The following is a 57671-nucleotide window of genomic DNA, read 5'->3' as shown; positions in this document are numbered from 1 at the left end:
AGCGTGGGACGCGCCGGGGGCGAGCCTCGACCGGACCCTTCCGTGACTTCCGGTCGAGCCGGGCCGCCCGGCTCTGCACGCCAAGTATCGGGGTCGCCCGTCGGCGTACCGCATCCGGGCGCGGTCTCGCGTCTCGGCAGGGCCACACCGACGTCGGCCTGCCGGGTGCGAACATGCCGCAGCGCCCGGCGACGGCTACTTCGTCATCGGGCACCGCGGCATGTACATGCGTGTTGTGCGCCGGTCCGTCCGCCGCGTTCCCGGCAGGGAAGGCGGGCGGGGCGGAAGGGCGTCAGGACGCGAGCACCTCGTCGAGCAGGGCCTCGGCCTTGTCCTCGTTCGTGTTCTCCGCGAGGGCGAGTTCGCTCACGAGGATCTGCCGGGCCTTGGCGAGCATGCGCTTCTCGCCGGCGGACAGTCCCCGCTCCCGCTCACGACGCCACAGGTCACGCACGACTTCCGCGACCTTGATGACGTCGCCGGAGGCGAGCTTCTCCAGATTTGCCTTGTAGCGACGCGACCAGTTCGTGGGCTCCTCGGCGTACGGCGCGCGCAGCACCTCGAAGACCCGGTCCAGCCCGTCCTGACCGACCACATCACGCACGCCGACGAACTCCGCATTGTCCGCTGGCACACGCACCGTCAGGTCGCCCTGGGCGACCTTCAGCACCAAGTAGGTCTTGTCCACGCCTTTGATCTGGCGAGTTTCGATGGCCTCGATCAGCGCGGCCCCGTGATGGGGATAGACCACGGTGTCGCCAACCTTGAACGTCATGTGACAGGTACCCCTTCCGTGGCTATCCAGGGTAACACGGAAACCGCGTCTTCTGAATGGCGTTTTCGCAGGTCAGGGCATATCTCAGGGCTTGACAACCGCGCAAGGAACGTGCTTCGAGGGGGGAGCGGAACAGGGTATTCGCAGGTCGGAGCGGCTCTGCGGGCGGGGTGAAACCCGCACGTTACACGCATCGAGGGGCTCCGGCGATGCCGGGAACGCCCCTGTTTGTCCGTCTCCAAACGCTCGCCCCGCGCTACTCCGTTCGGCGTTCGGAGTCGGGTACGAGACGAATCCCGAATTGATCAAGCCGCTCGGCGATCCCGTTGTTGTCCCCTGATCGGTTTTCGGTACCGCCACGCATTCCTTACCGGAAATCCGCGAGTGCGAGTGGCGGCACTTATGCGAATGCCAGAGCATGCACAGGTCAAAACGGCTGATGGGGGGACCAGGGGAAGGGCGCGCCGAGGCGGGGCGCCCTTCCCCTGCCTCCCGGCCGGGGGTACCCCTGCTCGGGGGAAGCCTGGGGCTTGGGGAGGGTCGGGTGCGGCGGCGGAAGGGCGGCTCGGTACCCTAAGGCCGCTGACAGACACTTAGGGCGGCTTTATCAGGAGGTCGCCCTGCTCCGCCCACGTTCAAGGAGTTGCCGCCGCCGTGAGCAGCAGCCTTCGACGCGGCGCCCTCGCCGCCGCCGCCATCGCGTTCTCCATCTCCTCTCTCGCCGCGTGCGGGGCCGGCAACGACAGCGAGACCCTCCAGATCAAGCCGGACAACGCGGCGACGAGCGTCGGGGACATCAAGATCCAGAACGCCATCGTCGTCACCCAGCCCGACCCGCAGTCCACCGGCCCGGCCGTGATCTCGGCGACCGTCTTCAACAACAGCGGCTCCGCCCAGACGCTGGACTCCGTCGCGCTCGACGGGACCGGCAAGACCGCCGACCTCACCCCCGCCTCGGGCACGGGCAAGCTCACCGTCCCGGCCCACGGTTCCCTGGTGATCGGCGGCAAGGGCAACGCCTCCGCCGTGATCCAGAGCAGCCGCGAGGCCGTCCAGGACGGCAACGCGCAGAAGATCACGTTCAGCTTCAGCAAGGCCGGCGACGTGAGCCTGCGGGCGTTCGTCGTCCCGGCCGAGGGCTACTTCGACCAGTGGGGCCCCAGCAACATCCCGTCGCCCACCGCCACGGAGACCGCGGCCTCCAGCCCGAGCACGGAGACCACCGGCACCCCGACCGGCAAGGCGACCTCGACGTCCACCGCCGCCGGCACGGCCGGCTGACGGCCTCCCCGCCGCACCCGCACGACGAAGGGCGGCGCCCCCCCTCGCAGGGGGCGCCGCCCTTCGTCGTACGGTACGTGCGGTACACGCGGTACACGCGGTGCGTGCGGTACGTGCGCTACGCGCGCGTGCGGCCTACGGCTCGAACTTGTAGCCGAGGCCCCGGACGGTCACCAGGTAGCGCGGGGCACCCGGGTCCGGCTCGATCTTGGCGCGCAGACGCTTGACGTGGACGTCGAGGGTCTTGGTGTCGCCCACGTAGTCGGCACCCCAGACGCGGTCGATGAGCTGCATACGGGTCAGCACACGGCCGGCGTTGCGCAGCAGCATCTCCAGGAGGTCGAACTCCTTCAGCGGCAGGTCGACCTTGGACCCGGACACCGTGACCACGTGGCGGTCGACGTCCATGCGCACCGGCCCGGCCTCCAGGGCGGCCGGCGCCACCTCCTCGGGCTCGCCGCGGCGGCGCAGCACGGCCCGGATCCGGGCGACCAGCTCGCGCGAGGAGAACGGCTTGGTGACGTAGTCGTCCGCTCCTATCTCCAGCCCGACCACCTTGTCGATCTCGCTGTCCTTGGCGGTCACCATGATCACCGGGACGTTGGAGCGGCCGCGCAGCTGCCGGCAGACCTCCGTGCCGGGCAGCCCCGGCAGCATCAGGTCGAGCAGGACGAGGTCGGCGCCGTTGCGCTCGAACTCGTCGAGACCGTCGGGCCCCGTGGTCGCGATGGCGACCTCGAAGCCCTCCTTGCGGAGCATGTAGGACAGAGCGTCGCTGAAGGACTCCTCGTCCTCGACGACGAGCACTCGGGTCACGGAAGGACCTCCGGGGCGGGAAGCGGTTCGTACGGGGATGAGACGGTGGTCGTGCCGTCGGGCCGGCCGTCCTCGTCTTCGTCGAGGTCGAACGGATGGTCGGTCGCGCGGTCACGGGCGGCACCCGCCTCCGGCAGCCGCAGGGTGAAGGTGGAGCCCTGTCCTTCGGAGCTCCACACCGTGACCTCCCCGCCGTGCGAGGCGGCCACGTGCTTGACGATCGCCAGCCCGAGCCCCGTGCCCCCCGTGGCACGGGAGCGGGCCGGGTCGACGCGGTAGAAGCGCTCGAAGATGCGCTCCTTGTCCTTGTCGGAGATGCCGATGCCCTGGTCGGTCACGGCGATCTCGATCATGTCGCCACCGGGCGCGGACACGCGGCGGGCGGCGATGCCGACGCGGGTGCGGGCGGGCGAGTAGTTGACGGCGTTCTCGACGAGGTTGCCGAGGGCGGCGGCCAGCTGGCCCCGGTGGCCCCACACGTACAGGTGGGCGCCGCCTCCCGCCCGCCGCCCGCCGCTCCCGTGATCGAGCGCTTCGGGCGCCCGCACGTTCGAGGCCATGGTGATCTGCTTGGTGGAGGCGGCGTGCCGGCAGCGGTCGACGGCCTCGGCGACGAGCTCGTCGACGCGCACGGACTCGGCGTCCTCCAGGGGGTCGTCGTTCTGCACCCGCGACAGGTCGATGAGCTCCTGCACGAGGTTGGTCAGCCGGGTCGCCTCGACCTGCATCCGGCCCGCGAAGCGCTCCACGGCCTCGGGGTCGTCGGAGGCGTCCATCACGGCTTCGGAGAGCAGCGACAGGGCGCCCACCGGGGTCTTCAGCTCATGGCTGACGTTGGCGACGAAGTCGCGGCGCACCGCCTCGATGCGTCGGGCCTCGGTGAGGTCCTCGACGAGCAGCAGCACCAGCCGGGAGCCGAGAGGGGCCACGCGCGCGGACACGGCGAGCGCCTCGCCGCCGCGCCCGGCGCCCCGGCGCGCCAGGTCCAGCTCGACCTGCCGTATCTCACCGTCCCGCCGGGTGTCGCGTGCCATCTGGAGCATCGGCTCGACGGAGAGCCTGCCTCCGCGCACCAGGCCGAGGGCGTACGCGGCGGAGCTGGCCTTCACGACGGCGTCGGCCTCGTCGAGCACGACCGCCGAGGACCGCAGCACGGACAGCACCGTGTCCACGCCCGGGGGAAGCACCGGGTCGGTGTGCAGGGAGGTGCGGGTAGGGCGTTTCTGGTCACGCTCGCTCCAACGGAACGCCAGCATGGCGATGACGCCGGTGAGCACTCCGGCGATCGCTGCCGCTGCGGCGACCGCCGCGTTCACGTCCATGCGTCCAGGTTAGGCACGCCCTGACCCCTGGCCGAAGCCATCGGAGTGCGACCTCGAACACTCGTCGCCCAGAGTTCACCTTGGAGCCAGTATTGGTTCATTCGGGGTGACGGAAACCGACGCGTACGGACCGGAACGTGGGAGCGTGGGGTGCGTGGAGCGCCGTGTCCGCCGTGTCGGCCATGGCGACGACGGGCCCCGGCCCCGGCCTCCGGGCCCCGAAGAGACGTGAGAGAGGGACACCCTGATGCGGGACGCGTACCACGAGGAACTTGACTCGATCGGCGAGGGCCTGGTCGACATGGCCCGGCTCGTCGGGTCGGCGATCGGGCGCGCCACGACCGCCATCCTCGACTCCGACCTGAAGCTGGCGGAGTCGGTGATCGAGGGCGACAAGAAGGTCGACGATCTCCAGCACGACCTGGAGGCGCGCGCCATAGCGCTGCTCGCCCGCCAGCAGCCGGTGGCGACGGACCTGCGCATCGTCGTCACCTCGCTGCGCATGAGCGCCGACCTCGAGCGCTCGGGCGACCTGGCCCAGCATGTCGCGAAGCTGGCCCGGCTGCGCTTCCCGGAACGCGCCGTTCCGCACGACCTGCACGCCACCATCCTGGAGATGGGCCAGCTCGCACAGCGCCTGATGGCGAAGACGGCCGAGGTCATCGTCACCAAGGACGTCGACCTGGCACTCCAACTGGAGCAGGACGACGACGACATGGACCTCCTGCACCGCACGCTCTTCCAGCACCTGATGGACGACCGCTGGAAGCACGGCATCGAGACCGCCGTGGACGTCACCCTGCTGGGCCGCTACTACGAGCGCTACGCCGACCACGCGGTCGCCGTGGCCAAGCGCGTGGTGTACCTGGTGACGGGCGAGCACGCGGACGACCTCCAGTCGGAGATCCAGCCGGCGACGGGGGCCGAGGGCGCCTGACCGGGGCGCGTGCAAGCGCCTGTGCGCCGTTGATGCGCCTGGCGGGCCGGGCATGAAATGGGCACAGGCACCAGTCTCGACAGCCTCGAGGAGGGCCCCATGGCCGAGACCCCCAGCACGCCCGACCCCACGCAGCAGCGCGAGACCGAACAGCCCATCGAGATCAAGAGCCTGCCGCTGGTCGGCGCGTGCGGCTGCGGCTCCGGCTGCGGGTGCGGGTGCCAGTCCGGCGCGCCGTGCCAGTGCGGCTGACGGCGGACGCGGACGATCCGACGGGGCGGGAGAACACCCGGCACGACCACGAGCACCACGAGCACCACGAGCACCACGAGCACGACGAGCACGACGAGCACGACGACGAGGGGCCCGGCCGCGCGCCGGGCCCCTCGTCGTCCCACGGGCAGGACCGGGGGCCCGGCGCGGCAGGGAGAGCAGACGAGCGCACCGAAGAGAGGCTCGAACGGTTGAGCGACAGATGGCAATGATTCGGTAAAGCCGCTCGGGCGGGAAATGGAGCGCCCGGCTCCGGCGTTCGCACTGGCTGAGGGGGCGCTGCACGCGCTGCACGCCGCGCCGCCCCGACCGGCATGCCCGCAGCAAGGAGGACGCCACGTGAGCCAGTACGTCAGCAGGCTCGGGCGTCGCTCCCCGGCAGTTCCCCCGCGGCTCCGCCTGCCGCACCGCAGGCCCCGCCGCGTGGCGATGCTCTCCGTGCACACCTCCCCGCTCCACCAGCCGGGCACGGGCGACGCGGGCGGCATGAACGTCTACATCGTGGAGCTGGCCCGGCGCCTGGCCGCGATCAACATCGAGGTCGAGATCTTCACCCGGGCGACCACGGCCGCGCTGCCGCCGACCGTCGAACTCGTGCCCGGCGTCCTCGTGCGGCACGTCGACGCCGGCCCCTACGAGGGCCTCGCCAAGGAGGACCTCCCCGCCCAGCTGTGCGCCTTCACGCACGGCGTGATGCAGGCGTGGGCCGGCCACCGGCCCGGCCACTACGACCTGGTGCACTCCCACTACTGGCTCTCCGGGCACGTCGGCTGGCTCGCCGCCCAACGCTGGGGCACCCCTCTGGTGCACGCCATGCACACCATGGCCAAGGTCAAGAACGCCGCCCTCGCCGCGGGCGACACCCCCGAGCCCGCCGCCCGCGTCATCGGCGAGACCCAGATCGTGGCCGCCGCCGACCGGCTGGTCGCCAACACCGCCGAAGAGGCCGCCGAGCTCGTACAGCACTATGCGGCCGATCCGGCCAAGGTCGCCGTCGTGCACCCGGGCGTGAACCTGGAACGCTTCCGCCCCGCCGACGGCCGGGCCGCCGCCCGGGCCCGGCTCGGGCTTCCGCAGGACGCGCTCGTCCCTCTGTTCGCGGGGCGCATACAGCCGCTCAAGGCGCCCGACGTGCTGCTGCGGGCCGTCGCCGTGCTTCTCGACCAGCGCCCCGAACTGCGTTCCCGCCTGGTTGTCCCCGTCGTCGGCGGGCCCAGCGGCAGCGGCCTCGCCAAACCCGAGGGTCTGCAGAAGCTCGCCGCGCGGCTGGGCATCGCGGATGTCGTGCGCTTCCGCCCGCCGGTCCGGCAGGACGAGCTCGCCGACTGGTTCCGCGCCGCGTCCGTGCTGGTCATGCCGTCGTACAGCGAGTCCTTCGGGCTCGTCGCCATCGAGGCGCAGGCGACCGGTACGCCGGTGCTCGCGGCCGCGGTCGGCGGGCTGCCGGTCGCCGTCCGGGACGGGCGCACCGGATTCCTCGTAGCGGGCCACGACCCCGCCGCCTACGCGCGCCTGCTGCGCGCCTTCGCCGACGACCCGGGGCTGTCCGACCGCATGGGCGAGGCCGCGGCCCGGCACGCCCAGTCCTTCGGCTGGGGCACGTCCGCCTCCGCGACGGCGGAGGTGTACACGGCGGCCATGCAGTCCCACCGGCGCCGGGTGCGCACGCACCCCGGCTGACATCCGTACCGCGCACGGCGACCGGCCGCTCGAGCCGACGCCGTCGCGCCCTGCGGGCCCGGCTCCCGCCGTGACCCGTCGCGTACGCTCCCAGCATGTCTGAGGCACAGCAAGCGGCGTCACACGTCATCGAAGAGGCCCTCGAGGACGCCGAACTGGAGTGGGAGAGTCCGCAGGCCGGCTCGTACGTGGTGAAGCTCCCCGGGACGCGCAAGCTGTCGACGACCGTCTCGCTGATCGTCGGCAGGCACTCCCTCTCCCTCAACGCCTTCGTGATCCGGCACCCGGACGAGAACGAGTCCGGCGTCCACCGCTGGCTGCTGGAGCGCAACCTCAAGCTGTACGGGGTCGGTTACGCCGTCGACCCGCTCGGCGACATCTATCTGACCGGCAGGCTGCCGCTGGCCGCCGTCACCGCGGACGAGGTCGACCGGCTGCTGGGCTCCGTCCTGGAGGCGGCCGACGGCAGTTTCAACACCCTTCTGGAACTCGGCTTCGCGTCCGCGATCCGCAAGGAGTACGCCTGGCGGGTGTCGCGCGGTGAGCCGACCCGCAACCTGGAGGCGTTCCGCCATCTCACCGAGAGCACCGAGAGCACCGAGCGCACCGAGCGCACCGGAAGCTGACTCCCGGCGCAGCACCCGCCCCCCGGCGAGGCCCCGCAAGGCCCCTCGCGGCGCCTCGCTCAGGCCGCGCCGACCTCGCTCCCGGCCGCGGCCGCCCGCGCCCCCGCCGCCGGCTCCTGCGCCGGGAGGTGGCGCATCAGCGCCCCGTACCCGACCGCGGCCCCCGTACCCACCACGGCGCACAGCCCCCACAGCCACACGGCACCGAACCGGTCGATGACGAGACCGGACATCAGCGGGGCGACCAGGGAGGCCACCGACCACGACAGGGTGTACATGCCCTGATAGCGGCCGCGCCCGTGCACCGGCGAGAGGCGCACGACGAGGCTGATCTGGGTCGGCGCGTTGACGATCTCCGCCAGTGTCCACACGCACACCGTCAGCGCGAAGACGCCGACCGACCCGGCGAAGGCGGTCAGCCCGAAGCCGTACCCCGCCAGCATGGACGACACCACCAGGAGCCGGCGCTGGTCGCGGTGCTCGATGACGCGGGTGACCGGGATCTGCAGCGCGACGATCAGCACACCGTTGACGGCGATCGCCAGGCCGTAGTCCGCGGGCGTGAACCCGGCCCGGCCCATCGCCACCGGCAGCCCCACGAAGCCCTGCTGGAAGACGAGCGCGACCAGGAAGGACAGCCCGACCACGCTCATGAAGCGGCCGTCGCGCAGCACACTGCCCAGGCGCACGTCCTCGGCCGCCTCCTTGTCGACCCGCACCGGCCGCGACTCGGGCAGCTTCGCGAAGACGACGATCGCGCAGAGCATCGTCATCCCCGCCTCGATCAGGAACCCGGCGAGATAGCTGAACTCGGCGATGAAGCCCGCGGCCATGGAGGAGACGGCGAAACCGAGGTTGATCGCCCAGTAGTTGAGGGAGAAGGCGCGGACCCGGTCCTCGGGCCGGACGATGTCGGACATCATCGCCTGCACCGCGGGGCGGGAGGCGTTGGCGGCCATCCCCACCAGGAAGGCGACGGCCGCGATCGCCACCGGGTCGCGCATGAAGCCGAGCACGGCGACGGAGACCGCGGTGGACGCCTGGGCGACGAGGAGGGTCGGCCGCCGCCCGAGCCGGTCGGTCATCACGCCCGCGCCGAGGGAGGAGATCACCGCGCCGAGCCCGTGCAGCGAGGCGACGAGGCCGGCGTACGAGGCGGAGTACCCGCGGGCCACGGTCAGGTACAGCGCCATGAAGGTGGCCACGAAGGCCCCCAGCCGGTTGACGAGCGTGCTGGTCCACAGCCACCAGAACTCGCGGGGCAGGCCGGAGACGGTCTGCCGGGCGGCATGTCTGAGGGTGGCGAGCGGCATGAGAGGTCCCCCACGGATGTAAGCGGCACAAGCAGTACGCACAACTTACGAGCGCCGGGTCGGGGGCGGCCACCCGATTAACAGATGCCGTCCACCGTCGCCGGGCCGAGCAGGCCGGCGTCCGTCAGTCGGGCACCGGCGCGGGCGATCAAGGGGTTCGATTACGCTCGGGGCCATGGCCGACGCACCGTACAAGCTGATCCTCCTCCGCCACGGCGAGAGCGAGTGGAACGCGAAGAACCTGTTCACCGGCTGGGTGGACGTCAACCTGAACGAGAAGGGCGAGAAGGAGGCCGTCCGCGGCGGTGAGCTGCTGAAGGACGCCGGCCTGCTGCCCGCCGTGGTCCACACCTCCCTCCAGAAGCGCGCGATCCGCACCGCGCAGCTCGCGCTGGAGTCGTGCGACCGGCACTGGATCCCGGTCCACCGTTCCTGGCGCCTGAACGAGCGTCACTACGGCGCCCTCCAGGGCAAGGACAAGGCGCAGACGCTCGCCGAGTTCGGCGAGGAGCAGTTCATGCTGTGGCGCCGGTCCTACGACACCCCGCCGCCGCCGCTCGAGGACGGCAGCGAGTGGTCCCAGTCCGGCGACCCGCGCTACGCGTCGATCCCGCCGGAGCTGCGCCCGAGGACGGAGTGCCTGAAGGACGTCGTCCAGCGCATGCTCCCGTACTGGTACGACGGCATCGTCCCGGACCTGCTGGCCGGCCGCACGGTCCTGGTCGCGGCCCACGGCAACAGCCTGCGCGCCCTCGTCAAGCACCTGGACGGCATCTCGGACGCCGACATCGCGGGCCTGAACATTCCGACGGGCATCCCGCTGGCCTACGAACTGGACGCCGACTTCAAGCCGGTCACCCCCGGCGGCACCTACCTCGACCCGGAGGCGGCCGCGGCGGCGATCGAGGCGGTCAAGAACCAGGGCAAGAAGAAGTAGGCACCCATTGAACAAGCCCCCTGCCTGCGGGTTCTCCGCCGGGAGGGGGCTTTTCGCTGCTTCTGGGCCGTCTCCGGGCCGTCAGGGCGATGGGGCCGTGCGTTCTCAGGGCTCCGGCTCCCGTACGGAACTTCCACACGATCCCGTGGTGCTTCGCCCGCCGCACCGCACCGACCTCTCCGCCTCGGCGGGAGGCGGGGATCGTCTGATGCCCCATTGTGATTCGCGGGTGTACAACCCCGTGTGGATGCCGGCTGTCTGTAAGGCGCTGGAGGGATGAGCCTTCGGTGCCTTTCCGTACGGAGATGGGGGATCAGGTGGGGAAGCAGGTCTGGAGAGTCGTCGTGGCCGGTGGTGCGGCGGCGGTGTTCACGGCCGTGGCCGCGGTGCCGGCCGGGGCGGCCGAGGGTGGGGTCTCGTTCACCCGTGTCCAGGTGAACGGCGGCAAGCCGATCGTGATCGGGGTGTCGAAGGAGGTCGCGGTGCCCGCCTCCTTCCGGATGGCGACCACTCACAAGTGGAAGTGGCCGGCGGTGTTCCTGTACCGCGGTGGTGCGGGTGATCGGCTGTGGCACGCCATCGAGACGAGCGACTGCATCAAGGTGAGCTCGGGCGTCTGCGACTTCAACGAGACGATGTACTTCGACCCGAGCGTGTGGGACATGCGCAACAGCGAGGCCGGGGCCTGGAAGGTCGGGGCCGAGGTGTACTTCGAGGGCGGCGGTGGTGACACCGACGACGAGGGTCTGACGGTCCACGTCAAGCGCAACTCCCACCTGACCGTCAACGCCTCGCCCGAACCGGTGTCCAAGGGCAGGACCATCACCGTGACCGGAAAGGTCACGCGGGCCAACTGGGAGACCAGGAAGTACGCCTCCTACGGAGGCCGCCTGGTGAGCCTGCAGTTCAAGCCTGACGGCACCGCCTCCTACACCACGGTGAAGAAGGTGTACGCGAACGGCTCGGGTGATCTCAGGACGACCGTGAAGGCATCCAAGACGGGTACGTGGCGCTGGGTGTACTACGGCAACACCACCACCGGGCCGTCGACGTCGCCCGGGGACAACGTCGTGGTGAAGTGATGTCCGCGGCGCCGGCGGGCTGGTGGGGCCGAGCCGGCGGTAACGGCTGCGACGGTCACGGCCCCTGCTTGCGGATCTTCCGCGGGCGGGGGCCTTGTCGCCGTACCAGTCGGCGGAGAACATCGAAGACGTGGAGGCGCGATGCGGGTGGCCGTGATCGTATCCAAAGTCGTGCTCACGGTGATGGGCACATGGCTTGCTCTCTTGCTGGTGATCGCTTTTCCGGCATTGCTTCCAGAACGGTGGGAGTACTACCTGATCTCCCCCGCCAGCGTGGGTCTGTGGATGCTTTCGATGCTCTTCGGCCCCGTCGTGGTCTGCTGGAAACTGCGCTCCTGGATTCGGACAGTCCCGGGTGATCCGCCACGTCGGTGAGGCCGTGCCAGGGCCGACGGGGTTTGATCCGTCGATCACGATGACCCCGCCGCCGTGCGGGAGACTCCCCAGCCCGTCTGGGCAAGCGGCGACACGGACGTCCTCCAGCAGTTCCTCAAGGACAACGGGTGCCATGGAGTGGAAGCCGTGTTCGTCGCCATGGGCCTGTTGAAATGCGATCTTGCCGAGGCGCAACGCGCCTCCTTCAGCACTCCCTGCCGCGACGCCGAACGCCGGTTCCACAACGACGCCTTGGACCTGCTCGCCAAGGACGCCACCAGCGACGTCCGACAGCACCGACCGACGGCGGAGCCCTACTTGGTCATGAAGACGCCGCCGACCTCCTCGATCCGCTATACGCCTGCCACGGGTCTACTGCTGTTCAGGCGGATGAGGATCCCATCCCACTGCGAAAGACCACGTGACGTTCTGCCCAGCAGTAAATGCCAGCGAGCTCGTGGAGTAATTCTTACTCATGTGGATCTCGTTCATGGTCGGCAAGACCTTTCCCTTTTCGCAAAGGAGGGGAAAGGAGATTCCGGTTGGTTTCACCTGCACGGTGAGTCGCCCCGGACCTTGGCAGTTGATCGCGATGGCGAGAGTTTTCCCTGCCGTGATACCACCAGGGATCGAGTAGACGGCATTGCCTTTGACTGCGGTATCTGTCGCCAGGGCCGTGATGCCATCCGACGCAACCTTCGGGACCTTTTCAACCGACGGCGCGTAAGGGTCCGAGCTCGAGCCGGATGTTACTTTGGTCGGTGATGCGCTTACCGCATGACCTTTCCGGCTCGGTGGGGAACTGTCGTCGTGATCGAAACTGCAGCCGACTGCAGCCAAGGAAACGGAAAGTATGCAGCCGGTCAGGCCGACTGATCGCCTAGTTATCGCCATCAGGCGTTCGTCTCCCAAATGTACCAGCCGACGTAGTGGGGGGTGTAACTTGTAACAGTGTTCTTTGCGGAGGTCTGGCAGTTGCTGTAGATGACGTAGCTCGTGCCCTGATTCCGCAGACGGTACACGCCGTACTTGGCATGGGTGATTTTGTGTGCCGGGGTGTCGACAGATATGGCGTTGCCCAACTTCGCCGTGAGTGAAGCGGACAAGCTCACGTCGTACTTGGCCTCGATCTTGGCGATCATGCTTTCGACACTCACGGACAGATGTCCGCTGTACGTCACCCCGACGGTACCGGAGACCTCCGCAGTGAAGGTAGACTTGGCGGTGTGGCTGGTGTTGTTGGTGTTCGCCTGGGGCGCACCGACACCCTTGTGCTGGTCTCCCCCCTTGTAGGTCGGTGCATAGACGGCCCGCCGGTCGCAGTAGTCGCCACCGGGGTGGTTACCGGGGCCACTGTCCCCACTGCCCGGGATGTCAGGTTCCACCCCCACCTGATCCGCGGGCACGTCCACGAGATCCGTGTCACCCGGGTCGGTCTCCTGCGGCGGTTCGGTGTGGATTGTGACGCTCGTGTCAGTGGGCGTGTCGTCAGCGACTGCTACGCCACTCCCCATGCCCAGTACGACCAGCAGTGCCGCAGCGGTCGAAGCTGCAACACGCCTTATACCGAGAAGCATGTCCATCCCTTCACCGCCTCTCCCCCGTTGGGAGCTGACATGGACAAAACATTCACGCATGGCATGCCCCAAGGTCAAGCAAATGCGTGCGAATTGAGCGAAGCCTGAGGCTGACGGTCATCGACAGATAAAGCGGAGCCGGGTATCGGCAAGAGCGAAACATGGACCCGCCCGACGCCCGCCGTACGCCTCGAATGTCCCGTTGATCACGTGATGCCGCGTCCCGTGGCAGACACCTCGTCAGACAAGCCAAAACCGTGCCAGGACCACGGGAAGACACGGAGAACACTGAGGAACGCACGCCGCGAACTTCAGGCGCCGACATCCTTCTGCCGCAGTGAACCGTTCCGGGTTGGGTAGAGGTGGTACCCAGGTTCAATGGGTCCGACCATCTATCTCTGGCGGCGCCAGAATCTGACCGGCTCCGGGCAGATGCCCGGTGTCCCAAGCCATGGGCAGTCGGAACTGACAGCAGCACGCAAGCGGATCGCAGAGCTCGAGGCGAACTGGCCGTCCGCCGGTGGGCATCGGAACTACTCGGGGAGACCACCTCCCCAATAGGCGGTCGAGGCCACCGAGTGATGGCCGGCGAAGGGTATTCGGTGCAGCGGGCCTGCCGAGCGCTGCACGTGGCGGAGTCGGGCTACGACGCCTGGCGCGACCGTCAACCGGGTGCGGGGGCCGCGAGCCGCGCGGACTTCCCATGAATGGCTCGAAGCTGTCGTTGGCAGCTTCGAAGGGGCTGTAGCGTCAGTCGACTTGGGGGATCGTGACGCTGGGGCTCGGGCATCGGACAGGCGTGCTTCCCCGTCCGGGCCGGGAACGAGATTGCCGAAGACGTTCACGCCGTACACCTCGCTCGGCACCGGCTGGAACGCCTACGACAGCCTCACCGTCCCGGGTGACCTGACCGGCGACAGTCGCCCCAACCTGCTCGCCCGCAAGAAGTCCACCGGTGACGTCTACCTGTTCGCCGCACGGAGCGACGGGTCGCTTGCGGCGGGCAAGAAGATCCGTACCGCATGGACCGGCTACACGAAGATCGTAGGCGCAGGAGACCTCGACAGCTACGGCTACGGCTACGGCTACGGCGATGTGCTGGCGCGGGACAGGGCCGGAACCCTGTATCGCTACAGCGGCACGGGGACGGGTCTGCTGAGGGACCGTGTGAAGGTCTTCTCGAACTGGGGCGGGTCGTACAACGCCGTCGTCGGCGACGGCGACGGGAAGAACGACCTCGTCGAGCGGGACACGGCGGGCGATCTGTACCGCAACAACGGTGACGGCAAGGAGTCGTTCGGGCCGCGCGTGAGGATCGCCACCGGCTGGCAGGGCTACCGGGGCATCTTCTAGTCGGCATCGGTGCCTGCGACCCCTGCCCCACCCCTCGGCGAGGACCGGCGGTGCCGGCGCCCGCGGTCCGTCAGCGGGTGGCGAGGAGTTCGAGGGTGTCGATCACGCGATTCGAGAAACCCCACTCGTTGTCGTACCAGGCGACCACCTTGACGTGGCGGCCGTCGACGCGGGTGAGGGCCGAGTCGAAGATCGACGAGGCCGGATTGCCCGTGATGTCGGACGACACCAGCGGGTCGTCCGAGTACTCGAGGATGCCGGCGAGCGGGCCCTCCGCCGCGGCGCGGTACGCCGCCAGCACGTCGTCGCGCGTCACGTCGCGGACGACGGTCGTGTTGAGTTCGACGATCGAGCCCACCGGAACCGGCACACGGATCGAGTCGCCCGACAGCTTGCCCTCGAGGTTCGGCAGCACGAGACCGATCGCCTTGGCGGCGCCCGTCGTGGTCGGCACGATGTTGACGGCGGCCGCGCGGGCGCGGCGGGCGTCGCGGTGCGGACCGTCCTGCAGGTTCTGCTCCTGCGTGTAGGCGTGCACCGTCGTCATGAAGCCGTGCTCGATGCCCGCGAGTTCGTCGAGCACCGCGGCCAGCGGCGCAAGCGCGTTGGTCGTGCACGAGGCGTTCGAGACGATCGTGTGCACATCCGGGTCGTACGCGTCGGTGTTGACCCCGAACGCGAGCGTGACATCGGCGCCGTCCGACGGCGCACCGACGAGTACCTTCTTCGCACCGGCGTCGAGGTGGGCGCGGGCGGCCTTGGCCGACGTGAAGCGGCCGGTCGCCTCGAGCACGATGTCCACGCCGAGTTCGGCCCAGGGCAGCTGCGCCGGTTCACGCTCGGCGAGCACCCTGATGCGACGGCCGTCGACGACGAGGGCGTCCCCGTCGACGGTCACCGGGCGACCGAGCCGGCCGGCCGTCGTGTCGTACGCGAGCAGCCGGGCGAGGGTGGCGGGCTCCGTGAGGTCGTTGACGGCGACGATGTCGAGGTCGCTGTCGCGTTCGAGCAGTGCGCGCAGCACATTGCGTCCGATGCGGCCGAATCCGTTGATCGCGATGCGAGTCATGAGTGGTGTCCCTTCGGTTCGCCACCAGCGTCGCGCGCGGCATCCGCCCGGGACAGCGGCGTGATCGCCAGGGTTCAAAAGGATCGCGCCAGGTGGCGGCGGGTCACTCGCCCTGGGCGAACGTGCGCCGGTAGTCGCTCGGCGTGGTGCCGAGGATGCGCTGGAAGTGCAGCCGGAGATTCGCACCGGTGCCCAGACCGACGTCGGCGGCGATCTGCTCCACGCTCCGTTCCGAACGCTCGAGCAGCTCACGGGCCAGGTCGATGCGGGCGCGCATGACCCACTGCATCGGCGTGTACCCCGTGTCCTCGACGAAGCGCCGCGACAACGTACGCGGCGAGACCGCCGCGTGCCGCGCGAGCACCTCGAGGGTGAGGGGCCCGCCGAGCCGGTGCAGCGCCCACTCGCGGGTGGCGGCGAACCGCTCGCCGAGCGGCTCGGGCACGCTGCGCGGCACGTACTGCGCTTGGCCGCCGCTGCGGTAGGGGGCCGCGACCAGGCGCCGGGCCGCGTGGTTCGACGCGGCCACTCCGAGGTCGCCGCGCAGGATGTGCAGGCACAGGTCGATGCCGGAGGCCGCCCCCGCCGACGTCAGCACGCTGCCCTCGTCGACGAACAGGACGTTCTCGTCGACCCGGACGAGCGGATGCTTCGCCGCGAGCGCCCGTGAGTAGTGCCAGTGCGTCGTGGCGCGTCTGCCGTCGAGCAGGCCCGTGGCGGCGAGCGCAAAGGCGCCCGTCGAGATGGCGGCGAGCCGTGTGCCCCGGGCGTGGGCCGCGATCAGCGCGTCGACGACGGCCTGCGGCGGGTCGTCGCGGTCCGGGAACCGGTAGCCGGGGATGAAGACGATGTCGGCCCAGGCCAGCGCGTCAAGACCGTGGGCGACGGAGTACGACAGGCCGTCGCCGCCGGTCACGAGCCCAGGTGCCGCCCCGCACACGCGCACCTCGTACGGCATGCTCGCGCGGGTCGTGAACACCTGCGCGGGAATGCCGACGTCGAGCGGCTTCGCGCCCACGAGCACGAGGACGGCGACGCGATGCAGGCGGGAGGACGGCACGGGGACAGGGTACGAGGGAGTGCCGGGCTGCGCCTTGTCGCGCGACCCGGCGTACGACGCCTCACCGGGGCGTCCGCCGGGGGATCGCCCCGGGCGTCGTCCGGTCGTTCTCGTCGTGCGACGGCTCGGCGGGAATCAGCTGCCCGTTCCGGCCGTCCTTCCCTCTCCTCCCGTTGTGGCCCCTCCTGCCGTGATGACCGTCCCTCCCGTCCCGCCCGGGTGTACCCGTCGGGCCGGGAGGGCCGGGCGGGCCGGAAGGACCGGTGGGGCCCGGCGGTCCCGGGGGGCCGTGGTCGACGCTGTGCGCCTGGAGGGCGATGCGCCGGGCCCGGAGTTCGTCGATCTGCTGCTGGTGGGCGACGAGCACAGCCGACTGCGCGACCACCACGACACCGAGCACGGCGACGAGCACAGGGCGGCGCCGCGGGCCGGGTGATGCCTCGTTCACGCCTTCCACGTCGTTCCTCAGTCTGTTCAGGACCTGACGACAGGGCCTAGCTCGGCGCCGGCGGGATGACGGCGTCCTGGCCGTTCTGGCCGTTCTGGCCGTCCTGCCCGTCCTGTCCGTCCTTCCCGTCCGTCCCGTCCACCCCGTCGTCGCCCGGCGGGCCGACGGGGCCGGCCGGACCGGGAGGACCGGAGGGGCCGGACGGACCCGGGGGGCCGGGCTGGAGGCGCTCGCGGAGGTCGACGGGCTGTGTCTGCAGACTGTCGATCTGCATCTGCTGGGAGACGAGTGCGGCTGACTGCGCCACGAGCGCGACGGTCAGCACCCCGCCGAGCACAAGAGGTCGCCGCGGGCCGCGCAGCGCTTTCATCACGCTTCTCACCTCGTTCCTCACGTCGTGTGACGGCGAAAGTGTAAGGACCGGGCCGGACGTGCACGCACAGGCCCCGGAGGGATCCGCGCCCTCTCGCGTCGTTCTTCACGGCCCTGGGCTAACGGACGGCCACCATGCGGGGTAACCGGCCGCGCCGGGCGCGACCGCGTGCCGGAAAACCGTTCGGCTGCCCGTGCGTACCTGCGCTGCCATTCGAGTGGCCGCCCATGACGGCTCCGGCAAAGCCCTGACGGTGATCAGCTGAACTGAACGGTGTCCACAAAGGTGGCCGCATCACTCGCCCTTGCCCGGTTCCGCGGCCGTGCGCGTGGGTGGCACGCCGCCGGCCACAGGTAAGGAGACACCGTATGCGCGTACCGCGCAGAGTCGTAACGAGCGTCCTCGCGTCGCTCTTGTTCGTCGGCATCTCGTCCGCCACCGCCCAAGCCGCAGAAGCCCAGACCCGAAACGGCGCCTCCTGTCCGACCGAGCATCGGAGCGTTGCGCGGAACACGGCGCCGCATCCGCAACTGGAGGCTTACCACGACGGCGACTGGCGGCTCGGCCCCGAGGAACTTCCCCGCACCGGCCCCATCGGGAGGATGCTGCGGGGGTATCGCCCAGAGGGCCGCACGTCGCCGTACTGGTTCCTCGGGTGCTACTGGCAGACGAATCCGCAGAACGAACCGGCACAGCAGGTCGGCGGCTGGTGGTACCCGGACAACCATGGGTTCCTGCTCCGCGACGGCCGCCCGGTGGAACGGTCCTTGACGCTCCGGACGGGGCAACTGATCGACCTCTTCGGCAGAGGGGACTCGGGCAACTTCCTCGCGCCGCAAGGCACGCCGTACGCCGAACGCGCGATCCCACCGAGCAACCTGGACGAGTACAACGCTGCCGACCCTCCGTTCAACTACCACCTCTACGAGGTCATCGCGCCGTTCACCGTCGAGGCCGGGCCGGCCAGGCCCTGGTTCTCCCAGCCCGGTCTCGGCACCCAGTACTACACGAGCACCACCGTCGGCGAACTGATCAACTCCCAGAAGCTGAGGGAGATCACCGGCACCTGACGTCATGGCGCAGCCGCATTCCAGGCGCCATCGGCCGCCCGTGCTGAGGGCTCCGGTGCCGTCCTCACGGGCCGGCCGTCGCGGCTTGCCCCGGTCGACGGCGCCGGCAGCGTGGCTGAGGCCGGTCGGGGTACAGCGGGGGACACACGCCCGGCGAATCGGCTGCCCCACGGTCGTGGCCGGCTGCCGCCGCCTGCGGCACACCACCCGACCGGCGGACTCGCCGTGCCGTCGCCGTCCAAGTCCGGGAGTCTAGACTCAGCGGAACTTTGCTGAACTTTGCCCCTTTTGTTCCGCCAGGGGCGGGGGCACCTGCGCGACGGAGGAGGCGGGATGCTGCACCGCTCCGGCAGGACCTGCTGGAAACGCTTCGCCGCGGTTCTCCTGTCGGGCCTGGTCGCCGCCGCGGCTCTCGGCATCGGCATGGCGCAAGGGGCGCTGGCCGCGTCGTTCTTCATCTCCGGGCAGAGCTTCCAGATCTCCGCGGACACGCTGCGCGGCCGTGGCCAGAGCATCTACCCCATGGTCGACGTGACCAGGAAGGGCACGCTCGTGCCGGTCATGGTCCAGGGCTTCCGGCATGCCGGCATCAGCGGGCTGTGCAACTCGGTGGAGTTCCCGATCCCGGTGCTGGGCGTGTACACACTGGTGCTCACCGGCGGCGAGCGCCGCCAGGTCGAGGTGACGAACCTGTTCATCGATGCGACCTCCTTGTCGGCCGGTCAGTCGACGTCCGGCAACATCGACCTCGGTGTGGCGGCGGGTGCGGTCACCAAGGGGCCGATCCGCCCCGGGGACAGGCGCTCGCGGTTCTTCCACCCCGACGCCTTCGCGGTGCAGTCGGAGTCGGTCGTCCTGAAGGACGTGCGCGTGACGTCGGTCGCGGTCTCGGCCAGCACGTTCAACGTTCCCGGCCTCAGGCTCCAGCTCAAGCGAGGCCGTCACCACTGCTTCTGACCCCGGGCGGACCCGTGGCGGCACCCGTGACTCCCCGTCCGCCCGCCGCCGCCCCGTCCGCCCCACCGCCCTCACCCCCGGGGAGCACACGTGTTCTTGGATTCCTTCGGCAGCGGCGGGGGCTCAGGACCGCGCGCCAGGGCCACCGGGGTCCTCCGCGGATTCAGGGCCTGGCGGGGCGAACGGCCCTTCTGGGCAGGGCTCTTCACGCTCGCGGCGGGGCTGCCCATCATGTACGTCCCGTACGCGCACCTGACTCTGGACGGTGTCGCACTGGCGCTGGCGACCACGTCCGGGGCAGGCTCCCTGATCATCGGGGTGCTGCTCGTGGTCCTCGGCATCTCCCTCTGGTTCCAGCAGCAGGTCCGTGTGTTCGCCGGGGTCGCGGCCCTGCTGCTCGCCCTCGTCTCGTTTCCCGTCGCCAACTTCGGGGGGCTGTTCGTCGGCCTGCTGTCCGGCCTGGTCGGCGGTTCCCTGGCCTGTGCCTGGACCCCGCCCGCGGGCACCGCCGAATCGCCGCCCCGCACCGACGCCGGTCCATGCGACCGATGAGGACCATGCCTCCGGGTGTTCGAGGCGGCGCCTTGCCCGAGGGCTCCCCGGCGCCGGGCGTCCGACGCCCGGCACGATCAGCGGCACTTGCGGTGGTGGCACACGGGTTTGGCGGTCGGGCTGTGCTGGGTGGTGGTCGGCGTCTTCTTGCCGGTGCCGCCGGAGCCCTTGCCGGGGGCCGCGGACGGGGACGGTGAGGGGGCGCCGGGTGCGTCGGCGCCGTGGCCGAGCGGGGCCGGTGCGGGGAAGGGGACGTCGGGCAGCCCGGTGAGGGCCTGGCGCATGTACGCGGTCCAGATCGCGGTGGGGATGTCGCCGCCGAACACCTTCTGCAGGCCGCCGACACCGATCAGGGACTGCAGTTGCGGATCGTTCGGGTCCTCTCGGAAGAGGACGACGGAGGTGGCGAGCTGGCGGGTGTAGCCGACGAACCAGGCCGAGCGGAAGTCGTCGGTGGTTCCGGTCTTGCCCGCCGCGGTCCGGCCGAGGGCCTGCGCCTTGGTGCCGGTGCCGCGGGCGATGACGCCCCGCAGCACGTCGGTCACGTTGTCGGCGACCGCCGTCGGCAGGGCCCGTACGGGGGCGGGGGCGGTGAAGCCGGGCCGTGCCGCGCCGTCGTGGATCACCTTGGTCACCGAGTACGGGGTGGTCCGCATCCCGCCGGCGGCGAAGGTCGCGTAGACGCCCGCCATCCGGATCGCGCTCGGAGTGGAGGTGCCGATGTAGAAGCCGGCGCTGGAAGCGGCGAGGCTGCCGGGGCGCAGACCGAGGGCTTCCGCCGTCCTCGCCACGTTCCCGTAGCCGACGTACTCCCCCAGCTGCACGTAGGGCGTGTTGACCGACTGCTCCATCGCCGTGCGCAGGTCGATGTAGCCCCAGCGCCGGTCGGTGTCGTTGTGCTGATGGAGGAGGCCGCTCGGGTCGTCGGTGTCGGTGACGTAGTCGCCCTGCTGGTCCTTGATCTTGATGCCGTCGTCGCCGTTGAACTTGCTGGCCGGGGTGATCGGCTGCGGGTCCTGGCCGGGGTGCAGGACGGCTCCGTGCTGGAGCGCGGCGGCGAGGACGACGGGTTTGAAGGTCGATCCCACCGGGACGCCGGAGGTGTCGGCGTTGTCGGAGTAGTGGGCGTGGTCGAAGCCCGCCCCGCCGTAGACGGCCAGGATCCTGCCGGTCGTGGGCTCCACCGAGGCGGCTCCCACCTGGACGTCCCGGTCCACCGGCCGGTGAGCGGGATCGAGGCGTTCCTTGCGCACCCCTACGACGGCCCGGGCCAGCTCCGCCGTCTTCCTCCTGTCGAAGGTGGTGTGGATCTGGTAGCCGCCCCGGCTCAGGCTGCTGTCGGTGACGGCCGGGTCGTGCGCCTTGACGTACGACCTCGCGAGCTGGACCAGGTAGCCGACCTGGCCGCTGAACCCCGAACCGGGGGCCCACTTCCGGGGCACCGGGAAGCCGGCGGCCGCGTACCGGGCCCGCTGCTGCGGCGTCAGCCTGCCCGTGGTCACCATGCGGTCGAGCACCCAGGACCAGCGTGCTTCCGCCCGCGCCCTGGCCGTGGGGTCGGAGTCCGCGTACTGGAAGAGGCTCGGCTCGTTGACCGCCGCGGCGAGGAAGGCGCCCCGGCTCACGTCGAGCTTCTCCACCGGCACGTCGTAGTACATGCGGGCGGCGGCCTGGATGCCGTTGGCCTGGCGGCCGAAGAAACAGGTGTTCAGGTAGCCCTGGAGGATCTGCTGCTTGGTCATCACGGCGCCGATCTTGGAAGAGATCAGCAGCTCCTTGAACTTGCGTGAGACCGTCTGCGACTGATCGAGGTAGGTGTTCTTGACGAACTGCTGGGTGATCGTCGATCCGGACTGGACGGAGCCGCCCCGGGCCATGTGGACGAGCGCGCGGAGGATGCCTTCCGGGTCGATGCCCGGGTCGGTGTAGAAGGACGCGTTCTCCGCGGCGATGAAGTCCCACCGCACGTCGGGGGGCACCTGCGCGAGGGTGACGTTCTGCCGGTTGACGCTGCCGTCGGTCGCCAGGACGGTGCCGTCGGACCAGTAGTAGACGTTGTTCTGCAGCAGCGTCGAGGGGTTGGGGTCGGGGATGGTGACGGTGGCGTAGGCGTACCCGACGGCGGCTGCGGTGCCGCCGAAGCAGAGCAGGAAGAGCGCCAGCAGTTGACGCACCGACGGCAGCCAGCGGCGCGGGCCCGTCCTGCCCCCGCGCGGGTAGTCGATCCATCGTTTCTTCTGCGGCGTCCTTCTCCGCCCGCGGCGGGTCCGGTCCGGTGCGCGGGTCTGCTCCGGTGCGCGGGTCCGCTCCGATGCGCGGGTCCGCTCCGGTTCGGGGGTCCGGTGCCGGGAGGCGCGGCGGCCCGTGGGGTGGTCACCCGCGGCACGGTGGCCGGCGGTGGTGCGCTGCGGCGGTCGGCGCCGGTGTCCGCTCATGGGCTCGGATCACTGTCCTCTCGATGCGGTGCCGGGTGCGCGAGAGCACCGTGCGAGGCCGGGCGCGGGAAGACGTCCTGGCCTGCCGATTCGGTCAACCGGAATAAGAGAGCGAACTCGGCCGGAAGTGTTACACCTCGGCCTCCCCGGCCCCACGACGGCGGTCCCCGTCGCGGCGGCTGTCAGGAGCGCCGCGACGGGGACCGGGAAGGCGATGCGGGTCGTATCCCTACCGGTCGGCCGGAGTGATCTCCCACGTGGTGTTGTCGCCGTGCTGCTGGGTCCAGAACATGCGCCAGCCGTCGCGGAACAGGCTCGGCACCCGGGCGCCCAGGAGGCCGCGGGCGCTGGGGTCGCCGTCGGAGACGTGGATGCCGGTGATCTCGTTGTCACCGTCGTTCTGGAAGCCGCCGCCCGCCGAGGCAAGCATGTTGTCCAGGGTCGCGGAGGGGTCGCGGCCCTCGCCGAGGAAGCGCACCGGCTGCCTGCCGTGCGCGTAGTCCGCGCGGGTGTCGAAGACGAACCCGGAGTCCAGCGCGCCCCGCTGGGCGTGCAGGGTGTCGCCGGCGTCCTCGACGAACGCGACGTGGGTGCGGTCGAGGAAGGTCACGTTGTCGAGGCCGGTGTGCGCCTTGTCACCGGCGTAGAAGACGCTGAGCCTGCCCTCGTCGGAGCTCGGGTCGCGCTGGGTGAGCTTGTAGAGGGTGCCCCAGCCACCGTGCTCGGCGTTGGCCGTGCTCGCGGTGTTGGTGTCGCCGGTGGCGTCGAAGTAGAACTCCCGGAAGTCCGTGCCGGGGCGGAACTGGCCGTTCTCGGGGCGCTTGAACGGGGTCGCGGCGGCCGCCTTCGCCAACGCGTTGGCGTCGAACGCCTTCCCGCTGGTGTCGGACTTGGTGTCGTGGATGGTCACCCAGCGGGTGCGCAGGGAGGGACCGTAGGTGCTCAGGTCCTTCTGGTCGTCGGTGAACGCACCGCCGGTCGGGTGCTCGGCGTCGACGTTCTGGTACGCGATGGGGGAGCCGCTGCGGCGGGAGGTCACCTGAAGGGCCTGGAGCCTGCCGCCCTTGGTGAGGTCGCGCTTGTCGTACGGCACCAGCCGGTAGACGAAGCTGCTGGGGACCTTCGCCTTGGTGGCGACCGTCGTGCCGCCGGTGTCCTCGATCATCCACACGTTGCCGTCGGAGTCGTTCTGGATGCCCTCGTAGCCGGCCCGGCCGGTGACGAAGGAGATGTCCTGGACCTTGGAGCCGATGTCCGGGGTGGCCTGGAGCACGCCCCCGTTGGATCCGCTCTCGGAGGTGAGCAGCAGCCGCTTGGCCCAGGGGTCCCAGGTGGCGCCGTCGATGGCGGGGATCGCCGTGCCGTCGGTCTGCCGGGTGGCCAGCAGGGTCACCCGGTGCGCCGGGTCGGCGTCCAGGTTGATCCGGGTGATGTAGCCCGTGCCGCCGCCCTCGTGCCCCTGGAAGAGGAAGTGCGTGCCGTAGGCGTAGGAGGCGTCCGCGCCGTGCAGGCCGGTCAGCCTCAGGTAGGTGTTCTTGTCGGGCTCCGTCTTGCTGGCCTCGACCTTCACGCCCTGCGTCTGCGTGAGGGCGGGGTCGGGCAGCAGCGTGCCGTCGCCGAGGTAACCGTAGTACGGGACCTGGTCGGTGGCGTTCTCCAGCTTCAACGAGCCCTGGGCCACGGGGTGCTGGGCGAGCTGCGGCGACAGGAGGTTCGGCGCGGTCACCCCCCGTACGTCGGTGACGGCCTGCACCGACGACCAGGCGGCCGCGCCGCTGCTGGCGTCGGCGGAACCGGGGGACAGTGCGAGGCCGGCACCGACCACGCTCGTCGCCACCGCTACCGCGACAGCGGTGCCACGTCTTTTCTTGGCCATGTGCGTTCACCTTCCGAATGGGCGAGTGCACACAGTCAAGACACGGTCGCCGTCACAGAATGACTGCGTCGGTGTCGGCCCGATGGCCACCACGTGAACAGTGCGACGCGCCCGTCGGCGGCGTGCGCGCGGGCGCGGTGCAGAAGCGGCGGGACTCACTTGTGGCGCGGGCCGCCGTCAGGCGGGGCTCACCTGCGGCGCGGGCCGCCGTCGGGCGGAGGGCCGGCGGCGCGGGCCGTCGTCGGGCAGGGCTCACCTGCGGCGCGGGCCGCCGTCGGGCGGAGGGCCGGCGGCGCGGGCCGTCGTCGGGCGGGGAGCCGGCGGTCACGGTAGGCGCGCGGACCCGTCGGGCGGGCGTCGCGTGTCATGCGGGCGAGACGGCCGTCGGGCCGTACGAGGCCATGGTGGGCATCTCCATCACGACCACCGCCCGTCTACCCCGAGCCGGCCCGGACCGTGACGAACCTGGTCATCGCAGCTGGCCGGAAGCCGCTGCTCCTTGCGGCCCGGACCGGCGCCTGCCCCCATCCGTCACCGCGACATGCCAGCGCCGATATCAACCTGACCAGGCCCTACTAGCTGGTCACACAGGGTGGGTCGTACGGCAGCTGGGGAACGTATCGGCTCCATTGCTGCCGGCTCAGGGCGCCGGAGCTCCCGGCGCAGATACGGCTGATGGCGGACTCGACATTCAGGTCCCAGAGCGTGGCCACGCCGTCGTCGGTGGTGGCGGCCAGGGTGTGACCGTCCGGGCTGAACGCCAGGACGGCGACGAATCCGGTCTCCACGGTCAGCGGCCGGCCGATGAGAGTGGGGTGGTCGGGATCGGTGACGTTCCACAGGCTGATGGTGCCGATGTCGGTATGACCGGCCGCTGCGAGGGTGTGCCCGTCCGGGCTGAACGCCACCGACCACAGACTGCCGCCGGGTACGGTCAGGGGACTGCCCCTGCGCGTGAGGTGGTTGGGGTCGGTGGCGTTCCACAGGGTGACGGTGCCGCGGCTGTTGCCGGTGGCGAGCGTGCGGCCGTCCGGGCTGAACGCGACCCAGGTGCCGGTGGCGGTCGGCTGGGGGATCGGCTCCCCGATACGGACCCCGGGGTCCGTCGTACTCCACAGGCCGACCTCGCCGTTGCTGCCGTCGCCGCCGGCCGCCAGCATCGTGCCGTCGCGGCTGAACGCAAGGGACTCGACGGACCTCGTGTGGTCATTGGAGATGCCGGGCTGGGCGACGGGGTGTGCGGGGTCGCTGACGTCCCACAGGGCGATGCTGCCATGCTCGGGGTCGTCGCCGGCCGCGGCCAGAGTGTGGCCGTCGGGGCTGAACGCCAGCGCGAAGATGAGCCCGTTCGCCCCGGTGAGGGGCTCACGGAGGCGCACGGGACGGCTGGGGTCGGCGGTGTTCCACAACGTGACGGTACCGCCGCCGTCGCCTGCGGCCAGGGTGCGCCCGTCCGGGCTGAACGCCACGGCGTCGACCGGGTGCTCGGGGCCGGTGAGCGGATCACCGCGGGGAGCGGGGTGGTCGGGGTCGGCGGTGTTCCACAGCGAGACGGCCTTGTTCTGGTTTCCGGCGGCCAGGGTGCGCCCGTCGGGGCTGAACGCCACGGATGCCACATTGCCGCCGGCGCCGATGATCCGGGTCGGCGGCAGACTCCACAGATCGACGTTGCCGTCGGTGTTCCCGGCGGCGAGGGTGCGGCTGTCCGGGCTGAACACCACGTCGGTCACCGCGTCGCCGGGACCGGTCAGCGGCCGGCCCAGAGGGCCGATGGCCCCGGGGTGGGTGACGTTCCACAGATGGATGGTCTGATCGGCGCTGCCGGCCGCCAGGGTGTGACCGTCCGGGCTGAACGCCACCGACATGACAGGCTGGGCGGGACCCGTCAGCGGCTTGCCCAGGGGGGCGGGGCGGCCGGGGTCCGCGACCTTCCACAGGTGGACCTTGCTGTCCTTGGATCCGGCGGCCAGGGTGCGGCCGTCAGGGCTGAACGTCAGGGAGGAGGTGACGGGATGCCCGGCCTTCAGGGAACGGCCGCGGCCGGGGTGGTCCGGGTCGGTGGTGTTCCACAGGCTGATGGTCCCGGCGTCGTCGTCGCATGCGGCGGCCAGGGTGTTCCCGGTGGGGCTGAACGCGATGCGATGGGAGAAGACGTCGGGGCAGTCGAGGTTCAGGGGCGCTCTCGCGGGGTTCACGTCGTCGGGGTGGGTGACGTTCCACAGGCTGACGAGTCCGGCGCGCCATCCGGCGGCCAGGGTACGGCCGTCGGGACTGAACGCCAGCGATTCGATGGAGGTCGCGGCGTCCCAGCCCTGAATGGCGGGACTCTTCGGTCGGCCGAGCAGGACGGGGTGGCTGGGGCTGGTCAGGCTCCACAGGTCGACGAATCCGCCGGAACCGGCGTCGCCGTTGTGGCTGGTGTGGCCGCCGACGGCCAGCACCCTGCCGTCCGGGCTGAACGCGAGCGACAGGATCGAGTTGACGGAACGGTCCACGGGCACGGGTCGGCCCAGTGCCACCGGACGGCTGGGATCGGAGACGTCCCACAGCCGGACGAGCCTCTGGTGGACGTTCCCGGCCGCCAGCATGTGCCCGTCGGGGCTGTAGGCCACGGTGTACACCGCGCCGCGCGGGCCGGGAAGCCGGGTGTCCAGCGGTGTGTTCTCGGTCGTGACGAGCCGGGACGCCGCGTCCGGGGTCGGGTCCATGCGGTAGGCGGTCAGCGCGAGTTGAGCGGACAGCGAGGGATCGGTCGGCGCCAGTTGCACGGACGCGGAGGTGACGGCGGCGTTGATGGCCTGGTCGCGGGCTCGCAGGGCCCGGGCGGCGGCGGCCCGGGCGTCGGACTCCTGCCGGAAGGCGAACACCGCGGCCAGCGAGGCGACCACGGCCAGGGCGGTGATGGTGGCGACCGCGGCGCGCCGGAGCCGTTGCCCGCGCCGCTGGTGGTGGCGGGCGGCTGCCAGAAATGCCCGGGCGGCGCCGCTCAGTTCCGGCCCGTGCGTTTCCGCCCAGGCGAGGGCGGCCTCCAGGCGGTTGCCGCGGTACAGCGCGCCTGCCTCCCGGCCGGCCCGTTCCCAGAGCGTGGCCGCCTCTTCCAGATCCTGTCGTACGAGGTTCCCGTTGCGGTCGTGCTCGATCCAGTCCCGCAGCCGGGGCCAGGCGCGGATGAGCACCTCATGTGTCATCACCACCGTGTCCTGGTCCCGGGTCAGCAGCCGGCCACGGGTGAAGTCGTCCAGGACTCTGACGGCCGCTTCCCGGTCCGGCGCGTGACGTAGCAACTCGTCGTACCGGACACGCCGGCGGCTGTCGTCGGCGTCGCGTCCCACGATGACGAGCCGCAGGAACACCCACCGTGCGGCCTCGTGGCAGGGCGGCGGCAGGGTGTCGTACAGCCTGTTCGCCGTGGTGGCGATGGCGCCCTGGATGCCGCCGGTGACACGGTATCCGTCCACGGTGAGCGTGTGACCGTGGCGCTGCTGCCAGGTGGCCCGCAGCGCGTGCGCGAGCAGCGGCAGCCGGCTGGTGCTCGTACCGACCGGTCCCCCGACCGCGCCCAGGTCCGCCAGCAGCACCTCGACCAGGCCGTCTTCGACGTCGAGTCCCACGTTGCCGGCCGGGCGGCGGATCGCGTCCTTGAGTTCGTCCTCCGTCATCGGCTCCAGCAGGACCGGTCCGGCCCGGAGCGCCGCCCGGAGCTGCGGATGGGCCGTGCATGCGGCATAGAAGTCCGCGCGCACTCCCAGCACCACGCCCGCACCGCCCGTGGGCCGGGCCAGACGGTCGAGCACGTCGATGAACCACTGTCGTTCGGTCTCGTCGCCGCAGGCCGTGAAGATCTCCTCGAACTGGTCGACCACGACGACCAGGCCCGTGGAGGGGGACTCCCCGGTGGGCGCCGGATCGCCGGCTCCGGTGATCTCGCGCAGCTCGGCAAGGCACCGTGCGGGATCGGCCCGCCACGCCGGTGCCGTGCCTCGGGCGGTCTCGGCGTCGAGCCCGGCGGCGGCCGCCAGTGCCAGGGCCGGGGATGCCGTCGGGGTCAGCAGCAGCCGCGGCCAGGTGCTCGAGCCCGCCACCGGAAGCCGGCCGTCGTCCAGGGCCGGCAGTACCCCGGCCGCGAGCAGGGACGACTTCCCGGCCCCCGAGGGGCCGATCAGCACCAGCGGGCCGCCCTCACGCATCCGGGCGTCCATCCGCTCGCACACGAGGTGAACCATGCGCTCACGGCCGTAGAACCACTGCTTGTGCCGCGCGTCGAACGGGGCCAGGCCCGGGTACGGGCACAGCACTTGGTCGGCGCCGGGGCCGGGCACGGTTCTGCGCCCCTCGTCACCGAGGCGAACATGGAGGTCGCGGCCGGCCTGGAAGACGCTGCCGCCGCCGGTCGCGGTCGCCTCCTGCCGCTTCGGCTGCCAGAGGGGCGGCCCGTCGGGGGGCGAGGCACCGGTGTTGCGTTCCGTCACGCCTGTCCGCCCCTGGTGACGGTCATGTCCCGGCCGGCCAGGAACGCGTCGCCGCCAGTGACGTGTGCCTCCAACGTCATCGAGCCCGTGATCTGCTGTTCCGGCGTCCCGGGAGCGCGCAGTTCCTCGCCGAACAGCGCGCGCAGCTCGTCGACGGCGTCCGGCCGCGTGGCCATCAGCCGGATGATGCGGGCCTGCCACTCGGCGACCAGCAGCCCCTGGAGCTCCTGGCCGTCGCCCGTCTGCCGCGCCTGAAGCAACTCGCCTCGCGCATCGACGAGTTCCTCCTCGACTCGCTCCGGGTGCGCGGACCGCCACAGCGACAGGACCGAGGACTTGACCGCGGCCCAGCCGTCCGTCGCCAGCAGATCGATCAGGCGCGCCGCGGCCGCCGATGCCAGCCCGGCGAGTTCCACACTCGTCTCCATGTCTTCTCCTTGTCCCCTTACCGCCCGTGGGCCGCGATCGCGGTCAGTGTCAGGTGGGAGGCGATGAACACGTGGTCGCCGCCCACCGTCCACAGGAACCCCACGTCCGGCTGCCCGGGGTCGCGGTATCTCCACCGGGCCCTGCCGGTGGCCGCGTCGATGGCCCACAGCGTCTCGGCGGCGTCGGTGGCGAAGACGGTGTCGGCCGAACACTGCGCGCTCTTGCCGGAAATCCTGAGGGAGGCGTTGAACATGTTGGAACCGCCCATGTCGTTGGCCCCGTCGAGCGTCGCGACCCACTGGGGAGTGCCGTCGGCCGAGGCCAGGGCGACCAGGTCGGCGCCGACCGGTACGTAGACGGTCGCGCCGTCCAAGCCGGCGAACGGGGCACCGATCTGGACCTGGTCCCCGTTCTTCGCGTCGAAGCGCTGATGCCACTTCTCGCTGCCCGTGGCCGCGTCGACGGCGAACAGCGTGTCGCCGTTGCCGCCGGCGAACAGGAACAGCCCGGCGGCGTAGCACGTCAGCGGCCAGCCGGTGGTGAAGTAGTACGCGGCGTGCGGGACGGATACGTTCCAGCCGCGGGCGCCTCTCCTGCCGGCGTCGATCATCTGGACGCGGCCGGGTTTCTTGCCCGGAACGGCCGAGGTGGCCAGCAGATGAGAGCCGGAGGACGGCACGAGCACGTTGTTGATGTCCGTGCCCTTGACCCGCCACAGTCCCTTGCCGGTTGCGGCGTCGAACGCACGGATATAGCCGGTGCTCGGAGACTTGGACGAGAACGACCCGGATGTCTGAAGCACCTGCCCGCATACGTACACCGTGTTCCCCGCGGCTGCCACGTAGTTGCTCAGGTACATCGCCGCATGCGTGCCGCCGCCGGGATCGACCTCGGCCATCTTGGTCGCCCACTTCACCTTCCCGCTGGCGGCGTCGAACGCCGCCAGCACGCCTGACTGACTCGGTGTGTCGCAGAGCAGGTAGAACACTCCGTCCGCGTACGCCGTCGGGTACTTGAGGCTGGTCGTGCCGAAGTCGTTGGTCGTGTTCAGCTGGGGGAACACGGATTTCCCGGTCCCGGCGTCCAGGAAGGACGTGGCGGTGTCCGTGACCACCATGACCACCTTGTCGGAGGCTTCCAGGCAGGTGGGGGCGTGCTTTCCGGCGCCTGACCATGCCTTGGCGGCGTCGGGTCCGGCCAGAACGATCGATTCCGGTCCGTCCGTCGAGGACGGCGACGCAGAGGAGGCCGACGTGGATCGCACGCCTGACGGAGAGGCCGGCCGCGCAGTGGACCCGGCCCCGCCGGCTCGGCCGTCGGGTGCCGGCGAGGAGTCACCGGAAAAGGCGAGTGCCGCCGCGGCTCCGCCGAGTACGGCCGCACCCCCGACCAGACCGGTGATCAACTTCCGGCGGCTGACACCTGGGCCGGCAGCGACCACCGGCGGCGAAGAAAACGGGTCCCGGCCGCCCTCCCCGGCGGACGCCGATCCCACCGCCGCGGCCGCGGCAGCCATGTCGGCGGTCACGGCCGGCGGCAGCCAACTGCCCGCGAGGGCCGGCAGGTCCTGACGCCTCAGGTACTCGACGAGTTGCTCCGCGGTGGGACGGTCCGGCGGTTCCGGGTACAGGCAGCCGCCGATCACCTCGCGCAGCGACACGGGGAGGGCGCCCGTGTCCGGCTCGCCTCCGGAAGCCGCGAACAGCACGGTCGACCCGAGGTCGAACATGTCGTCCGTCGGTGAGGGTGCAGGACTGCCGGTGGCTCCCACGATCCCCAGGGCGGTGATGCGGGGCCCGTCCATGGTCAGCAGCACCGAGTCCGGGCTCACCTCGCCGTGGACCGTCCCGGCCGCATGGAGTGCGGCCAGCGCCCGGGCGAGGCCGTCGGCGAGCACCCGCAGAGCCGGTTCGGACAGCGGGCCGTGCCGGTCCACCGCCTGCCGGAGCGGCAGTCCGGCGGTGAACTCGGTCGCCAGCCAAGGAACCGGCGCGTCGGCGTCGACATCCACCACCGGTACGAGGAAGGCACCGGACAACGTCCGTGCCGCCTCGACGGCGGCTCGGAACCGGTCCCGGAAGCCCGGGTCCGCGGCGAGTTCGGGCCCCACGACCGTGACCGTGACGAGTAGCCCCTCGTCCGTGCGGGCCGCGAACACTTCGCCCCCGCCGACCGTGCTCTGCCTTCCGAGCAGCGCATACGGCCCGATCCGATGAGCACCGTCTGCTAAGGGGTGATCCATCGTCCGCCCCTCACGTCAGCCTGATCGTCTGATCACGGGCCGCCTGGTAGGCGCTGCCACCGCCGGACACATGGGCCGTCATGGTCATTGATGGCTCCGGATCGGCGGCCGGCGCCGTGCCGTGCCCGGGTCCGACAGCGGGGTCGGTATCGGTATCGGTATCGGACAGGAGATCGGCCACCGCGTCGCCCAAGCGCTCCAGCCCGTCCGGCAGATGGGTCTCCGGAACGCGGAGGAACTGCAGGCGCGCCAGCTTCGCGATCTCGGCCGGCAGCGCCGAGGCGTCGGGCAGCATCGTCGCGTCACCCAGAAGGACCGGGACGACGCGGTTTCCCGCCCGCAGAGCTGTCGCGATCTCCAGGCGGACCCAGTCGTGAGCCCGGTCCAGGAGCCGCACGCCGTCCTCGCCCCGCGCGTCGAGCCACCCTGGCCCGATCAGTACGCACATGAGCTCGCACTCGGCGGCCTGCCGCCGCAGGATCTCGGCGAAATCGGCCCCGGGCGGTATCGACTGGCCCGACTTGAAGATCTCGTTGGCACCCAAGCGGTCGGACAGCGCGCGGTAGACGCGGTCTCGCATCCACCGGGAGTCCGGTTTGCGAAAGCTGAGGAAGATGCGCGGCACAATTGCCCCCTCTCCGGCAAGCCTTGACGTCAGGGATCCTGCTCACCCTAGGGGTGGAGTAGCCGCTCGGTGGCTATTCGCCGGGGATTGAATAGCGGCCGCAAGGCTCCGTACGCTGGCCGGCATGGACCCGGCGGACAGCGCGGCAGGAACGGTCTCGGCAGGGAGATCGACCAGCACGCGTCTGCCGCCGGGCGACTTCGGCGTCGTCCTGGCCACACTCCGGGCACGTCGGGGGTGGAGCGTGCGCGAGTTCGCGCGGCGTGCGAACGTGTCCGAGGGGCAGATCTGCAATCTGGAGAGCGGGTTGCGCAACCCGACGCCCGCCGTGGCGGCGGCATGCGACGCTGCCTTCGGCACCGGCGGGGAACTCGTCGAGTTGGCCGGGGCCGGCCGCCGCGACGCCCGGGTTGAGGGCGTCGTCGAGGCCGGCCCCGTGGTCGCCGGATACGAGCGGGTCCTGCGGGAGCTGAAGGACATCGGCAGATCCACCGGACCGAGGTTCGTCACTGCTTCGATGAAGTCGGTCATGCGGATCCTGACGGACGCCGGTGCGCACGCCGTTGGCGAGCAGCGGGCCGAGATCTGGCTACTGGCCTCGAGGTTCGCCGAATACACGGGGTGGATGGCACAAGAGGCGGGTAATCCCGCGGAGGCTTTGCGCTGGACGAATCTCGCTGTCCGCTGGGGCGCACACGGCGGGGACGAAACGGTGGCCGCGTATGCCCTGGTCCGCAAGGCGTTCATCGCCCAGCACCGCGGTGACACCTGTGCAGCGATCGGATTCGCTGACCAGGCGGCCGGGCACCCGGCGGCCAACCCGGTGATCCGCGCGCACGCCGCGCGACGCGCGGCCCAGGGGCATGCGCGCCGTGGCGATGCGGGGGCCTGCCGGGACGCACTGGAGCGGTTCAGAAGCCACGCCGCCGAGGTCATCGGCGACCGGACCCCTCACTGGGGCCCGCGCGTCGAGAACGGCAACCCTCGGCTCATCGAGGCGTCCTGCATGCTCATCCTCCGTCGTTTCGAGCCGGCCGCCGACCTTTTCGCCGCCGAGCGTCGGCGCCGGCCGGCCGTCCCGGCGGACAGCAACTCCCAGGCCCGCTTCGCGGTTCGGCAGGCGACAGCTCTGGCCGGTGCCGGCCGCCTCGACGACGCCTGTCAGATCGTCGAGGGCACGCTGCCCGTGATCAAGCGCATCGACTCGGCCACCGTCCGAGCAGAGCTGGGCCGTTTCGTGGAACAGGCCCGGACCCGGAGAGCCAGCCCGGGTCAACTCTTCCTCATCGACGCATCGGCCGCCCTCGCGATCGGCTGACAGTAGAGACAGATCTGGTAGGGCCTGGTCAGGTTGATATCGGAGGACGGACCCGCGGGCGGGACCCGGTGCACGACCGAGGAGAAGGCGCGCCAGGCGCCGGCACAGGCGCATGCACCCGCGCCGGCACAGGCGCATGCGCACCCGCGCCGGGGGTCGCCCCGGGGGACGGGTACGTCCGTCACCCGAGGGCGGTCGGCGGTTCCAGGGTGCGGGGCCGGGCGGTCGGCTCCCGCGGCTCCCGCACCCGGTCGGGGGAGCGGTCGACGATCACCGGGGACTCAGACCCGTCGTACGCGCCCCATCGAGGTCGTCGCCAGGCCCAGCAGGACGGCCACCGCTCCGGTGATGATGTTGCTGAGGACGACCTTCGTCGTCGTGGGGGCACCCGCGACGACCCAGGGGCTGATGATCGTCCAGACACCGATCGCGGTCGCGACCCACCCCATGCCGTAGGTGCGCTCGTACGCGGAGCCGAAGCCCACCGCCAGAACGGCCAGAGCGATGCCCGTGACCAGGTTGCTCACCGTCAGGGTGGAGCTCGCGTTGAACCCGATGACCCACGGCGAGATCGCCAGGTAGAGCCCCGCGAGGAGGCTCAGGCCTTCCGTCGCCTGGGCGGCCGGGCGCGCGGACGCCTCCTCGTAGCGGGCCCGCAGGGCCACGATGTCGGGGTGATGCTCGATGCGTGACGGTTGCGTGACCACCTCTGCCACTTCCTTCACGGTTGGATTGCTTTGCCCCCGGGTACCCCATATGCCTGGCTGAACCGTGCGGCCCTTCACTCCTCGTCCGTGGTCGTCACGGGCCGGGTGCGGCCGGGCTCCGGGGCCTCGGCCGGCTCCGCCCGGACGTGCAGGACGTCGCCGATGAACAGGTCGTAGACCAGCACCCCGATCACGCCGCCGATCAGGGGACCCACGAGGGGGATCCAGAAGTAGTCACGGAAGGAACCCGCGAGTGTGCCGGGCATGGCGAGGTCCTGCCAGCCCGCGGCCCAGGTGAACAGGCGCGGGCCCAGGTCTCGCGCGGGGTTGATGGCGTAGCCGGCGTTCGCACCGTAGGACATGCCGATCGCGGCGACCGCGAACCCGATCACCAGGGGCCCGAGATTGGCCCGCACCGCCGTGTTGCGCACGTCGATGACCGCCACGACGAACATGACCAGGAAGGCCGTACCGACGATCTGGTCCACGAGCGGGCCCCAGTTGCCGCCGTGGAAGTACGGCGCCGGGAACGTCCCGAAGACGGAGAAGGAGGCGAGGGTGTGCCCGTTCGTCTTCGGCCCCTTCATGGCGAGGTCGAAGGCGCTGATCGCGTTGTGGTAGACGCCGTACACCAGGGCGGCCCCGGTGAACGCGCCGGCCACCTGCGCCACCCAGTACGGCACGACCTTCGCCCAGGGGAACCTGCGGCGTACCGCGAAGGCCAGCGTCACCGCCGGGTTGATGTGCGCGCCGCTGACGCCGCCGGCGACGTAGATGCCGAAGACCACGGCCATCGCCCAGCCCCAGGTGATCAGGAGCCAGTCCCCGGCGCCGACGAAGATCGTGGTGGGGCCCGCGGTGCGGCCCGACCCGGGAAGCCCGGCGACCGCCATGGCGACCGAGCCGCATCCGAACGAGACGAGGACGAACGTCCCCAGGAACTCGGCGAGGCATTCCCCGACCAGGCCCCCTCGGCTCCTGAGCCGGGAAGGTCTGACCAGGGGCGGGATTTCCACAGCCATGTTGGACCCCTCAGGGACTGGTCCGGCCGGTGACGGTCCGGCCAGTGACGGCTCTTCATCACCGCTCGGCGATCCCCGGCACGGCCGTTCGAACACCTGCTCAAATCCGCAGCCGCAGGCTGGGCACACACCTGAGTATGGCCCAGGGATCGCCGCCTCGCCTTTCACGGACGTCCGTCCCCGCACCCATGGAACCGAGGCCACCGGTGGGGCAGTCTGTCTCCTCGTGGCAAGCGTTCCGCAGCAGAACGGGTCCGGTGACCCCGTCGCGCACATGGTGGTGTGCGGGGACGACGGGCTCGCGCACCGACTGGCCGCCGAATTGCGCGGACTGTACGGCGAACAGGTGACCCTCGTCGTACCGCCCTCCGAACGGACGGCCCGGCAGCCGGTGGTCGGCCGCGCCCGCCCCTCGACCCTGCTCGACCGGGTGTCCGCCGCCGTCACGCGCGCGGCGGGCAGCGGAAACGGGAACGGCGGCGGGAGCGGCGGCGGGAACGACAGGAACGGCGGCGGGAGCGGCGGCAACGGCGGCAGCAGTCGCACGCCGGGGGCCGGCGGCGGCCGTGCGCCGGCCGGAGCCCCCGGATCCGTACGGCTGTTGGAGGCCGCCGAGGCGTCCGAGGCCGTGCTGGCCGAGGCCGGAGTGGAGCGGGCCGCGGCACTGGCGCTGGTCTATGACGACGACGAGACCAACATCCGTGCCGCCCTCACCGCCCGGCGCATCAACCCGCGGCTGCGCCTCGTGCTGCGGCTCTACAACCGGCGGCTGGGACAGCACATCGAGGAACTGCTCGACCAGGCGGCGGCGTTGGCCGGCGGCGGTCCGGACGGGGAGTCCGACGGGGGGTCCGGCGCGTTCGACGCGTCCACGACCGTCCTGTCCGACGCCGACACCGCCGCGCCGGCGCTCGCCGCGACCGCCGTGGCCGGCACCACCAAGGTCGTGCAGACCGACGGGCTGATGCTGCGGGCGGTGGAGCGCCCTCCGCCGCTGCCCGGCCAGGTCGCCGACCCGGGACTGTGCACCCTGGCGCTGCTGTCCGCGACGGCCAACGACCCTGCGGGGGCGGACGGTTCCGAGGGCAGCGGCGACCAGGGGCCGCGGCTCCTGCCGGACGAGAGCGCGGTCGCGGCGGCCACCGGGCGCGGCACCGTCGTCCTGGAGACCGTGTCGTACGCGGGCCCCGCCCTGCCCGCCGGGCGCAGCGTCCTGCCCCTCGGCCTGCTGATGTCGCGCCGGCTGCGCTGGTCGTTCGCCGGGCTCGTGGGCTGTGTCGTCGCGCTCGCGGTCGCGTCGATGGCGGTGACCGGTGAACCGCCGCTCCAGGCCACGTATCTGACGCTGCTGGACCTGTTCGCGATCAACAATCCGGCCATCGGGGAACCCGCCGGACGGCAGATCCTGCAACTGCTGTCCGGGCTCGTCGGGTTACTGCTGCTGCCCGTGCTGCTCGCGGCCGTGCTGGAGGCGCTCGGCACCTTCCGCAGCGGGAGCGCGCTGCGGCGGCCGCCGCGCGGGCTGTCCGGGCACGTGGTGCTGCTCGGCGTCGGCAAGATCGGCACCCGGGTCATGACGCGGCTGCGGGAGCTGAAGATCCCCGTGGTGTGCGTCGAGGGCGATCCGGAGGCGCGGGGGCTGGCGACGGCGCGGCGGCTGCGGGTGCCCGTGGTGCTCGGGGACGTGACGCAGGAAGGTGTCCTGGAGGCCGCCAAGATCCACCGGGCGCACGCGCTGCTCGCGCTGACCAGCGCCGACACCACGAACCTCGAAGCGGTCCTGTACGCGCGCTCCCTCCAGCCCGATCTCAGGGTCGTCCTGCGCCTGTACGACGACGACTTCGCGACCGCCGTCTACCGCACCCTGCGCGCCGCGCACCCGAACGCCCTCACCCGCAGCCGCAGCGTGTCGCACCTGGCCGCGCCCGCGTTCGCCGGGGCCATGCTGGGACGGCAGATACTGGGCGCGATCCCGGTGGAGCGGCGGGTCCTGCTGTTCGCAGCCCTGGAGGTGGGTGGGCACCCGCAGTTGGAGGGGCGGACGGTCGCCGAGGCGTTCCGGGCGGGGGCCTGGCGCGTGCTCGCCCTGGACACGACGGCACCCGGCACGCGGGGCCAGGGCCGCGCCCCGGGGTCGAACGGGCCCGGCCGCCCCTCCGGGCTGGTCTGGGACCTGCCGCCCACCTACGTCCTGCGGGCGCAGGACCGGGTGGTCCTCGCGGCGACACGCGTCGGAATCGCCGAGCTCCTGGGCCGCAGACAGCCGGGGACGTCCGGGGCGTAGGGCCTGTTCTCTCCCGGGTCCCTCCGAGGTCTCCTCCGGGGTCCCTCCGGGGTCCCTCCGGAGTCTCCCCCGCGTCCCTCCGGGGTCTCCTCCCGCGTCCCTCCGGGGTCTCCCCCCGCGTCCCTCCGGGGTCTCCCCCGGGCGGGTTGTCCACAGGCTGGAGGGCCTGGCCGCGGATAGTCGGTCCGGCCAGGCACTATGGGGCCATGACTGAGAGCAACGGGCCCCTCCCGCGGAAGCGTGGCGAGGGCATGCCGGACTGGGAGAAGCGCTTCCGGGCGCCGCGGGTGTCGCTGCCCGACTGGGCGGAGGACGCGCCGCACCGATCGCTGTTCGTGTCCAACGCCACCGGGACGTACGAGCTGTACGCGTGGGACCGCGCCACGGGCGAGCAGCGCCAGGTCACGGACCGGCCGAACGGCACGACGGACGGTGTGCTCTCGCCGGACGGCGAGTGGATCTGGTGGTTCGACGACACCGACGGTGACGAGTTCGGGGTGTGGAGACGCCAGCGGTTCACGCCCGGCGCCTCGGGTGCGGGGGCGGGCGCGGCGGCCGACGAACCGGCGGCTCCAGGTCTTGAGCCGTCCTACCCGGCCGGGCTCACCATCGGCCGGGACGCGCGGACCGCGGTCGTGGGCCGCTCGACCGACCAGGACGGCTCGACGATCCATCTCGTACGGGCCGGCCAGGGCCCGGTGGAGATCTACCGCCACCGCGAGTCGGCCGGGGTGGGCGACCTCTCCCACGACGGCTCGCTCATCGCGATCGAGCACACCGAGCACGGCGACGCGATGCACTCGGCGCTGCGCGTGCTGCGGCAGGACGGCTCGACGGTGGCGGAGCTGGACGACACCAAGGACGGCACGGTGGAGTCGGGCCTGGAGGTGCTGGGCTTCGCGCCGGTCGACGGTGACACCCGGCTGCTGATCGGGCACCAGCGGCGCGGCCGCTGGGAGCCGCTGGTGTGGGACGTCGCCTCGGGCGAGGAGACGGACCTGGCGCTGGAGCTGCCGGGCGACGTGGCCGCGGAGTGGTATCCGGACGGCTCCGCGCTGCTCGTCGTGCACAGCTTCGAGGCGCGCAGCGAGCTGTTCCGCTACGACCTGGCGACGCGTGAGCTGGTGCGGGTGCCGACCCCGCCGGGCACGGTGTCGGGGGCGACGGCCCGTCCCGACGGGACCGTGGAGTACCTGTGGTCGTCGGCGGCCGAGCCCCCGGTGGTGCGGTCCACCTCGGGCGAGGTCGTGCTGGATCCTCCGGGGACGAGAGCCCCGGCGTCCGTGCCGGTGGAGGACGTGTGGGTGCAGGGACCGGGCGGCCGCGTCCACGCGCTCGTGCAGAGGCCGGCGGGGGCGAGCCGGCCGCTGCCGACGGTGTTCGACATCCACGGCGGTCCGACCTGGCACGACAGTGACGCGTTCGCTCCGGGCCCGGCCGCCTGGGTGGACCACGGGTACGCGGTCGTGCGGGTCAACTACCGCGGTTCGACCGGCTACGGGCGCGAATGGACGGACGCGCTCAAGCACCGGGTCGGGCTGATCGAGCTGGAGGACATCGCGGCGGTCCGGGAGTGGGCGGTGTCGTCGGGGCTGGCGGACCCGGAGCGGCTCGTGCTGACCGGTGGTTCGTGGGGCGGGTATCTGACGCTGCTCGGACTGGGCACCCAGCCGGACGCGTGGACGGTCGGGATCGCGGCGGTGCCGGTCGCGGACTACGTGACGGCGTACCACGACGAGATGGAGGCGCTGAAGGCGATGGACCGGACGCTGCTCGGGGGCACGCCCGAGGAGGTCCCGGAGCGGTTCGAGGCGTCGTCGCCGCTGACGTACGTCGACGCGGTGAAGGCACCTGTGTACATCTCGGCGGGGGTGAACGACCCGCGGTGCCCGATCCGCCAGATCGAGAACTACGTGGACCGGCTCGCCGCGCGCGGGGCGGTGCACGAGGTGTACCGGTACGACGCGGGGCACGGCTCGCTGGTGGTCGACGAGCGGATCAAGCAGGTGCGGCTGGAGCTGGACTTCGCCGAGCGGCATCTGGGGAGGTGACGGGGCGGCCCTCCGGGCCGGGTCCGGCGGGCGCGCCGCGCCGCGCGGCCGCCGGGCCCCGAGGGCGGACTTCCGGGAGCGGCACCGTACCGTGGAGGGCGTGTACCGGTTTCTGCTGACGCCCCGCTGGTGGGCGATCAACGTCTTCCTGCTGCTGGCCATCCCCTTCTGCATCTTCATGGGGTCCTGGCAGCTGGGCCGGTTCGAGGGCCGGGTGCAGGAGCACCGGACGGCCGGCGAACAGGCCGTGGCGGACCGGAAGGCGGCGCCCCGGCCGCTGGACCGGCTGCTACCGGTGGACAAGGTGACGTCCGGGAAGCGGGCCACGGCCACCGGGCGCTACGGGAAGCAGTTGCTGGTGCCGAACCGTGAGCTGGACGGCAGGCGCGGGTTCTACGTGCTGACCATGCTCCGCACCGACGGCGGCAGGGCGCTGCCGGTCGTGCGGGGCTGGCTGCCGGGTGACGCGGACCCGGCGAAGGCGCCCGCCGCGCCGGCCGGCGAGGTCACCGTCACGGGAGCGCTGCAGGCGTCGGAGAGCCCCGGGGCGGCCGGGGGGCTGCCCGTCGGCCAGACCGCGGCCATCAGCACGGCGTCGCTGGTGAACCTGGTGCCGTACGACGTGTACGACGCGTGGGTCACCCTCGACAGGGCCGACGGCGGGATGAAGGCGGTGCCGGCGACGGCGCCGCAGGGGTCGGGCCTGGACCTCAAGGCGTTCCAGAACCTCGGCTACACCGGCGAGTGGTTCGTCTTCGCGGGCTTCACGGTCTTCATGTGGTTCCGGCTGCTGCGGCGTGAGGTGGAGTTCCGCCGCGACGCGGAACTCGGGCTGGTGACCGCGGGAGCGGACTCCGGGCCGGCGGCCGCGGAGTCGGTGGCCACGGCCGGGAGCCCGGGGGGCGGGGCGGGCGAGACCGCAGGCCCGCAGGCCACCGCCGGCGAAAGCCCGGCGCGGACCGCCGGCACCTGAGAGCTGCCCGACACCTGACGCCGCCCCCGCTCCCGCCCCTGCCCCTGCCCCTGCGCCTGCCCCTAGTCGTCGTCGCGGTCGTCGGAGTCGTGGCGGCGGTCGTCGGAGTCGTGGCCACCGGCACCGTGCTCCCGGCGGTCGTCGCGGTCGCCGGAGTCGTCGTGCCCGCCGGAGCGCTCGTCGGAGTCGTGGCGGGCGGCGCCGGAGGTGCGGCTGTCGTCGCGGTCGTCCGCGTCGTGGCGACTGTCGTCGGAGCCGTGGCGGGCGGCGCCGGGCGTGCGGCTGTCGTCGCGGTCGTCCGCGTCGTGGCGACTGTCGTCGGTACCCGGGACGTGGACGCCGGACTGCTTGACCGGGACCTTGTCGTCCCCGCCCGACAGGGCGACCGCGGTGGCGGTGCCACCGCCGACCAGGGTTGCCGCGGCGATCGCGATGACGACGATGTTGGGCTTCATGGGTTTCCCTCCGTGGTCTCGTGGTGAGGGCTCCACTGTGCTTCCGGGCACCTGAACCCCACCTGAAGTCACCTGAAGCGTTCTTCAGCTTCGTTCTGCCACCCTGTGCCCATGCGCCTGTTGATAGTGGAGGACGAGAAGCGGCTCGCGCTCTCCCTCGCCAGGGGCCTGACCGCGGAGGGCCTCGCCGTGGACGTGGTGCACAACGGCCTCGAAGGCCTGCACCGGGCCTCCGAGGGCTCCTACGACCTCGTGGTCCTCGACATCATGCTGCCCGGCATGAACGGCTACCGGGTCTGCGACGCCCTGCGGGCCGCCGGCCACGACGTGCCGATTCTGATGCTGACCGCCAAGGACGGCGAGTACGACGAGGCCGAGGGGCTGGACACCGGCGCGGACGACTATCTGACCAAGCCGTTCTCCTACGTCGTGCTGCTGGCCAGGATCAGGGCGCTGCTCCGGCGGCGCGGTTCGGCGGGCGGGTCGCCGGTGATAGCGGCCGGCGGGCTCCGGGTGGACACCGCCGCCCGCCGCGTACAGCTCGACGGTACCGAGATCTCCCTGACCGCCAAGGAGTTCAGTGTGCTGGAGCAGCTGGCGCTGCGGGTGGGTCAGGTCGTCGGCAAGGGGGAGATCCTGGAGCACGTGTGGGACTTCGCCTACGAGGGCGATCCCAATATCGTCGAGGTCTACATCAGCACTCTGCGGCGGAAGCTCGGCGCCGGCCGGATCGTCACGGTGCGGGGCGCCGGATACCGGCTGGAGGGCCGATGAGGGGGCCCTTCCGTCTCGTCGGCTCGGTGCGCGCCCGAGCCACCCTCGGGGCGACCCTGGTCGTCGCGGTCGCCCTGATCGCGGCGGGCGCCGCGGTGCTGGGCTCGCTGCGGTCGAGCCTGACGTCGCAGGCGGATTCCTCGGCGCAGTCCGCCGCGCGCGAGGTCGCCGCCAACCTGGGGCTGGGCCATCGGCTCGACCGGCTCGACCTCGGGGACGGCGGCGAGCACCCGATCCAGGTCGTCGACGCGGACGGTCGGCTGCGCGCGGCCAGCGAGGCACTGCAGCGGATCACCGGAACCGGCGTCACAGCGGTCAGAGCGGTCGGGGCGGACCTCCCGAAGGCCGCCACCCCCTCACCCCGGCCCGGGAAGGACACGCCGGAGGCACGCGAGGAGGACGAGCCGGAGGAGGACAGGGCCGAGTACGGGCCGGTCACGCCCGGACGTGTCACGGACGGCCACACCTACGCGACGGGCACCGCCACGGTCCGCGGGCGGACATCCGGCTACCGCTTCGCCACGGCCCGGGTGGACACGGAGGCCTACGGCACCCTCACCGTCCATGCCGGCGCCCTCCGCGACGCCGAGCAGCAGGCCGTGTCCACCGCGACGGCCGTGATGCTGGTCGGCCTTCCCGGCCTCCTCCTGGTGGTCGGGGGCGTGACCTGGCTGGTCACCCGTCGGGCCCTGCGTCCGGTCGAGTCGATCCGCGCCGAGATGGCGGCGATCACCGCCTCCGAGGACCTGAGCCGCCGGGTGCCCGAGTCCCGCTCGGGCGACGAGGTGGCCCGGCTCGCGCGGACGACGAACGAGACGCTGGCCGCGCTGGAGTCCTCGGTCGGACGGCAGCGGCGGTTCGTCGCCGACGCCTCACACGAACTGCGCAGTCCGATCGCGTCCCTGCGCACCCAACTGGAAGTCGGTGCGGCACACCCTGGGCTGCTGGACCTCGAGGGCGCGGTGGCGGACACCGTACGGCTCCAGCGGCTGGCCACCGATCTGCTGCTGCTGGCCCGTCTTGACGCGGGTGAGCCGAGCGCGGACCGCCGGGTGGAGTTGGGCCCGCTGGTGCGCGAGGAACTCCGGCAGCGGGCCGCGCGGGACACCGTCGCGGTCCGTGCCTCCGTGGCGGCAGGCGTCGACGTGGCGGGATCGGAGGGGCAGCTGGCGCGGGTCCTGGCCAACCTGGTCGACAACGCCCAGCGGCACGCCCGCACACGGATCGACGTCACGCTCGCGAAAGAGTCGACGACGGCCGTGCTGCGGGTCGCGGACGACGGCGACGGTGTGCCGGAGACACAGCGTGAGCGGATCTTCGAGCGCTTTGTCCGTCTCGACGACGCGCGCAGCCGGGACGACGGCGGCGCGGGCCTCGGACTGGCCATCGCCCGCGATGTGGCCGAACGGCACGGCGGAGCACTGACGGTGTGCACGTCCGCACTCGGCGGAGCGCTGTTCGAACTGCGGCTGCCCGCCCTCTAGGCGTCCTCTGGGCGTCCTCCGGGCGTCCTCCGGGCGACCTTCCGGGCGCTGTCGTGTGCGGGCGGTCGTCGGATGCGGCCGGTCAGGTGGCCGGCAGCAGGCCCGTGCGGTAGACGGTCCCGGCGCACGCGTCGGGGATGGTCGCCGTGGCGGCCGCCGCGCCCGTCTGCGGGGTGTGGGAGACCGCCACGCTGCCGTCGGCCACGCCGTCCTCCCTGACCAGCTGGGGTGTGGTGCCGCTGCCGGTCGTGGTCGTGCCGCCGCCCGTGCTCGCGCTCGTCGAGGGGCTGGGGTCCGGGGAGGGACCGCCGGATCCACCCGTGGGGCACGTCTGCGACGGAACCCAGGCGAACTTGATCTCGTACGCCGTGCCGGGCTTGAGCACGAGCGAGGTGACGTACCGGGTGGGATCGGGCAGGCCCGTGGCCGCGTCGCCCGTGACGTGGTCGACGACGCTGATCTTGGACGCGTCCGCCGCACCCTGGGCCACCGTGGTCACACTGCCGCCGTCCGGGACGGTACAGGCCGTGGTGGAGACATTGGTGACGTGGAAGGTGCCGTAGACCGCGCCGGTGGAGTCCGGGGCGCCCGCGGTGGCGGTCGCGCCGCCGAGCTGGTCCGCCGTGCAGGCGGGGGCGCCCTCGGTGGAGGGTGTCGGGCCGGCGCCGCCGGTGGTCCCGTTGCTCGCGCCCTTGTTCTTGTCCCCCGTGCCCTGCTGGCCGTTCGAGGTCTGCTCCGTGGAGCCTCCGGAGGAACCGCCCGAGCCGCCGGAGCCGCCGTCCGGGTTCTTGCCCTGGCCGGTGCCGCCCTGGGCCTGCGACGCCTGGCCCGCGATGGACGGGTCGGCGCCGGAGCCGGTGGCGTTCGAGACGTGGACGAGGGCCGGGATGGCCGTTCCGATGAAGAGGGCGGCGGCCGCCATGCCGACCGCGGCCTGGCGCTTGCGGGCCCGCCGGGCGGGCACCGCGCGCCGCAGGTGCTCCAGGGTGCCGTCACGCGGCTCGATGTCCTGCACGGCCTGGTGCAGCATCCGCCGCAGCGCCAGTTCGTCGGAACCGGGCTCCTGCGCCCCCGCACGGTCCCCGGTCCCGCCGGGTCCGGTCCCGCCGGGTCCGGTCCCGAAGCCGCCTGGGCCCGGCGTCCCGAGCGCCCCCGCGAGCCGGTCCCAGCCCGTGCCGAGGCCGTCGTGCCCCCGGGTGGAACCGTCCGCGGCGGTCGGGTCGGAGGCGGCGTGGGCCGGTCCGGCCTCGGGCCGGGACCGGTCTTCGGGCCAGGACTGGTCTTCGGAGCGGGACTGGTCTTCGGGGCGGTGGTTCACGGTTCCGTTCCCAGCGTGCTGTTCGTCGTCCTCGTGGGGCCCGGGCCGGTCCATCGGCTCGTGCCACGCGTACGGCTCGTGTCGTTCGTGGGAGTTCCGCTCCCAGGGAGCGGTGTGCTTCTCGTCGTACTCGCTCATGCCGTCGCCCCCATGGCGGTGCGCAGCGCCGCGATGCCGCGTGAACCGTACGCCTTCACCGAGCCCAGCGATATTCCCAGCGTCTCGGCGACCTGGGCCTCGGTCATGTCCGCGAAGTAGCGCAGCACCAGGACCTCGCGCTGGCGGCGCTGCAGGCCCTTCATCGCCTTGATCAGCGAGTCGCGCTCCAGCTGGTCGTACGCGCCCTCCTCCGCGCTCGCCATGTCGGGCATCGGCTTGGTCAGGAGCTTCAGACCGAGGATGCGGCGGCGCAGGGCCGAGCGAGAGAGGTTCACGACGGTCTGCCGGAGATAGGCGAGTGTCTTCTCCGGGTCGCGGACGCGTTTGCGCGCCGAGTGGACGCGGATGAACGCCTCCTGGACGACGTCCTCGCAGGACGCGGTGTCGTCCAGGAGGAGCGCCGCGAGACCCAGGAGGGAGCGGTAGTGGGCACGATAGGTCTCGGTCAGATGGTCGACCGTGGTGCCGACGGCCGTCGTGCCGTCGGCGGCCTCACGCTGATTCGGTATGCGGGCGGGCCGCGCTGCGCGCATCGGCGCGGTCACCGGCAGCCCGCCGGGCGCGCCGGACATGCGGGGGCGGCGAGGCGGACGAAGGGCCGCACCCTTTGTCCGTACCGCGGTGAATTCGAGTACCTGTGCCACGCCAGTTGGACACGTATCCCCCCGGCGGGGTTGTACGCGACAGGCATCGCATTTGCGTCAGGCGGTGCATCCGTCTGCACGTCCTGCGGCATGCCCCCCAGCACACCGCACCGCGCGTCAAGTGCCCTCATGCATACCAGCTCTTCCCCTATGCCCCATATGTAGTTGCGCCCAGCCCCCCGACGGGCGACCGCAAAGACGCTCCCCGCCCTGCGCGTGGTTGCGGGGGCGGGGAGGGAATCCTCGAATGCGGACCGGCTCGGTTCACGTGGTCCAGTCCTGGCGGTCCGAACCCTTGTGACCCACAGGACTGAAACAGATCCTACAAAGGATTCGGCCACTGCCAGCATGTTTTCCCGGCCTGGGCATGCCGGGGCGCGGAACCGCCGCGGGGCGCGTGCGTCCCTGCGCCCTACGGCGTCCTGCACTCCCTCGCGACCAGTTCCGCGATCTGCGCGGTGTTCAGCGCCGCGCCCTTGCGCAGGTTGTCCCCGCACACGAACAGTTCCAGCGCGGTCGGATCGTCCAGGGCGCGGCGGAGCCGGCCGACCCAGGTGGGGTCGGTGCCCACCACGTCCGCCGGTGTGGGGAACTCGCCCGCCGCCGGGTTGTCGAACAGGACGACGCCCGGCGCGGTCGCCAGGATCTCCCGTGCGCGGTCGACCGTGACCTCGCCCTCGAACCGGGCGTGGACCGTGGCGGAGTGCGTGGTGACCACCGGCACGCGCACGCAGGTGACGGCCACGCGCAGCTCCGGCAGGCCCAGGATCTTGCGGGACTCGTCGCGGACCTTCATCTCCTCCGAGGACCATCCGTCCCCGCACAGCGACCCGGCCCACGGTACGACGTTCAGCGCGACCGGCTCGGGGAACGGGCCGGTGCCGTCGCCCACCGCGCGCCGCAGGTCGCCCGGGTTCGTCCCCAGCTCCGTGCCCGCGACCAGCGACATCTGGTGCCGCAGCGTCTCGATGCCCGCACGTCCCGCGCCGCTCACGGCCTGGTACGAGGACACCACCAGGTCGCACAGCCCGAACTCGGCGTGCAGCGCGCCCAGGGCCACGATCATCGAGAGCGTGGTGCAGTTGGGGCTCGCGATGATGCCCCGCGGCCGCACCCGGGCGGCATGCGGGTTGACCTCCGGCACGACCAGGGGGACGTCCGGGTCCATCCGGAACGCGCCCGAGTTGTCCACCACGACCGCGCCCAGCGCGGCGGCGACCGGTGCCCACTGCCGGGCGATGTCGTCCGGCACGTCGAACATCGCCACGTCGACGCCGGTCAGCGCCTCTTCGCCGAGCGCCATCACCTCGACCTGCTCGCCGCGCACGGTCAGCTTGCGGCCGGCCGAGCGCGGCGAGGCGATCAGACGGATCTCGCCCCAGATGTCCGCGTGCTGGGACAGGATCTTGAGCATGACCGTGCCGACGGCCCCGGTCGCTCCCACGACCGCGAGCGTCGGCCTGCCGGTCCGCGCCGTCATCGGCGCCCCGTGCGCCCCGGGCCCCCGCAGGGGAGGCGGGTCATCGGCCGGTGCCTCCGTAGACGACGGCCTCGTCGCTGTCGGAGTCCAGACCGAAGGCGGTGTGCACCGCGCGGACCGCCTCCGACACGTCGTCCGCACGCGTCACCACCGAGATGCGGATCTCGGAGGTCGAGATCAGCTCGATGTTCACGCCCGCGTTGCTCAGCGCCTCGAAGAAGGCCGCCGTGACACCCGGGTTCGTCTTCATGCCGGCGCCGACGAGCGAGATCTTGCCGATCTGGTCGTCGTAGCGCAGCGAGTCGAAGCCGATCGCGGTCTTGCCCTTCTCCAGGGCGTCGATCGCCTTGCGCCCGTCCGTCTTCGGGAGGGTGAAGGAGATGTCGGTGAGACCGGTCGACGCGGCCGACACGTTCTGCACGACCATGTCGATGTTGATCTCGGCGTCGGCGATGGCACGGAAGATCGAGGCGGCCTCGCCCGGCTTGTCCGGCACACCGACGACCGTGATCTTGGCCTCGGAGGTGTCGTGCGCGACACCCGAGATGATGGCCTGCTCCACCTGCTTGTCCCCTTGCTGAATCGGCTCGCTGCTGACCCACGTGCCCTGAAGCCCGCTGAACGACGAGCGGACGTGGATCGGGATGTTGTAGCGGCGCGCGTACTCCACACAGCGATGGAGCAGCACCTTGGACCCGGACGAGGCCAGCTCCAGCATGTCCTCGAAGGCGATCCAGTCGATCTTCCGGGCCTTCTTCACCACGCGCGGGTCGGCGGTGAACACGCCGTCCACGTCCGTGTAGATCTCGCACACCTCGGCGTCGAGGGCGGCGGCCAGCGCCACGGCCGTGGTGTCGGAACCACCACGACCCAGGGTCGTGATGTCCTTCTTGTCCTGGCTGACGCCCTGGAAACCGGCGACGATGGCGATGTTGCCCTCGTCCAGCGCGGTACGGATGCGCCCCGGCGTGACGTCGATGATCCGGGCTTTGTTGTGGACCGAGTCGGTGATGACACCTGCCTGGCTGCCGGTGAACGACTGGGCCTTGCTGCCCAGGTTTTTGATCGCCATGGCCAGCAGCGCCATGGAGATCCGCTCTCCGGCGGTCAGCAGCATGTCGAGCTCGCGCCCGGCAGGCACCGGGGAAACCTGCTCGGCGAGATCGATCAGCTCGTCCGTCGTGTCGCCCATCGCGGAGACAACGACCACCACGTCGTTGCCGTTCTTCTTCGCTTCCACGATCCGCTTGGCGACGCGCTTGATGCCCTCGGCATCGGCTACGGAGGAGCCTCCGTACTTCTGCACGACAAGGCCCACGTGCGCTCCTCGCTCAGTCCGTCTCTTCCCGCCCCTGCGCATGCAGTGCGGTCGGCTCAGTCTAACGAGCGACCGAATTTCCCTTCCGGGATACCGCATGGTGAGATGTCCCGCTCACACGGGGATCAACCCGGTTTTCTTCGGGGCGCACGGCCGCTCAGGCTCGCATCTGCCCGAGCCGGGACCGCGCACTCGGAACGTGCGGTATGTCACAACGGACGGGGCGCGACGACCTCGTCACCCTCGGCGCACGCGCCCGAGGAACGCCGCCCAGGCGGAGGCGGATATCCGGAGCTCGGGACCGCCGGGGAGTTTGGAGTCGCGGAGGTGGACGGTGGTCAGGGGGGTGGGGAGGGCCACTTCGAGGCAGTTGCCGCCCTCGGAGTCGCTGTAGCTGGACTTGAACCATTCCAGGGCGATCTCCACGCAGTTGCCGCCCTCGTTATCGCTGTAACTGGACTTGAACCACTTCAACTGGTCGCTCACGGCTGATCCACCATCCGCTCGACGAAACGGACCGACTCGGCAGGATTGAGCGCCTGCGCACGGATCATGCTAAGCCGCTCGGTCACACGGCTGACAATGTCCGGGTCAGCCGAAAGCTCGCTGGCGAACGGCCCCTCCGTGAAGGCGAATCGTTCGTGGTCGCGGGTCTCCAACAGCACCATGGGCCCCATGAGCGCGTCACTGACGGCCCGTTCGTAGGGAAGCACTTGCAGCACAACGTTGCGCAGGCGGGACACCTCCAGCAGGCGACACAGTTGCTCATTGTCCACCTGAGGGCCTCGCAGTGCGGCTTCGTAGAGGACAAAGCTCAGGCCGACAGGCGGCTTCCGGCCGGTGAGGATGGACTGCCGCTCCACGCGAGCCGTGATCCGTTCCTCCACCATCTCCTCGTCCAGAGGCGGAATGCGGTCCTCAATGAGCGACCGCGCATAGCCTTCTGTCTGCAACAGCCCAGGGACGAGCGTGGCCTCGTACGACCAGAAACTGATCGCCTCCTTCTCCCGCTCCATGAAGTCCTGTGCCCGCGCAGGGAACTTCTCCCTCTGCAGGTACTCCTTCGCCGCGCTCAGCAGCCCCTCCGCCCGGCACAACTCGTCCGCCACGTCGAGGACGCGGGGCGTGGGCATGCGGACGCCCTGCTCCATGGACGCGATCGTGTCGAGCGAGTAGTTGGCGGCGACGGCGAGTTGCTCGCGCGTGATGTTGGCCTTGGTGCGCCAGCGTTTCAACTGGTTGCCGCTGTAGCGCCAGGCGAGGGGTGGCTGGGAGTTGTTCCGGCCTGGCATGGCATGCACCTCCGGCGATTCGGCAACAGCCTTGGCCGCTACCGAACGTAGACCGCCTGCCATCATTATGTGACCGGAACGGCTCCCGTCACCCTTACGGGACCGAGCGCAGGCCCAGCGGTCCCGCGATCTCCTGGGCCATGACCCTGCCCGCCTCCTCGGCGAGGATCTCGTCGCCGAGGCCCTGGTCGGTGTCGAGGCCGTCCAGTTCCTCCAGGGGCTGGTTCAGCCGCACGTGCGCGACCAGGGACTGGAGCGCGCGGAGTGTCGCGGACGCGGTCGAGCCCCAGTTGGAGAAGTACGAGAACTGCCACCACCACAGGGCCTCGGTGATGCGGCCCGCGCGGTAGTGGACCATGCCGTGGCGCAGGTCCGTGATGACGTCCGCCAGGTCGTCGGAGATCCGGGCCGGGACGGGGGCCTTGCGCGGCTCGTAGGGGTCGAAGACCTCGGAGTAGATGTCGACGGGGTCGAGCATGAGGGCGAGGCGTTCGCGCAGTTCGTCGACGTCCGGTTCCGGGCCCGGGTCGGGCTCGTAGCGCTCCTCCGGGACGATGTCCTCGTGCGCGCCGAGACGGCCGCCCGCCAGGAGGAGCTGGGAGACCTCCAGCAGGAGGAAGGGCACGGCCGAGTCCGGCTCGTCGCCCCTGGCGACCTCCGTGACGGCCACCAGGAAGCTCTCGATCTGGTCCGCGATCTGGACGGCGAAGTCGTCCGGGTACTGCGTCGTGGAGTGCAGTGTGGCGTCAGACATCTAGGAGTCGTCTCCCCTCGAAGGCGCGGCCGAGGGTGACCTCGTCCGCGTATTCCAGGTCGCCACCCACCGGGAGGCCGCTGGCCAGGCGGGTGACCTTGAGGCCCATGGGTTTGATCATCCGGGCGAGATATGTGGCCGTGGCCTCGCCCTCCAGGTTCGGGTCGGTGGCCAGGATCAGTTCGGTGACGGTGCCGTCGGCCAGCCGCGCGAGCAGCTCCCGGATGCGCAGGTCGTCCGGGCCCACGCCCTCGATCGGGCTGATGGCGCCGCCCAGCACGTGGTAGCGGCCCCGGAACTCGCGGGTGCGCTCGATCGCGACGACGTCCTTCGGCTCCTCCACCACGCAGATCACCGACAGGTCGCGGCGGGCGTCGCGGCAGATGCCGCACAGCTCCTCCTGCGCGACGTTGCCGCAGGTCGCGCAGAAGCGGACCCTCGCCTTCACTTCGAGCAGCGCCTGGGCGAGGCGGCGTACGTCCGTCGGCTCCGCCTGCAGGATGTGGAAGGCGATCCGCTGCGCGCTCTTGGGACCGACGCCGGGAAGCCGCCCCAGCTCGTCGATGAGGTCCTGGACCACGCCTTCGTACAACGGACTTGCCTTTCCCGAGGAGCTCCGGCACCTGGCCCGGCCGGGCTCGCTGTCTTGGTAGGTACGGTAGTTGGCGCTCGCCCTTCTTAGAAGGGACGATCGGACGTCACGATCAGAACGGCAGTCCGGGGATGCCGCCGCCCAGGCCCTGGGCCAGCGGGCCGAGCTTCTGCTGCTGGAGTGTCTGCGCGTTCTGGTTGGCCGCCTGGACGGCCGCGACGATCAGGTCGGCGAGCGTCTCGGTGTCCTCCGGGTCCACCGCCTTCGGATCGATGACCAGGGCGCGCAGCTCGCCGGCGCCGGTCACCGTGGCCTTCACCAGGCCGCCCCCCGCCTGGCCGTCGACCTCGGTCCTCGCCAGCTCTTCCTGCGCCGCGGCGAGGTCCTGCTGCATCTTCTGGGCCTGCTGGAGCAACTGCTGCATATTGGGCTGGCCACCACCGGGAATCACGATCAGCTCCTGGTTTCGTACGGCTGTCAGGGCGGGGTTTTGCCGCCTGGCACGAGCCTACGTGGTGACCGGGACGATCGCTGCGGTAGTCCGTCCGGACCGCACCGGGGCAGCCTGAGACACTCTTACGAGTGAAATCGGCGGGGCCCGGCTCCCTGGCCGGGCCCCACTTCCGGGCGGAAAAGCGGCGGAACCCGGGGTCCGGCCACTCGCTGGGCGGTAGGAAGGGTGCGGCGCTTCAGCACCATGCGTCACGAGCACATCACGGGGTGCATCGCGGATCGACATAGTCGTAGGTAGGGAGTGCCGGGTGAGTCAGCCGGAGATGCAGCCCGAGGGTCCGTGCCAGGACGGGCGGGGCGAGGGTGCGGCGGGGCTGCGGCCGGGCGACCTCATGGGGCGGCCGTTTCCGCACGGGGACTGGGGACAGCCCGCGGAACGGCTGGAGGAGTTGTACCGGTGGGTGGAGGGCCGGGCGCTGGAGACGGCGGCCTGGTATCTCGCGGACCGGGCGGGCAAGCGGCGGGCGGCGCGGGTGCTGCGTGCGGGCACCGCGGCCGGGGCCGTCTGCGGGGCCGCGCTGCCGCTGCTCGATCTGGCCGGGGTGACGGACGGGGCCGTGCCGTGGGCGTATCTGTCGCTGCTGCTGGGGGCGGCGTGCCTGGCCGCGGACCGGTTCTTCGGGCTGACGTCCGGGTGGATGAGGGACGTGGCGACGGCGCAGGCCGTGCAGCGGCGTCTTCAGGCGCTTCAGTTCGACTGGGCGTCGGAGAACGTCCGGGAGGTGCTCGGGCCGACGGAAGGGACCGCCGGGGAGGCGGCGGAGCGGTGCCTGTCGGTGTTGCGGCGGTTCTCGGAGGACGTGGCGGAACTGGTGCGCGCGGAGACGGCGGACTGGATGGTGGAGTTCCGCACCGGGGCGGCGCCGCTGGGGATCCGGTCGGCGGGGGTGTGCACGCAGCGGGCGGAGGGATCGGTGCCGGGGAGGCCGGCGCCGTCGCCCGGGGCGAGGCCGAACATGCCCCGGCAGCGGCCCCCCGAGGCGCGATGACCGCGGGTGAGCGGGCCGTCCGGGGGTGTGGGCCGTACGCGGGTGAGCCGCCGGGTCAGCCCTCCTTCGTATAGGTCAGGGAGTCGCCGCTGCTCGTGCTCACGCGCTTGAGGCGGCCGTCCGGCAGAATCGTCAGCTCCGTGGCGGCGCCCGGCGTGCACGACGACGCGGGCTCGCCGACGGTGACCGTGGACGGGCCGATCATCAACGGCCCGTCCGTCGTGGGCGTTTGGTCGAGCTTCGCCCGGAAGACGCAGTGGTACGTGCCGCCGCCCGTCGGGCCGTCCGCCGTCAGGGAGAGCACCGTGTCGCCCACCTCGCCCTGCTGGATGACCAGGCGACGGGTGTTGTGGCCGGTGGAGTTGTCGATGGCGGTGGTCCAGGTGCCGAGGTAGGTGTCGGGCACGGCACCGGCCGTGGGCGACGGCGAGCCGGGGCTCTCACCGGCACTGGCCGGGGTGGAGGGCGCGGGCGTGCTCGGGCCGGGGGTCGTGGGCGCGGACGCCGACGGGTGCGAGGGGCCGGCGCCGTTGCCTGATTCCGTCCCGCCGCCCCGCATCAGCGCGTACACGGAACCGCCCGCGCCGAGCGCGACGACCAGGGCGACCACGATCAGTACGGCGGTGGAGCGGCCGCTCCTGCGCGGGGGCGCCTGCGGACCAGGGTCGCCGTAGGGGGACGGTCCGTAGGGGGACGAGCCGTAGGGAGGCGGGCCGTACGGGGACGAGCCGTACGGAGGCGGGCCGTACGCCGGTGTGGGACCTAGGGCGGGCCCCTGGCCGGGAGCGGCGGCCGGGGTGCCGGCCCAGCCGTCGGCGTTCTGCGGGTAGGTGTAGGCGGACGGCTGGGGGTGGTGCTGCGAATGACCCGAAGGGGACGGCTGGGGGGACTGCTGGGGGGACTGCTGCGGGTGGCCGTAGGGAGGTGGCGCGGGGTTGTGGCCGGGGCCGACGACCTGGGTGGGCAGATGGTCGAGGGCGGTGTGCGGGCCGGACGGGGGCGGGATGCTCCCGTCCGGTGCGTGGGGCGCGGGCGCGTGCTCGGGGGGCGCCCCTGCGGGCGCGTCCGCCGGGGACCGCTTGGTGAGGTCGACGGGGGCTTCCGGGACGCCGGGCCCGGGTCCGGCCGCGGCGGCGCCCACCGGGACCCCGCCACCGGGCACACGCCCGTCGGCAGGCGCGTACGCGCCGGCATCGGGCGCCTGCCCACCGCCCGGACGTCCCCCGACACCGGACGCCTGCCCGCCCGTGCCGGGTGCCTGCCCGCTCACGCCGGGCGCCTGGCCGACGCCACCGGACGCCTGCCCAACGCCACCGGACGCCTGGCCGCTCACGCCGGGCGCCTGCCCGACGCCGGGCGGCCAGCCTCCGCCACCGGGCACAGGACCACCACCCGACGGACGTCCCCCGGCACCGGGAGCCTGCCCGCCCGTGCCGGACGCCTGCCCGACGCCACCGGACGCCTGCCCGCCCACGCCGGGCGCCTGCCCGACGCCGGGCGGCCACCCCCCGCCACCGGACACAGGACCACCACCGGCCGGACGTCCCCCGGCACCGGACGCCTGCCCACCCGTGCCGGACGCCTGCCCACCCGTGCCGGGCGCCTGGCCGCTCACGCCGGACGCCTGGCCGACGCCACCGGACGCCTGCCCACTCACGCCGGACGCCTGCCCAACGCCACCGGACGCCTGGCCGCTCACGCCGGGCGCCTGCCCGACGCCGGGCGGCCAGCCTCCGCCACCGGGCACAGGACCACCACCCGACGGACGTCCCCCGACACCGGGAGCCTGCCCACCCGTGCCGGGCGCCTGGCCGCTCACGCCGGACGCCTGCCCGACGCCGCCGGACGCCTGGCCGCTCACGCCGGGCGCCTGCCCGACGCCGGGCGGCCAGCCTCCGCCACCGGGCACAGGGCCACCACCCGACGGACGTCCCCCGGCAGCGGGCGCGGGTGCGGTCGGCAGGGGGCCGTGACCGTCGGCATCGGCCGCCTGTCCGTCGGTGCCCGCGACGGCAGCCGCCGAGGCCGGCGCACCGGCGCCGCCGCGCGGTGGGGCGGGTGGCCGAGCCGCCGGGCCCGCCGCGTCCTCCGGGTTCTCGGCGTCCAGCAACCGGACCGCATGGCGGCCGAGTTGGGCGACCAGGGCGCTCGGCAGCCAGGGGTCACGGGTGCGGCCGCCGGAGACCGTGTCCCCGGCACCCGTCCGTTCCAGGATCTGCGCCGGGGTGGGCCGCGCGGCGGGGTCCTTGCGCAGGCAGTCCCGCACGAGATCGGCGAGTTCCTCCGGCATGCCCGTCAGATCGGGGTCCTCCTCGGCGATACGGAACATCAGGGCGTGCGCCCCGCTGTGGGAGGCGCCGAAGGGGAGGGTGCCGGTGGCGGCGTACGCGAGGACGGATCCCAGGCAGAAGACGTCGCAGGCGGGCGTGATGCGGTCGCCGCGCACCTGCTCGGGCGCCATGAACCCGGGCGACCCGACGAGCGCGCCGGTGCGGGTCAGCCCGGCGGCGGTGACCGTCTCCAGGGCGCGGGCGATACCGAAGTCGATCACCCGCGGTCCGTCGATGGTGACGAGGACGTTGGAGGGCTTGAGGTCGCGGTGGACGAGCCCGGCGGCGTGGATGTCCTGCAACGCGTGGGCGAGCCCGGCGGCCAGGATGCGCACGGACCGCTCGGGCAGGGCACCGTGCTCGTGCGAGACCACGGTCTGGAGCGTGGGCCCGGCGACGTACCCGGTGGCGACCCAGGGGATCTCGGCCTCGGTGTCGGCGTCGAGGACGGGCGCCGTCCAGTGGCCGCCGACCCGCCGCGCCGCCTGCACCTCCTGCCGGAAGCGGGCCCGGAACTCGTCCTGCCGGGCCAGCTCCCGCCGGACGAGCTTCACGGCGACGGTGCGTCCCCGGTCGGAGCGCGCCAGATAGACGTTGCCCATGCCGCCGGCCCCGAGCCGGGCGATCAGCCGATAGGCCCCGATACGCTGCGGATCACCGGCCACGAGCTTCTGCATCGCCGCCTCACCTACCCCCCTGCCTGTGCGACAGCCCGAGGATAGTGCTGCCGTACGGGGAGTCGGTCACGGCGGGGTCCGCGGTTCCCCGACGGGCGCCGCCCGTTCGACAACCTGTCGCGTTCCCGCCCCGAGCACAGACAGGACGCCCATGTCGCGTCCGCATCACGGACACCTACGCTCACCCGCATGACCCCTCAGCCCAACCCCCAGGCCGGCGCCGCCGTGAAGGCCGCGGACCGCGCGCACGTCTTCCACTCCTGGTCAGCGCAGGATCTCATCGACCCGCTCGCCGTCGCCGGTGCGGAGGGGTCGTACTTCTGGGACTACGACGGCAACCGCTACCTCGACTTCTCCAGCGGGCTCGTCTACACGAACATCGGCTACCAGCACCCCAAGGTCGTCGCCGCGATCCAGGAGCAGGCCGCCACCCTCACCACCTTCGCGCCCGCCTTCGCCCTCGAGGCCCGCTCCGAGGCCGCCCGGCTGATCGCCCGGCGCACCCCCGGCGACCTCGACAAGATCTTCTTCACCAACGGCGGTGCCGACGCCGTGGAGCACGCCGTGCGCATGGCGCGGATCCACACCGGGCGCCCCAAGGTGCTGTCCGCGTACCGCTCGTACCACGGCGGCACCCAGCAGGCCGTGAACATCACCGGCGACCCGCGCCGCTGGGCCTCCGACAGCGCCGCGGCGGGCGTCGTGCACTTCTGGGCGCCGTACCTGTACCGCTCGCGCTTCTACGCCGAGACCGAGCAGCAGGAGTGCGAGCGGGCGCTGGAGCACCTGGAGACGACCATCGCCTTCGAGGGCCCCGGGACCATCGCCGCGATCATCCTGGAGACCGTCCCCGGGACCGCCGGGATCATGGTCCCGCCGCGCGGCTACCTCGCGGGCGTCCGCGAGCTGTGCGACAAGTACGGGATCGTCTTCGTCCTCGACGAGGTGATGGCGGGCTTCGGGCGCACCGGCGAGTGGTTCGCCGCGGACCTCTTCCAGGTGACCCCCGACCTCATGACCTTCGCCAAGGGCGTGAACTCCGGCTATGTTCCGCTCGGCGGCGTCGCCATCTCCGGTGCGATAGCCGAGACCTTCGGGAAGCGGCCCTACCCGGGCGGTCTCACCTACTCCGGGCATCCGCTGGCGTGCGCGGCGGCCGTCGCCACGATCAACGTGATGGCCGAGGAGGGCGTCGTCGCGAACGCCTCGGTCGTCGGCGCCCAGGTCATCGAGCCGGGTCTGCGCGCGCTGGCCGAGCGGCACCCGTCGGTGGGCGAGGTGCGGGGCGTGGGCATGTTCTGGGCCCTGGAACTGGTGAAGGACCGCGAGACGCGCGAGCCGCTCGTGCCGTACAACGCGGCCGGTGAGGCGGCCGCGCCGATGGCCGCGTTCGCCTCCGCCGCGAAGGCGGGCGGCCTGTGGCCCTTCGTGAACATGAACCGCACCCATGTGGTGCCGCCCTGCACCCTCACGGAGGCGGAGGCCAAGGAGGGCCTCGCGGCCCTGGACGCGGCGCTGTCCGTGGCGGACGAGTACACGGTGTAGGCGCGGCGTCCCGCGGCGCCCCGCGGCGACCCCACGGCGCCCACGCCGCGCGTACGCGGTGTAGGCGCCATGTGCCGCACGGCCACGGCAGTTGGCCGCGACGCGTGCGGCGGCACGCCCGCGACCCCCACCGCGTAAGGTGACGTGCTCGGAAGACATGTGTCCGACACGTACCTGTACGCGGAGGGGGGACCCACACCACCATGCCCGGCAATGGCGCCGTTACCCGAAGCACCCTGCGGCAGCAGATCACGGACGCGCTCCGCGACGAGGTGCTGGCCGGCCGGATGCAGCCGGGACAGGAGTTCACGGTGAAGGAGATCGCCGAGCAGTACGGCGTCTCCGCCACCCCGGTGCGCGAGGCCCTGGTCGACCTGTCGGCCCAGGGCCTGCTGGACGCCGTCCAGCACCGGGGCTTCGAGGTCCACGCCTACTCCCTCGACGACTACCGCGGCATGATCGAGGCCCGCGGTCTCGTCACCGACGGGATCTTCCACCGCCTCGTGCACGGCGAGGGCGGCGCCGCCGCGGACGACCCCCGCCGCGCCGCCGCCCTCGCCGCGGTGCGGCGCCGCGGCGAAGAGGCCGAGCGCGCCGCCGCAGCCGGCGACCTGAACATCCTCATCGGCTACGACCTGCGCTTCTGGCGCGAGTTGAGCGCCCTGTTCGGCAACCCCTACCTCGCCGGCTTCCTGCACCGGCTGCGCGTGCAGTCCTGGGTCTGCGCGGTCCAGCACCTGCGCCGGAACACCGACCTCAGGGGCCGGCTGTGGTGCGGGCACACCGACCTCGTCGACGCCCTGGCCCGCCGCGACGCCGCCGCGGCGGGCGCCGTCCTGGCCGCGTACGACGCGCACTCCCTCACCCTGCTCGAGCACCTGGCCGCCCGATGAGCGCCGCAGAGGCCGCGGACGTCATGGAGGACATGCGTGCCACCTCCATCGACCTGTCCGTCGTGGTCCCCGCCTACAACGAGGAAGAGCGGATCGGTCCCACGCTCGACGCCGTCGTCGGGTACCTGCGCGCGAACGAGGGCCGCT

General features: G+C 71.8%; 50 protein-coding genes and 2 pseudogenes (1 of these 52 only partly in view). 24 read left to right on the top strand and 28 right to left on the bottom strand.

Translation table 11 applies throughout. From position 1 onward, the window contains the following. Positions 1-292 precede the first annotated feature (292 nt). Entirely contained in the window at positions 293-775 is a 483-nt protein-coding gene (locus ACFYMU_RS02285) for a CarD family transcriptional regulator (protein ID WP_003953493.1), read from the bottom strand. Between the two features lie 654 nt (positions 776-1429). Between ACFYMU_RS02285 and ACFYMU_RS02280 the strand changes: the two genes are divergently transcribed. Further along, positions 1430-2056, top strand: a complete 627-nt coding sequence (locus tag ACFYMU_RS02280; RefSeq protein ID WP_388366783.1) for a DUF461 domain-containing protein — start codon at positions 1430-1432, stop codon at positions 2054-2056. Between the two features lie 135 nt (positions 2057-2191). Here ACFYMU_RS02280 and ACFYMU_RS02275 read toward each other — a convergent pair whose 3' ends face one another. After that, positions 2192-2872, bottom strand: coding sequence for a response regulator transcription factor (locus ACFYMU_RS02275; protein ID WP_043441515.1), 681 nt, complete (start codon positions 2870-2872; stop codon positions 2192-2194). Further along, positions 2869-4194, bottom strand: coding sequence for a sensor histidine kinase (locus ACFYMU_RS02270; protein ID WP_388366781.1), 1326 nt, complete (start codon positions 4192-4194; stop codon positions 2869-2871). The genes ACFYMU_RS02275 and ACFYMU_RS02270 overlap by 4 nt, the downstream gene beginning before the upstream one ends. Before the next feature lie 247 nt (positions 4195-4441). Between ACFYMU_RS02270 and phoU the strand changes: the two genes are divergently transcribed. From phoU to ACFYMU_RS02245, 5 genes are all read left to right on the top strand, one after another. Beyond that, entirely contained in the window at positions 4442-5131 is a 690-nt protein-coding gene (gene phoU / locus ACFYMU_RS02265) for a phosphate signaling complex protein PhoU (RefSeq protein WP_388366779.1), read from the top strand. Between the two features lie 99 nt (positions 5132-5230). After that, complete coding sequence (locus ACFYMU_RS02260) at positions 5231-5383, top strand: hypothetical protein (protein ID WP_388366777.1); 153 nt, start codon at positions 5231-5233, stop codon at positions 5381-5383. Then, complete coding sequence (locus ACFYMU_RS02255; protein WP_388366775.1) at positions 5368-5616, top strand: hypothetical protein; 249 nt, start codon at positions 5368-5370, stop codon at positions 5614-5616. The genes ACFYMU_RS02260 and ACFYMU_RS02255 overlap by 16 nt, the downstream gene beginning before the upstream one ends. Positions 5617-5743: 127 nt before the next feature. Beyond that, complete coding sequence (gene mshA / locus ACFYMU_RS02250; RefSeq protein ID WP_388366773.1) at positions 5744-7084, top strand: D-inositol-3-phosphate glycosyltransferase; 1341 nt, start codon at positions 5744-5746, stop codon at positions 7082-7084. A gap of 95 nt (positions 7085-7179) precedes the next feature. Beyond that, positions 7180-7710, top strand: a complete 531-nt coding sequence (locus ACFYMU_RS02245) for a YbjN domain-containing protein (RefSeq protein WP_388366771.1) — start codon at positions 7180-7182, stop codon at positions 7708-7710. 59 nt (positions 7711-7769) lie between these two features. Here ACFYMU_RS02245 and ACFYMU_RS02240 read toward each other — a convergent pair whose 3' ends face one another. Next, a complete protein-coding gene (locus ACFYMU_RS02240) occupies positions 7770-9023 on the bottom strand; it encodes an MDR family MFS transporter (protein ID WP_388366769.1) in 1254 nt (417 codons plus the stop codon). Between the two features lie 175 nt (positions 9024-9198). Between ACFYMU_RS02240 and ACFYMU_RS02235 the strand changes: the two genes are divergently transcribed. The 3 genes from ACFYMU_RS02235 to ACFYMU_RS02225 all read left to right on the top strand — a co-directional run bounded on the left by ACFYMU_RS02235 (position 9199) and on the right by ACFYMU_RS02225 (position 11417). Continuing rightward, positions 9199-9960: a phosphoglyceromutase gene (locus tag ACFYMU_RS02235; protein ID WP_388366767.1), complete on the top strand. Its 762-nt coding sequence runs from the start codon at positions 9199-9201 to the stop codon at positions 9958-9960. 317 nt (positions 9961-10277) lie between these two features. Continuing rightward, positions 10278-11042 carry a hypothetical protein gene (locus tag ACFYMU_RS02230; protein WP_388366959.1) on the top strand — a complete coding sequence of 255 codons (765 nt, stop codon included), beginning with the start codon at positions 10278-10280 and terminating at the stop codon, positions 11040-11042. Between the two features lie 141 nt (positions 11043-11183). Next, complete coding sequence (locus ACFYMU_RS02225) at positions 11184-11417, top strand: hypothetical protein (RefSeq protein WP_388366765.1); 234 nt, start codon at positions 11184-11186, stop codon at positions 11415-11417. 372 nt (positions 11418-11789) lie between these two features. Here ACFYMU_RS02225 and ACFYMU_RS02220 read toward each other — a convergent pair whose 3' ends face one another. Both ACFYMU_RS02220 and ACFYMU_RS02215 read right to left on the bottom strand, forming a co-directional pair. After that, positions 11790-12257, bottom strand: a complete 468-nt coding sequence (locus ACFYMU_RS02220; protein ID WP_388366763.1) for a hypothetical protein — start codon at positions 12255-12257, stop codon at positions 11790-11792. 53 nt (positions 12258-12310) lie between these two features. Continuing rightward, entirely contained in the window at positions 12311-13000 is a 690-nt protein-coding gene (locus tag ACFYMU_RS02215; RefSeq protein ID WP_388366761.1) for a hypothetical protein, read from the bottom strand. 822 nt (positions 13001-13822) lie between these two features. On the opposite strand from ACFYMU_RS02215, the gene ACFYMU_RS02210 reads away from it, so the two are divergent. Next, positions 13823-14347: a hypothetical protein gene (locus ACFYMU_RS02210; RefSeq protein WP_388366759.1), complete on the top strand. Its 525-nt coding sequence runs from the start codon at positions 13823-13825 to the stop codon at positions 14345-14347. 70 nt (positions 14348-14417) lie between these two features. Here the strand turns inward: ACFYMU_RS02210 and gap are convergent, their stop codons facing one another. Beyond that, the gene (gene gap / locus ACFYMU_RS02205; RefSeq protein WP_388366757.1) at positions 14418-15416 is read right to left on the bottom strand and encodes a type I glyceraldehyde-3-phosphate dehydrogenase; all 999 of its coding nucleotides are present in this window, start codon (positions 15414-15416) and stop codon (positions 14418-14420) included. Between the two features lie 103 nt (positions 15417-15519). Further along, a complete protein-coding gene (locus tag ACFYMU_RS02200; RefSeq protein ID WP_388366755.1) occupies positions 15520-16476 on the bottom strand; it encodes a GlxA family transcriptional regulator in 957 nt (318 codons plus the stop codon). Between the two features lie 289 nt (positions 16477-16765). Between ACFYMU_RS02200 and ACFYMU_RS02195 the strand changes: the two genes are divergently transcribed. Then, positions 16766-16912: a hypothetical protein gene (locus ACFYMU_RS02195; RefSeq protein WP_388366753.1), complete on the top strand. Its 147-nt coding sequence runs from the start codon at positions 16766-16768 to the stop codon at positions 16910-16912. A gap of 58 nt (positions 16913-16970) precedes the next feature. On the opposite strand, the gene ACFYMU_RS02190 is transcribed toward ACFYMU_RS02195, so the two are convergent. Continuing rightward, complete coding sequence (locus ACFYMU_RS02190; RefSeq protein WP_388366751.1) at positions 16971-17297, bottom strand: hypothetical protein; 327 nt, start codon at positions 17295-17297, stop codon at positions 16971-16973. A 368-nt stretch (positions 17298-17665) separates the two neighbouring features. Here ACFYMU_RS02190 and ACFYMU_RS02185 point away from each other — a divergent pair, with 368 nt between their 5' ends. The 3 genes and pseudogenes from ACFYMU_RS02185 to ACFYMU_RS02175 form a co-directional block, all read left to right on the top strand. Next, the gene (locus ACFYMU_RS02185; protein WP_388366749.1) at positions 17666-18367 is read left to right on the top strand and encodes a TNT domain-containing protein; all 702 of its coding nucleotides are present in this window, start codon (positions 17666-17668) and stop codon (positions 18365-18367) included. A gap of 333 nt (positions 18368-18700) precedes the next feature. Beyond that, on the top strand, positions 18701-19324 hold the full coding sequence (locus tag ACFYMU_RS02180) for a DUF6230 family protein (protein WP_388366748.1): 624 nt from the start codon (positions 18701-18703) through the stop codon (positions 19322-19324). Between the two features lie 96 nt (positions 19325-19420). Further along, positions 19421-19861 (top strand): annotated as a pseudogene (locus tag ACFYMU_RS02175) (DUF6114 domain-containing protein); the annotation flags it as partial. A gap of 92 nt (positions 19862-19953) precedes the next feature. Here ACFYMU_RS02175 and ACFYMU_RS02170 read toward each other — a convergent pair. The 6 genes from ACFYMU_RS02170 to ACFYMU_RS02145 all read right to left on the bottom strand — a co-directional run bounded on the left by ACFYMU_RS02170 (position 19954) and on the right by ACFYMU_RS02145 (position 31952). Continuing rightward, on the bottom strand, positions 19954-22311 hold the full coding sequence (locus tag ACFYMU_RS02170) for a transglycosylase domain-containing protein (RefSeq protein ID WP_388366746.1): 2358 nt from the start codon (positions 22309-22311) through the stop codon (positions 19954-19956). A 229-nt stretch (positions 22312-22540) separates the two neighbouring features. Further along, complete coding sequence (locus ACFYMU_RS02165; RefSeq protein WP_388366744.1) at positions 22541-24187, bottom strand: hypothetical protein; 1647 nt, start codon at positions 24185-24187, stop codon at positions 22541-22543. 575 nt (positions 24188-24762) lie between these two features. Next, complete coding sequence (locus ACFYMU_RS02160) at positions 24763-28656, bottom strand: NACHT and WD repeat domain-containing protein (RefSeq protein ID WP_388366742.1); 3894 nt, start codon at positions 28654-28656, stop codon at positions 24763-24765. Continuing rightward, on the bottom strand, positions 28653-29084 hold the full coding sequence (locus ACFYMU_RS02155; protein WP_388366740.1) for a hypothetical protein: 432 nt from the start codon (positions 29082-29084) through the stop codon (positions 28653-28655). Before ACFYMU_RS02155 ends, ACFYMU_RS02160 begins: the two co-directional genes overlap by 4 nt. Positions 29085-29101: 17 nt before the next feature. Beyond that, positions 29102-31327 (bottom strand): PQQ-binding-like beta-propeller repeat protein, encoded by a 2226-nt coding sequence (locus tag ACFYMU_RS02150; RefSeq protein ID WP_388366738.1) that lies wholly within the window; start codon positions 31325-31327, stop codon positions 29102-29104. Between the two features lie 10 nt (positions 31328-31337). Beyond that, the gene (locus ACFYMU_RS02145) at positions 31338-31952 is read right to left on the bottom strand and encodes a toll/interleukin-1 receptor domain-containing protein (RefSeq protein WP_388366736.1); all 615 of its coding nucleotides are present in this window, start codon (positions 31950-31952) and stop codon (positions 31338-31340) included. Positions 31953-32076: 124 nt separating this feature from the next. Between ACFYMU_RS02145 and ACFYMU_RS02140 the strand changes: the two genes are divergently transcribed. Further along, positions 32077-33270, top strand: a complete 1194-nt coding sequence (locus ACFYMU_RS02140; RefSeq protein ID WP_388366734.1) for a helix-turn-helix domain-containing protein — start codon at positions 32077-32079, stop codon at positions 33268-33270. Positions 33271-33551: 281 nt separating this feature from the next. Here ACFYMU_RS02140 and ACFYMU_RS02135 read toward each other — a convergent pair whose 3' ends face one another. Beyond that, positions 33552-33977 (bottom strand): SPW repeat protein, encoded by a 426-nt coding sequence (locus ACFYMU_RS02135; protein ID WP_388366732.1) that lies wholly within the window; start codon positions 33975-33977, stop codon positions 33552-33554. 74 nt (positions 33978-34051) lie between these two features. Beyond that, positions 34052-34999, bottom strand: coding sequence for an MIP/aquaporin family protein (locus tag ACFYMU_RS02130; protein WP_388366730.1), 948 nt, complete (start codon positions 34997-34999; stop codon positions 34052-34054). 274 nt (positions 35000-35273) lie between these two features. Here ACFYMU_RS02130 and ACFYMU_RS02125 point away from each other — a divergent pair, with 274 nt between their 5' ends. From ACFYMU_RS02125 to ACFYMU_RS02115, 3 genes are all read left to right on the top strand, one after another. Further along, positions 35274-37283: an NAD-binding protein gene (locus ACFYMU_RS02125; protein ID WP_388366957.1), complete on the top strand. Its 2010-nt coding sequence runs from the start codon at positions 35274-35276 to the stop codon at positions 37281-37283. A gap of 206 nt (positions 37284-37489) precedes the next feature. Continuing rightward, on the top strand, positions 37490-39334 hold the full coding sequence (locus ACFYMU_RS02120) for a prolyl oligopeptidase family serine peptidase (protein WP_388366728.1): 1845 nt from the start codon (positions 37490-37492) through the stop codon (positions 39332-39334). Between the two features lie 100 nt (positions 39335-39434). Continuing rightward, positions 39435-40307 (top strand): SURF1 family protein, encoded by an 873-nt coding sequence (locus ACFYMU_RS02115; protein WP_388366726.1) that lies wholly within the window; start codon positions 39435-39437, stop codon positions 40305-40307. Positions 40308-40369: 62 nt separating this feature from the next. On the opposite strand, the gene ACFYMU_RS02110 is transcribed toward ACFYMU_RS02115, so the two are convergent. Then, positions 40370-40762: a hypothetical protein gene (locus tag ACFYMU_RS02110; RefSeq protein ID WP_388366724.1), complete on the bottom strand. Its 393-nt coding sequence runs from the start codon at positions 40760-40762 to the stop codon at positions 40370-40372. Positions 40763-40873: 111 nt separating this feature from the next. Between ACFYMU_RS02110 and ACFYMU_RS02105 the strand changes: the two genes are divergently transcribed. After that, a complete protein-coding gene (locus tag ACFYMU_RS02105) occupies positions 40874-41536 on the top strand; it encodes a response regulator transcription factor (RefSeq protein WP_388366723.1) in 663 nt (220 codons plus the stop codon). Next, positions 41533-43020 carry a sensor histidine kinase gene (locus ACFYMU_RS02100; RefSeq protein WP_388366722.1) on the top strand — a complete coding sequence of 496 codons (1488 nt, stop codon included), beginning with the start codon at positions 41533-41535 and terminating at the stop codon, positions 43018-43020. The genes ACFYMU_RS02105 and ACFYMU_RS02100 overlap by 4 nt, the downstream gene beginning before the upstream one ends. A gap of 82 nt (positions 43021-43102) precedes the next feature. Here the strand turns inward: ACFYMU_RS02100 and ACFYMU_RS02095 are convergent, their stop codons facing one another. From ACFYMU_RS02095 to ACFYMU_RS02055, 9 genes are all read right to left on the bottom strand, one after another. Beyond that, a complete protein-coding gene (locus ACFYMU_RS02095; RefSeq protein ID WP_388366720.1) occupies positions 43103-44476 on the bottom strand; it encodes a hypothetical protein in 1374 nt (457 codons plus the stop codon). Then, positions 44473-45048, bottom strand: a complete 576-nt coding sequence (locus ACFYMU_RS02090; protein ID WP_388366955.1) for a SigE family RNA polymerase sigma factor — start codon at positions 45046-45048, stop codon at positions 44473-44475. The genes ACFYMU_RS02095 and ACFYMU_RS02090 overlap by 4 nt, the downstream gene beginning before the upstream one ends. 505 nt (positions 45049-45553) lie before the next feature. Continuing rightward, positions 45554-46621 (bottom strand): aspartate-semialdehyde dehydrogenase, encoded by a 1068-nt coding sequence (locus ACFYMU_RS02085; protein ID WP_388366718.1) that lies wholly within the window; start codon positions 46619-46621, stop codon positions 45554-45556. Between the two features lie 40 nt (positions 46622-46661). Continuing rightward, on the bottom strand, positions 46662-47939 hold the full coding sequence (locus tag ACFYMU_RS02080; protein ID WP_388366716.1) for an aspartate kinase: 1278 nt from the start codon (positions 47937-47939) through the stop codon (positions 46662-46664). 237 nt (positions 47940-48176) lie between these two features. Next, positions 48177-48425: a DUF397 domain-containing protein gene (locus ACFYMU_RS02075; protein WP_388366715.1), complete on the bottom strand. Its 249-nt coding sequence runs from the start codon at positions 48423-48425 to the stop codon at positions 48177-48179. Next, the gene (locus ACFYMU_RS02070) at positions 48422-49231 is read right to left on the bottom strand and encodes a helix-turn-helix domain-containing protein (protein ID WP_388366713.1); all 810 of its coding nucleotides are present in this window, start codon (positions 49229-49231) and stop codon (positions 48422-48424) included. Before ACFYMU_RS02070 ends, ACFYMU_RS02075 begins: the two co-directional genes overlap by 4 nt. 94 nt (positions 49232-49325) lie before the next feature. Then, positions 49326-49985, bottom strand: a complete 660-nt coding sequence (locus ACFYMU_RS02065) for a DUF5063 domain-containing protein (protein WP_388366711.1) — start codon at positions 49983-49985, stop codon at positions 49326-49328. Next, a complete protein-coding gene (gene recR / locus ACFYMU_RS02060) occupies positions 49978-50577 on the bottom strand; it encodes a recombination mediator RecR (protein WP_388366710.1) in 600 nt (199 codons plus the stop codon). The genes ACFYMU_RS02065 and recR overlap by 8 nt, the downstream gene beginning before the upstream one ends. Before the next feature lie 112 nt (positions 50578-50689). Then, on the bottom strand, positions 50690-51028 hold the full coding sequence (locus tag ACFYMU_RS02055; protein WP_388366708.1) for a YbaB/EbfC family nucleoid-associated protein: 339 nt from the start codon (positions 51026-51028) through the stop codon (positions 50690-50692). Between the two features lie 310 nt (positions 51029-51338). On the opposite strand from ACFYMU_RS02055, the gene ACFYMU_RS02050 reads away from it, so the two are divergent. Continuing rightward, positions 51339-52079 carry an SLATT domain-containing protein gene (locus ACFYMU_RS02050; RefSeq protein ID WP_388366706.1) on the top strand — a complete coding sequence of 247 codons (741 nt, stop codon included), beginning with the start codon at positions 51339-51341 and terminating at the stop codon, positions 52077-52079. A 2052-nt stretch (positions 52080-54131) separates the two neighbouring features. Here ACFYMU_RS02050 and ACFYMU_RS02045 read toward each other — a convergent pair. Beyond that, positions 54132-55086: pseudogene (locus ACFYMU_RS02045) on the bottom strand (serine/threonine-protein kinase); the annotation flags it as partial. Positions 55087-55275: 189 nt separating this feature from the next. Between ACFYMU_RS02045 and ACFYMU_RS02040 the strand changes: the two are divergent. From ACFYMU_RS02040 to ACFYMU_RS02030, 3 genes are all read left to right on the top strand, one after another. Further along, a complete protein-coding gene (locus tag ACFYMU_RS02040; protein ID WP_388366705.1) occupies positions 55276-56631 on the top strand; it encodes an aspartate aminotransferase family protein in 1356 nt (451 codons plus the stop codon). A gap of 203 nt (positions 56632-56834) precedes the next feature. Then, positions 56835-57524 (top strand): GntR family transcriptional regulator, encoded by a 690-nt coding sequence (locus tag ACFYMU_RS02035; protein WP_388366703.1) that lies wholly within the window; start codon positions 56835-56837, stop codon positions 57522-57524. After that, a protein-coding gene (locus ACFYMU_RS02030) for a dolichyl-phosphate beta-glucosyltransferase (protein ID WP_388366701.1) crosses the window boundary here: on the top strand, positions 57521-57671 show its 5' end (the start). The gene runs 2306 nt beyond the window's last position; the window shows 151 of its 2457 coding nt (coding positions 1-151); the start codon lies at positions 57521-57523; the stop codon falls past the right edge of the window. Before ACFYMU_RS02035 ends, ACFYMU_RS02030 begins: the two co-directional genes overlap by 4 nt.

It is taken from the genome of Streptomyces sp. NPDC007264, assembly GCF_042869095.1.
Classification (GTDB): Bacteria; Actinomycetota; Actinomycetes; order Streptomycetales; family Streptomycetaceae; genus Streptomyces.
Note: the sequence above shows the minus strand (reverse complement) of the source record. Positions and strands in the feature narration are given on the sequence as shown.

What these genes read in the sequence shown, in the direction of transcription:
- ACFYMU_RS02140 (WP_388366734.1), top strand. Translation starts at nt 32,077, where the DNA reads ATGGACCCGGCGGACAGCGCGGCAGGAACGGTCTCGGCAGGGAGATCG.
- ACFYMU_RS02215 (WP_388366761.1), bottom strand. Translation starts at nt 13,000, where the DNA reads ATGGACATGCTTCTCGGTATAAGGCGTGTTGCAGCTTCGACCGCTGCG.
- phoU (WP_388366779.1), top strand. Translation starts at nt 4,442, where the DNA reads ATGCGGGACGCGTACCACGAGGAACTTGACTCGATCGGCGAGGGCCTG.
- ACFYMU_RS02235 (WP_388366767.1), top strand. Translation starts at nt 9,199, where the DNA reads ATGGCCGACGCACCGTACAAGCTGATCCTCCTCCGCCACGGCGAGAGC.
- ACFYMU_RS02225 (WP_388366765.1), top strand. Translation starts at nt 11,184, where the DNA reads ATGCGGGTGGCCGTGATCGTATCCAAAGTCGTGCTCACGGTGATGGGC.
- ACFYMU_RS02130 (WP_388366730.1), bottom strand. Translation starts at nt 34,999, where the DNA reads ATGGCTGTGGAAATCCCGCCCCTGGTCAGACCTTCCCGGCTCAGGAGC.
- ACFYMU_RS02240 (WP_388366769.1), bottom strand. Translation starts at nt 9,023, where the DNA reads ATGCCGCTCGCCACCCTCAGACATGCCGCCCGGCAGACCGTCTCCGGC.
- ACFYMU_RS02085 (WP_388366718.1), bottom strand. Translation starts at nt 46,621, where the DNA reads ATGACGGCGCGGACCGGCAGGCCGACGCTCGCGGTCGTGGGAGCGACC.
- ACFYMU_RS02185 (WP_388366749.1), top strand. Translation starts at nt 17,666, where the DNA reads ATGCGCGTACCGCGCAGAGTCGTAACGAGCGTCCTCGCGTCGCTCTTG.
- ACFYMU_RS02070 (WP_388366713.1), bottom strand. Translation starts at nt 49,231, where the DNA reads ATGCCAGGCCGGAACAACTCCCAGCCACCCCTCGCCTGGCGCTACAGC.
- ACFYMU_RS02180 (WP_388366748.1), top strand. Translation starts at nt 18,701, where the DNA reads ATGCTGCACCGCTCCGGCAGGACCTGCTGGAAACGCTTCGCCGCGGTT.
- ACFYMU_RS02165 (WP_388366744.1), bottom strand. Translation starts at nt 24,187, where the DNA reads ATGGCCAAGAAAAGACGTGGCACCGCTGTCGCGGTAGCGGTGGCGACG.
- ACFYMU_RS02260 (WP_388366777.1), top strand. Translation starts at nt 5,231, where the DNA reads ATGGCCGAGACCCCCAGCACGCCCGACCCCACGCAGCAGCGCGAGACC.
- ACFYMU_RS02170 (WP_388366746.1), bottom strand. Translation starts at nt 22,311, where the DNA reads ATGAGCGGACACCGGCGCCGACCGCCGCAGCGCACCACCGCCGGCCAC.
- ACFYMU_RS02095 (WP_388366720.1), bottom strand. Translation starts at nt 44,476, where the DNA reads ATGAGCGAGTACGACGAGAAGCACACCGCTCCCTGGGAGCGGAACTCC.
- ACFYMU_RS02245 (WP_388366771.1), top strand. Translation starts at nt 7,180, where the DNA reads ATGTCTGAGGCACAGCAAGCGGCGTCACACGTCATCGAAGAGGCCCTC.
- ACFYMU_RS02040 (WP_388366705.1), top strand. Translation starts at nt 55,276, where the DNA reads ATGACCCCTCAGCCCAACCCCCAGGCCGGCGCCGCCGTGAAGGCCGCG.
- ACFYMU_RS02125 (WP_388366957.1), top strand. Translation starts at nt 35,274, where the DNA reads ATGGTGGTGTGCGGGGACGACGGGCTCGCGCACCGACTGGCCGCCGAA.
- ACFYMU_RS02270 (WP_388366781.1), bottom strand. Translation starts at nt 4,194, where the DNA reads ATGGACGTGAACGCGGCGGTCGCCGCAGCGGCAGCGATCGCCGGAGTG.
- ACFYMU_RS02155 (WP_388366740.1), bottom strand. Translation starts at nt 29,084, where the DNA reads ATGGAGACGAGTGTGGAACTCGCCGGGCTGGCATCGGCGGCCGCGGCG.
- gap (WP_388366757.1), bottom strand. Translation starts at nt 15,416, where the DNA reads ATGACTCGCATCGCGATCAACGGATTCGGCCGCATCGGACGCAATGTG.
- ACFYMU_RS02105 (WP_388366723.1), top strand. Translation starts at nt 40,874, where the DNA reads ATGCGCCTGTTGATAGTGGAGGACGAGAAGCGGCTCGCGCTCTCCCTC.
- ACFYMU_RS02035 (WP_388366703.1), top strand. Translation starts at nt 56,835, where the DNA reads ATGCCCGGCAATGGCGCCGTTACCCGAAGCACCCTGCGGCAGCAGATC.
- ACFYMU_RS02100 (WP_388366722.1), top strand. Translation starts at nt 41,533, where the DNA reads ATGAGGGGGCCCTTCCGTCTCGTCGGCTCGGTGCGCGCCCGAGCCACC.
- ACFYMU_RS02120 (WP_388366728.1), top strand. Translation starts at nt 37,490, where the DNA reads ATGACTGAGAGCAACGGGCCCCTCCCGCGGAAGCGTGGCGAGGGCATG.
- ACFYMU_RS02285 (WP_003953493.1), bottom strand. Translation starts at nt 775, where the DNA reads ATGACGTTCAAGGTTGGCGACACCGTGGTCTATCCCCATCACGGGGCC.
- ACFYMU_RS02150 (WP_388366738.1), bottom strand. Translation starts at nt 31,327, where the DNA reads ATGGATCACCCCTTAGCAGACGGTGCTCATCGGATCGGGCCGTATGCG.
- ACFYMU_RS02065 (WP_388366711.1), bottom strand. Translation starts at nt 49,985, where the DNA reads ATGTCTGACGCCACACTGCACTCCACGACGCAGTACCCGGACGACTTC.
- ACFYMU_RS02110 (WP_388366724.1), bottom strand. Translation starts at nt 40,762, where the DNA reads ATGAAGCCCAACATCGTCGTCATCGCGATCGCCGCGGCAACCCTGGTC.